Below are 57,671 nucleotides of genomic sequence, written 5' to 3'. Positions count from 1 at the left end.
TATGCTCAACGCTCTCAAGGTAGTAGGCAAGAAGCTTGACGAGATCAGAGTAGTTACAAGCGGTGCAGGCGCAGCAGGTATCGCTATCATCAAGCTCCTCATCTCTATGGGACTCAAGGACGTTGTTCTCTGCGACAGAAACGGTGCTATCTACAAGGGCAGACCTGAGGGCATGAATCCTATGAAGGACGAAATGGCTGAGATCACAAACCAGCAGATGAGAAAGGGCAGCCTTGAAGAAGTTATCAAGGGCGCAGACGTATTCATCGGCGTTTCAGCTCCCGGCTGCGTAACTCCCGAAATGGTAAAGTCTATGGCTGACAAGCCTATCCTCTTCCCGATGGCTAACCCGACTCCCGAGATCATGCCCGACCTCGCTAAGGAAGCAGGCGCAGCTGTTGTTGGTACGGGCAGAAGCGACTTCCCGAACCAGATAAACAATGTTCTCGCATTCCCGGGTATCTTCCGCGGTGCACTCGATGTTCGCGCAAGCGATATCAACGACGCTATGAAGATAGCTGCTGCTAAGGCTATCGCTTCATTCGTTACAGACGATAAGCTCAGCGCAGATTACATTATCCCAAGTGCACTGGACAAGACTGTTGCTCAGGCTGTTGCAAAGGCTGTTGCTCAGGCTGCAAGAGATACAGGCGTTGCTCGTATATAAGCGCAGAGCCTGTGTTCACGCGATGATATCCGCATTTCGTTAATTGTTCCTCGCGGATATTATCTGCCATTAGAGTTAACTATATCGCGGAGAAAGGGTGCAGCGTCACGCTGCCGCCCCCTCATTTTAGAAGATGCACAAAAATTTTCTCACAAATGTTGATTTTTTGTTAGGAATATGTTATAATGGAGCCGTACAGTTTTTACTTTACGGCTCTTTTTATTTCAGAGTACGGAAATGTGAGCTGAAAGCTATAAAAACTTTAACCGTTAGTTTACAATACAAAACTCAAATTTAACAAGTAAAGGAGAAAAGCACTATGAAAAACACTATGAAAAAAACATCAAAAGTACATTTTATCAGTCTGATCGGAGCTGTCATCAGCTTTTTAATACTTATTATCTCACTCATTACCCAAAGCTTCCTGATGGCACAGATAGTTCTGGGTATAGTTTGCGTATTCTGCCTCGCAGCAGGTCTGACAGCAAAAAGAAGTGAATAATAGATCCAAGACCTGCATTATGTCATTTATCGGCAATATCACAAAATTCGGACAGTTGAACGCCGTCCACGCTAAACTAACGGCTAAGGACTAAAGGCTCGGGCTTGCAGAAGCGAAAAAAATATGATATACTAAAGCCGTGGGGCACTTCGCTCCGCGGCTTTTATTATTTCACTAATGAATGGAGAACAAACTATGAAATGCCCTGAATGTGGAAAAGAATGTCGCAAAGGAACTATCGAAGCCAAAGACAGCGGAAGCATAACTCAGCTGTTTACATCTCTGCTCTGGTGTCCCGAAGATGAAAACGGCAAAAAGCTCAGAAAAGAAACTATAGATCTCAAGCTCCGCGGCGAAGGCTGGTACTGCGATGAATGTATGAAAGTCATAGGCGTTTTTGATGAAAAATAAAATGTAGGGGCGAACAGCGTTCGCCCGCAAAATAACACCAATTATCACGGACGCCCCTACAGCGCAGAGCCTGCGCACTCTTGCTCGTCCCCATATCATCAAAAGAGCAGTTGCTTCTCGACACGGGCAGCTTCATCGAAAACGACAATAATTACATATTAACGGGCTCTGTTCAAGCGCCCATACAGAGGAATGATAAATATGAGTTTAAACGATACACCCTCCTCGGAGAGAGTCCACATAGGCTTCTTCGGTCGGAGAAACGCAGGAAAATCCAGCGTGGTAAACGCTGTTACAGGTCAGGAGCTGTCCGTAGTCTCCGACGTAAAGGGCACTACTACAGACCCCGTCACAAAGGCTATGGAGCTTCTCCCTCTCGGTCCTGTGGTGATAATAGACACTCCCGGATTTGACGACGAGGGCACTCTCGGGGAGCTGAGAGTACGCAAAACAAAACAGATACTCAACCGCACAGACCTTGCTGTGCTCATAGTTGACGGCACTGTAGGTCTAACCGACACAGAGCGACAGCTCATCGACATTTTTGAGGAAAAGGATATCCCCTTTCTCACTGTGTACAACAAGTCCGATATCTCAGAGAAGCGGGTCTGTCATGACAACGAGATAGAAGTCAGTGCACTTAAATGCGAAAACATCTATGAACTGAAGGAGCGCATTGCTGCTCTTGCAAAGCTGCCCTCAGAGGAAAAGCATATAGTCGGAGACCTGCTCAGTCCCGAAGATATGGTTGTACTCGTTACACCTATCGACGCGGCTGCACCAAAGGGACGAATGATACTGCCGCAGGTGCAGACTCTACGCGATGTACTTGACGCAGACGCAATGGCGGTATTCACAAAGGAATTCCAGCTTGCGGAAACCCTCGAAAAGCTGAGCACTCCCCCGAAAATGGTCATCACCGACAGTCAGGCATTTGCTGTAGTCAGCAAAATAGTTCCAGAGGACATTCCGCTGACCTCGTTTTCGATACTCATGGCAAGATACAAGGGCTTCCTTGAGACCTCCGTAAAAGGGGCAGCTGCCATAAAAGAGCTGAAAGACGGCGATACTGTCCTCATATCCGAGGGCTGTACTCATCATCGCCAGTGCGGAGACATCGGCAGTGTGAAGCTGCCTGCCCTGCTGAAAAAGGCTACGGAAAAGACTCTGAATATAGAGCTGAGCTCGGGACGCGAGTTCCCCGAGGACTTGTCAAAATACAGTCTCGTTATACACTGCGGCGGCTGTATGCTCGGTGAGCGCGAAATGACCTATCGCCGCAAATCAGCAGAAGATCAGAACGTACCGTTCACCAACTATGGCATAGCCCTCGCACTTATGAACGGCATACTCAAACGCAGTCTCGGTGTATTCCCCGACCTTGCAGGTGAGATAGAATGAAAGCCCGTCTGCCCTATATAATAGGCTTTGTACTGCTTGTAGCTGTGGAAGTGTGCATAGGCGTATTCTACTTCAATTACTTCATACGCGCATACATAGGCGATGTCATCATAGTATGGGTGCTGTACTGCCTGTTCCGCTCGTTTGTACCGAAGAAGTTCAGCTCCTACGGCATCGCAGTTGGTATACTCATATTCTCGTTTGCGGTGGAATTCCTGCAAAAGGCGCATATCGCGGACATACTCGGTGTCGAGAACAAGCTCCTGCGAATAATCATAGGCACAAGCTATGCCACCGAGGACTTATGGTGCTATGTGGCAGGAACTGCCGTGACGCTTCTCCAGATATTCCTGTACCAACAACTGAAAAAGAGGAAAACAAATGACTAAAAAAAACAACGCTCCAAAGAAAATCCACCTTGGCGCCATTGACGGAATGAAGGGCATAGGCGCCTGTATAATCGCATTTTTCTGGCACTATCAGCACTTCAAGCCCCAGGACGGCTCCCCTTTCTTTTCAGCCTTTCCCATGTCATACAAATACGGCTCCTTCATGGTGGAGCTGTTCTTCATGCTGTCGGGTTTCGGAATGATGCTTGGATATTCCGAAAGAGTGCTGGAACACCGCATAAGCTTCCGCGACTTCATAGTAAAACGTCTGAGAAAGATATATCCGCCATTTATATTCTTTACTCTTGTCACTATAATAACGGAGCTGGCTTACTATCACAAATGCGGCACCACCTTTGTATACGGCAATTTCGACATTCAGCATCTGATATACAATCTTCTGCTCATGCAGGACGGCTTCTTCGGCAAGGACTGGTCATTCGACGCTCCCTCATGGTGCATAAGCATATGCATGCTTTGCTATCTGCTGTTCTACTTCATACTCTATCGCGTAAAGAACCGGCGTCACGCCTGCTACGCATTTTTCGCGGCAGTCCTTGCAGGAACTACCATTACTCTCTCAGGTGTGAACTACCCTGTATGGAACGAGCTTGTGGGACGGGGCATAGCCTGCTTTTTCATTGGAGCCATACTCTTCACGGTCTATGATAACAGGGAGCGTTTCAGGTCACAGCGGCTCGGATATGTATGCCTCGCAGCAGTTGTCCTCAGCTACCTTGTGCTCCGTTTCAAGCCTGAATTCATGGGCGACTTCCGCATGGCATTCATGCTTGGCATAGCTCCCGCGCTGATAATAGCAGTGCTGTTCATACCATGGCTGCGGACTGTGCTGGGTATACATCCCCTTACATATCTGGGAAGCCTTTCCATAGTAATATACCTTGTGCATTTCCCTGTGCAGTGCGTAATAAAGACCATTGACGAATATGCAGGGCTGGGACTGAGCTACTCCACCAAGGCGGTTTGGCTCTGCTACGCAGCGGCAGTTCTCATTGCAGCGGCAGTCTACAGACACCTGCTGGCAGACCTTACCGAAAAGGCATTGTTCGGATTTTTCAGAAAAAAGAACAGCTCTCACGCAAAAACTTCATAAGCATAAGTTTCTCCAACGGCATATAATGAATTGAAGCTGCATAAACTCAGCCGTTAAGGCAATAATACAGACAGCGATCAACATTCATTATATATCGGGAGTAATTTTTATGTCAGTCAAACGAGGAGAAATATACTACGCCGACCTGAGTCCTGTTGTAGGTTCTGAGCAGGGCGGCATAAGGCCTGTACTTATAGTCCAGAACGATGTGGGAAATAAACACAGTCCCACGGTCATAGCCGCTGCCATAACCAGTCAGCGCGACAAGAGTCACCTTCCCACACATATTGAAGTGCAGGCGGATAAATGCGGACTCGCAAAGGATAGTATCGTCCTGCTGGAACAGATACGGACTATCGACAAACGTCGTCTTAAAGACAAAATGGGCGAGCTTGACCTCAATTCAATGAATAAGGTGGATACTGCCCTTTCTATAAGCTTCGGCTTGGAAATATAAGCCTTTAGCCGTTAGCATTTAGCCATTATCCTGTAGGCGCTGCCAGCTCTGCATATAGCATTGCTGACCAAATCAAAGATTTGTAGCACTGCTTAAATGGTCGTCCCTACAGTGCGACATTTTAAATTGGCACGTAATTGACGGGCGCGTGTCACGCGCCCCTACAGCGCAGAGCCTGCGCACCCTTGCTCGTTCGTATATCTTCAAAAGGGCTGTCGCTTCTCGACACGGGGAGTATCATCAAAATCAACGGGCGAGGGTCACTCGCCCCTACAATATGTCATTCATAATCCGTCCGCACAGGCGGACACAATAATTATGAATTATGCATTAAATTCGCCAGCACGGGTACTGCAAGGCTGAAGCCCAATGCTGTAAGGAGCTGCACCATATCGGGAGTTACCGTGCTGAACACCACCTGTAGCTGCGGTATCATAACTGCTGCTGCAAGAACTGCCACCGACAGAAGAACTGCTCCCACAAGCTTAATATTGCCGAAAGGATTCATGCGGAATACCGAACGTCTCTCGCTTCGGCATTCAAATACGTGTATGAGCTGCGATGCTACCAGTGTGATAAGCGCGGCGGTTCGGCAGGCTTCAAGAGAGCCCCCCAGACGCATTACCGTTGTGAAGCTTGCAAGAGTGGAAAGTCCGATAAATATACCTCGTATTACTATCTTCCACATAAGCCCTCCTGCAAAGAAGCCCTCTCCCGAACGTCTCGGCGGACGGCTCATTATATCGCTCTCGGGCGGCTCCATACCCAGTGCCACAGCAGGGAGTCCGTCAGTGACAAGATTCACAAGGAGTATCTGCACAGGCAGAAGCACCACAGGCATTCCCATGACTATACCGAGGAACATAGTCAGAACTTCTCCTATATTGCAGGACAAAAGATACCGCACGAACTTCCGTATATTGGAATAAACGCACCGTCCCTGCTCCACTGCATTCACGAGAGTTGCAAGGTTGTCGTCCATGAGTATCACATCTGCCGCCTGCTTGGTCACGTCAGTTCCCGTAACGCCCATAGCTACACCAACATCGGCTTCCTTTACCGCAGGAGCGTCATTCACGCCGTCACCTGTCATAGTTACTATTTCGCCCCGCCGCTTGAAGCTCTTTACAATACGCAGCTTATGTACAGGCTCAACACGGGCAAATACCGTATATTTTCCGATATCACGGTCGAGCTCCTCATCTGTGAGCTTATCAAGCTCCGCACCTGTTATTGCCTTTCCGCCTTTGAGCAGTCCTGCTTTTTTTGCAACTGCCACGGCGGTATTTTTATGGTCTCCCGTTATCATGACAGTCTTTACGGAGGCAGAAGCACATTTGCGTATGGCTATTTTTGCTTCCTCACGTGGAGGGTCTGTCATGCCTGCAAAGCCCAAGAATACAAGGTTTCCGCGGTCAGGGTCGAAGCTGTCGGAAGTAAATACCGCCAGTGCAAGGACTCTCAGTGCTTTGTCTGACATTTCCGCAGCCTTTTCCTCAAGCTCTCTGCGGACTGCCGCCGTCATATAGGATGCTTTGCCATTTTCGTCCATATACTGCGTACATCTCGGCAGCATAACTTCCTCCGCACCCTTGAAGTAGATACGCTTTTCACTTCCCCATTGACAATGCACAGCCATGAAGCGCGTCTCGCTGTCAAAGGGGTATTCCTCAATAACACGGCAGCTGCCCGACAGCGACTCCCTTGTGATGCCTGCCTTTGCAGCAGCAATAAGCAGTGCGGCTTCTGTAGGGTCGCCTGTTACCTTCCATTCTCCCTTGCCTGCAAGCGTGCCTCTGTTGCGGCTTTTGGGAGTCTCCTGCGTACTTATCTCAGCCGTAGAGCATACAACTCCGCACCGCAGAGCTTCCGTGAGAGCCTTTTCGGTCATTGGATTTACGGCGATATTATCACCTTTGGTAACTGCTCCGCTGACTCTGTAGCCCATACCGCTGAAACTATAAGTCTCCGATACTGTGGAAAGCTCAGTAACCGTCATTTTGTTCTCGGTGATAGTACCTGTCTTGTCTGAGCATATCACCGATGTGCAGCCGAGAGTCTCTACGCTGTGGAGCTTATTCACAAGGGCTTTCTGTTTGAGCATACGGCTCACCGCCAGCGCAAGGGCAATAGTCACCGTTGCGGGCAGTCCCTCAGGAATTGCAGCTATAGCTATGGTTATGCCCGTCATGAGCATATCGAATACATTTTCGCCCCTGAGCACTCCTGCTCCGAAAACCGCTGCGCATACCACAAGGCATATTATTGCCACCACTTTTCCAAGCTCTGCAAGCCGCTTTTGCAGGGGAGTCGCTTCGCTGTCGATATCTGTCAGCATCTCCGATATCCTGCCCATCTGGGTATTCTTTCCCGTTGCTATTACCTCTGCACGGCAGGTACCCTTCACAGCTGAAGCTCCGCAGTAGACTATATTCGGCTTGTTCAGTGAGTTGTCCCTGTCGGCGGTATCGCCTGCGGTCTTGCCGACTGCCGTGGATTCTCCCGTGAGTATGGACTCATCGGTGAAAAAGCCTGCTGCTTTCAGTACAACTCCGTCCGCAGGTATGCGGTCGCCTGCTTCAAGCTCGATGATATCTCCCGTTACAAGCTTTGCCGCATCAATTTCCGTAAGCTTACCATCACGCCAGCATTTAGCCGTTGGAGAAGTCATGGAGCGCAGGGCTTCAAGTGTATGCTCCGTGCGGTACTCCTGAACGAAGCCCAGTATCGCGTTGAGCAGCACTATGAGTATTATGGTGACCGCGTCGGATATCTCCCCAAGCAGTACGGATACCACCGTTGCCGCAAGCAGTATCATCACCATTACGTCCTTGAACTGCCCCAGAAATATCTTCGCAGGAACTGCTTTCCTGCTGTCTCCGAATACGTTTTCACCTTCGGTCTTTAGCCTTTCGGCTGCTTCCTTTTCAGTAAGTCCCATACCTTCACCCTTTCGCGTAGCTTTGTCCTTACATCATATGCCGCCCCCCACTCTGTTATGACTGATTAGTGCAGGAGCGGCTGTATTAATTAATAATCCATAATGCATAATTCATAATTGTAAGGGAGAGTTCTGCTCGCCCGTGTGTCACGAACCATTATGTATATCATAACTATGTGTAGGGGCTGGCGTTCCCTACATTCTCTATTCTCAATTCACGGACGGATAATATCCGCCCCTACTAATCACTTGCGGAACGCCGAGGGCGGCGTTCCCTACACTATGCACTAATCACTAACCACTAACAACTAAACCGCTTGCACCGGTAAAAAAAATATGCTATAATCAAGTTGTAAATAACATAAGGTAGTGATATTTTTGTTCCTGAAAAATCTTTCATTCAGTCTCAATGCCACTGTGCCCGTATTCTTGATGATGGTATTCGGCTGGTTCGTACACAGGGTGAAGCTCCTTGACGACCATTCAACGGCGCAGATAAACAAATTCGTATTCCGCACACTTCTCCCTGCGCTCCTGTTCATGGATCTTTCTACTGCGGATTTCCGCTCGGTATGGGACGGCAGATTCGTACTCTTCTGTATGTGTGCAACTCTCCTCAGCGTAGGCATAGCAGTGCTTTACTCGCTGCTGACAAAAGACCGCTCGGAAAGGGGCGAAGTGATACAGGCATCTTACCGAAGCAGTGCCGCTATACTCGGCATAGCCTTCGTTAACAATATCTACGGTCATTCCACTATGGCGGCTCTTATGATAGTGGGAACTGTTCCGCTTTACAACATCATAGCTGTGACTACTCTTGCTGTGACATCTCCCGAAAAGGACAAGAGCAAGGGCAGGAAGGCTCTTGCTTTAAGCACATTCAAAAGCATTGCCACAAATCCAATTATCCTCGGCATAATCGTCGGTATCACATGGTCGCTGCTGAAAATACCGCAGCCCGTCATACTCAGCAAATCCGTTACATATCTGGGCAATATGGCTACTCCCCTTTCGCTCATAGCTCTGGGAGCTTCTGTGAAATTCGGCGAAGCAAAGGGAAAGCTGCCTGTTACCGCAGGCATAGCCTTCATCAAGCTGGTGCTATTCTGCTCACTGTTCCTGCCTGTGGCTATAAAACTGGGATTCCGCGGCGAAAAGCTCATTGCTATACTGGTAATGCTCGGCAGTGCGACTACGGGAAGCTGCTTCGTAATGGCCAAAAACCTCGGTCACAAGGGCACTGTCACCGCATTTGCCGTCATGCTTACGACTCTGTGCAGTGCCTTCACGCTGACGAGCTGGCTGTTCATACTGAAAACACTTGATTATATCTAAAGGAGTGATACCATGCCATATTGCACACAATGCGGCAGACATCTCAATGACGGAGAAAAATGCAGCTGCACATCATCTGCGCCTGCGCAGGACTACAGTAATGCTCAGCAGCCCTACTCTAACGGCTATCCGCAGCAATTCGGCTATTCCCCGTACAAAGCTCCGGTGTATCCGCAGCCGTACTCCCCTCAGCCTTATCAGTACATATCCTATCCGCCTGCCAAAAAGAGCAATGCGTGGATATGGGCGATCATCATACCCGTTGCTATATTCGTAGCCATAACTCTCGCTATCTTATTGCCTGCTATCAGACATACAAGAGAGAAAATGCGATACATGGACGCATATAACTGCGCACGTGATATCAACGATGCAGGCGGCAATGTGATCTCCGACCTGAAGCAAGAAGAAAAGAACGTCAAGGGGCTCTATATCATCAGCTCCGATCCCGAGTCAAATGTGGCAGTCCCTTTCGATGCGGAAGATTTTTACGAGGGTATGAAAAAATACTTCAGCGACGCAGATGAATGTGAATACTTCATCATCGTCAGAAACGGAAAGGTGGAATATACCGCCGCTTCCAAGAGCTGGACAAACAGCTCCGATGCCGTGGCAAGTATTCCAAACGGTCAGAATACCGCAAAACGTTACGTTCTTGACGGATTCAGCACTAAGGAAAGGAAATCCGATACCCTCGATATCCTGTACTGGGACGCATACGATCAGATATTCTCAGTGGCAAGTGATTAGTGATTAGAATTGTACGGGCGCACAGTGTGCGCCCGTAACTTTACAATGCAATTATGCTTAAACCATGTGTAGGGGCTGCCTGTGGCAGCCCGTTTTTTATAATTACGCCATTATCCATGTAGGGGCGAATTCCGTTCGCCCGTTTTGTTTTACTTCATAAGTAACATGAAACAATTTGTAGGGACGCGCATTGCGCGTCCGCCAATAAAAATGTTAATTGCAACCCATTCATGCTATTTATTATGTAAGGTATACGCGGACGACCAGCTCTGCATATAGCATTGCTAACCAAATCAAAGATTTGGAGCACTGCTTAAATGGTCGTCCCTACATTATGTCATTTTAGGTTTATGCGTAATTGGTGGGCGGATAATATCCGCCCCTACTATGCACTGATCACTAACCACTAATTGACTTTTTTGTATATTTGCATTTTTTTGTCACATAATAACTCCGAAACGGAGGTATTATCATGGCTAAACGAATCGGCAGGGGAGTTTTTCAGCTTGAGACTCCCGTAAAAATAAAAAGCTATGCTGCTGTTGTGGGGGAAAAAGAGGGGCAGGGTCCTCTCGGCAGCTGCTTCGATGAAGTGGTCAGTGACAGTCACTTCGGCAAAGCTACATGGGAACAGGCAGAAAGCCGCTTTCAGCTCGAAGCTATGGGACTCGCTCTGCGAAAGGCTCAGCTCATGGGCGATGACATTGACGTTATATGCGCAGGCGACCTCATCAACCAGTGCACAGGCTCGGCTTACAGCATGAGAGAGCTTGCAATACCGTTCCTCGGGCTCTACGGCGCCTGTTCCACTATGGCTGAGGGACTCCTCATAGCTTCAATACTCACCGAATGTGGTCTCGCAGAATATGCGGCTGCTGTTACTTCTTCCCACTTCTCAACGGCTGAGAGACAGTTCCGATTCCCCCTTTCCTACGGCGGTCAGCGTACTCCCACAGCTCAGTGGACATGTACCGCTTCGGGAGCTGTCATACTCTCACGTGAAGAAGGCTCTGCCGCTATAGTCGGCGGCTGCATCGGCAGAATAGCCGACCTTGATATATGCGACATAAACAATATGGGCAGCGCTATGGCTCCTGCTGCCGCTGATACTGTCTCCCGTTACCTCTCGGCAACGGGTACTTCACCTACGGACTACGATATCATAGTCACAGGCGACTTAGGACTTGTGGGCAGTCAGCTCCTTCTCGATATCCTTATGAAGCAGGGCATCGACATCTCGGCTCAGCACCGCGACTGCGGCGCAATGATATTCGATGCTGATACTCAGGACACTCACTGCGGAGGCTCGGGCTGCGGCTGCGGAGCAAGTGTGCTTTGCGGCAACTTCCTGCCTATGCTCGAACGTGGCGAGGCACACGATATACTCTTTGCAGCCACAGGTGCGCTAATGTCGCCCATGTCCATGCAGCAGGGCGAAAGTATCCCTGCTATCTCACATTTAGTCCATATAAGAAAGGAACGATAATATGCTCTGGGATATCATTAAGGCTTTCCTTGTGGGCGGTGCTGTGTGCGCCGTGGGACAGCTCCTCATAGACTTCACCAAACTCACACCTGCACGTATACTCACGGGCTTCGTTGTCACGGGTGTAATTCTCTCCGCCCTCGGACTCTATAAACCCTTTGCAGACTTCGCAGGCGCAGGAGCTACAGTGCCCCTTACAGGCTTCGGTCATCTCCTTGCCGAGGGCATAAGAAAAGCCATCGAAAACGATGGCTTTCTCGGTATATTCACAGGCGGTCTTACCGCAGCAGCAGGCGGTGTCACCGCTGCACTTCTCTTCGGTCTGACTGCTTCATTCCTGTTCAGGCAAAAGGACAAGTCCTGAACAGCTACTTTATCAGAGTGCCGTGATAGTGACATTCATATATCACTTCCCCCTTATACGCTATCACTTCATATCCCTGAAACCATGAGAAATCCCCCTTGACCGTGCTTTTGTAGGTGTAATCTCCGCTCCTGTACTCATCAGGTCCGCGGAACGGCTTATCCGCAGGGACGCGCAGGAGTGCTTCTTTCAGAAAATCGCCGCTGAAGGGCTCTCCTGTCACCTGTCCTGCGTAATTCATGCTCCAGTAGGGCTTTCCGCTTATCCATACAGCTTCCTCACCTGCGAACTGAGCTCCGCCCAGATATGTGTCGAGGTACATAAGTTCACCCTCTTTGTACTCCAAGTCGTGAGACTCGGGACGCGAGGAGACTGTCTCCGCACCCTTTCCTGCATATGTCGCCTTTTTCGCACGTATAAGAAACGCCGTAATTTCATCTGTTCCCATTATTCTTCCTCCCAAATCAAATAAATCTATTACATTGATTTTATCATATATCAATTGCGTTGTCAATCGGACTGTTGTAAATTGTGCTCCCTAAAAATATAAGCAGAGCCGCTATTTTGTGCAAGTCTACAAAACAATTATTTTTTTCGCGTTTATGCTTGACTTTTTTCTTATTCTGTAATATAATAATTTAGTCGCAGGTGACGGCAATATATTAATGGCGGCATAGCTCAGTTGGCTAGAGTACTCGGTTCATACCCGATTGGTCGTTGGTTCGAATCCTACTGCCGCTACCATTATGGCCCGTTGGTCAAGAGGTTAAGACATCGCCCTTTCACGGCGGAATCATGGGTTCAATTCCCGTACGGGTCACCATTATTGGTTTACTGCAAATGGCTTTAAATAGCCATTTGCAGTTTTTTATTATTTTAATCAACTACCCGCAACCACTTATCAACCACTTATTGCCACTTTTAACTATTTTCAGGTGTGCCGCAGAATTTTCGCTCTGCGGTCATTTTTATGTCCCGAACTGCTCACCGCCGCGGTTCTGAACGTCATATTTCACGCACTCCGCAGGCTGATGAGCGAACTTCAGAGCGTTGGTGATAGCCTCGCAGTTGCGAGCCCTCGCCTCCTGGAACATATGGGAATACAGGTTCAGAGTTGTTCCTACGACGCTGTGGCCCATATCAGCCGAGACCGCAACCACGTCCACTCCCTCGAATATAAGCAGACTCGCGTGCAGGTGTCGCAGGGAGTGTATGTTTTTGAAGGGCACTCCCACACGTCCGCAGTAGCCCTTCAGCCACTCGAAGGGTGTCTGCGGATTCATAGGCTCGCCGTTCCACTTCGTGAACAGCCTGTCGTTCTCCACCCACTTTGTCCCGAGCCGTCGTGCCTCGATAGTCTGCTCCGTTCTGAACCGCCTCAGCAGGTCCATTATTATCTCGGGCATCTTCGATACACGCTTGGAGCTCCGCGTCTTGGTGGTGTCAGTGTAGATCCCCTTCTCCGCGGTGTACTGCGAGGTTCGTCTGACGTGGATGAGGTCATTTTCAAAGTCGATGTCCTTCCACTCCAGTCCCAGCATCTCGCTGCGACGGAATCCGCTGTATATCGCAAGCATGAGGTAGAGCTGATACTTCATCGGCTCGTTGTCCAGATTAGCGAACAGCGTCCTCACCTCGTCCAGTTTGAATATCTCCTTTTCAAGCTGCTCCTGCTTCGGCACGAACACTCGTCTGCAAGGATTGTCGCTGAGCATACCCATTCGTATCGCGTATGTAAACACGTCGCTGATGAAGCTCAGGTGGTGGACCGCTGTCTTGCGCGAGAGCGGTTTGCCTGTGGTCTCGTTTCTGCCGTTTATCATCATGTCGGTGATGAAACGCTGAATGTCGCGCGCAGTCAACTTGTCCATACGCTTGTGTCCCAGTGCAGGATATACACGCTTAGTGAGCTGTTTCATTCGGGCGTAGGAAGTCGGTCTGAGGTTGATCTTCGCGTACTCATCGAACCACTGCTCCGCAAATCGCTGGAACTTTATCGCCGAGGTTACCTGTCCCCTCATACACTCTTCCTCGAACAGCACCGCCATTTTGTTGACTTCTCTCTCAATCTGCCGCGGAGTCATTCCGGGCTCGGGATAATAGCTCCTGTACTGATTGTGCTGCTTGCCGTCGACTCCGTAACCGCAGGAGACTCTTATTTCATACGAACCGTTTTTTCTTTTTCTGATAGCCGCCATATATAAAACCTCCGTTCAATAATACGGCGCGTTTCTACCAAGGACATCATACCACAACGCGGCAGAAAAGTCCAGCAGAAACGCGCCTTTTCGCACTATTTATTTACGCAGTCTCCCCACGCAGATACCTGAGGAACAAGTCCTTGTTGATGAGATATTTCTTGCCTGCCATGATGTGCGGCACCTGGTCGTTTATGCACATCTGACGCACACGGTACTCGGTCAGTCCCTCCACAAGAGCTGCCGCCTCCTTTATGGTCAGCATAACTATTCTTTCCTCGTTGTTTTCACCCATTCTATTCTCCTTTCGCCGAACGTTAGTTGTTCTCACGAATGAATGCTGCGGTCATTTTTATCACTCCCTTCAAAGGTCAAATGGGCACGGCGACAACCGTACCCACGCCATTGCTATAATGCTATTTCAGGTTCTCGCTGCTGCCGAACATCACGTCTATAATAAGTTCGGCACAGTCACGAAAACCCTGTATGTAGCTTTCCGCTACCATTGTCTCGGACAGCATTCCCTGCATATCCGTTATTTCGTTCAGCAGTTTCTTATCGTCAGCCGACAGTCGTTTCCCCAGTGTGTCGCACATTTCAAGCAGCTCCAGACTTTGCTTTGCATAGTCGGAGTCCTTTCTCACATCATGCTGACACGGTATGACGTTTCCGTAATACAGATCCTGCAACTTCATCGCCGCGATCACCTCCTGACCAACAATCATACCATATCGCTCTGTCGAAATCCATTCACCAGACTGGACGAATGTTGGCTGTTGATACCGAGCAGAAGCACTACACAATAATCAGCTTTTATTCTTCCTCACTTCGCTGATATCTGACAGCACTCTCAAAGTTTATGATACCGTTGATGCGGCACACCTCGTCTGTGACCATTTCGCGAAGCTTGAAAAGTGTGCTTTCTTCGATATCATTTATCGCCGCAAGTATATGCGTCTGCGCACCGACTTCAACTGCAAGCTTGAATATCGCACGAGACACCCTCTGCTCAGTCCCCATGATATATCCCTCAACGATATGCGCTATCTGCGGCGCAAGGTACTCGATGAGCTCAGGCTTGTTCTGCATAAGGTGTGCGCAGTAGAAGCGGATAGCTTTCTCCATGAACTCAGTTTTGGTGCTGCAATTATCCGACTTGTAGAGACTTTCAACGGTCTTCATAGTCTCAGGATAAACGTACAGCGGAAAGCGTTTTTTCAGAGCGTAGACTCCATCATAATTTGCCGAAACATCGGCACTTTTCTTACTTTTTGCATTTTTTGGCATCAGCATTTTCCTCCCTTTTTGATTTTGACTCCAATTCGGTAAACTCACAACCTGCGGAATATCGGCGGGCACTGCCCGTCCGATGTGGAACGGCGGGCGCTTTGACGCCAGCCTTTATCCTGCAACCCAAAAATCTCAGCGATTTCCGCTGTTTTTGGCTTCTTCCATATCAGGGAACATCTTCGACTTATCCAGCACTGCAACGCTCATCTGACGGTCATCGGTAACGCGGACAGTAGTGGTGTTGCGTTTACCTTTCACGACCATTATGCCGTCATCGACCAGCTGCTGTATCAAACTGTTTTTGCCAATGGAAAAACTTTCTCCCATTTCCTTCGACAGCTTCACCACTTCCGACAGCGCCGCATTCATGATGAGGTAGTAGAAGTTGTCGTCATCGAAGCCGATGAAGCCTTTTCGGTTCATATCGCAGTCGTTTCCGATGAAATTGACACTGCACCTGCCGCTGTCGAGCAGACTTTTCAGCTTGTCGCAGAATTGATACGAATAGTTTTCGTTCTCGACAATGGAATTGTTTCTGACTGAACTTGTGACGATTATGTTTCGGAATGACTGTTTGTAGTTCTCCATATCCTGCACACCTATTTCTTCTTTTGCATTCAAAAACGAAAACAGAAAGTCAAAACCTATCATCATGTGCGCGAGGGTATCGGGAACTCTTGTGTGGAAGTTATCACACCTTGCAGACAGCTCCTCTGTTACTTCGGTGCGATACTTTTTGAATGTATCTGACAAGCCTTGCACAAAAGTATTTTCATCGCAGAGATATGTTGTGCGCAGCCAGTCAACGTAGCTGTGCATTATCGACGCAAGCACTCCGTCCGCCGCGAGCTGCTGATACTCAGTCATCAGCGCGAGATCTATGTCGTCCGCTTTCATCTCGATGATAAAGTAGCGCGCGAGACCGCTCTGCGATATCTCGGGAACGTACTCCGCAGTGACAAGACACATACCTGTCGGCGGACGCGACGGCTGCAATTCTATCTTGCTATTCAATCTTGCGCGACCAATGCGGTCGCCGTAGAAACGCGCAAGGTTCTGCGCAGTGCTTTTCATTTCAGAGTCGCCGTACACTCCATTCGGGTGCAGGTCATCGACGCAAGTCAGCACGTCCTTCAGCGAATAAATATTGCTGAGGATACTGTTCGCCGTATCGTGAAACGACATAGGCAGAGTGCTTGCAGTGAAGCTGCCGAAGAATGAACACATCAGCGCCGCAGTCGTTGATTTGCGCGTACCTGTTTTACCAACAAGAGCAGTTATGAACTTCTGTTCGCAACTCGCCGCTTTCAGAAAATGTTCCAGCGGAGACAGGAATGTTACTGCAAGCAACGGCAGCATTACTCTCTGCGGAAGTAAACCGTTTTCAAGCAGCGCTGTGAGATAGAACAGCTTGTCCGCACTTGCACTTCCACTCCAATGGTAAGCGTTCAGCTTGCCTTGCAGCTCCACTGTGAACTGACTATCCGCAGACGGCATCAGGAACTCGTACCGATTATCTATTTGCCGCCAGCCTGTCTGACTGTACACCGTCCTGAATTCCACATCAGCTTTGGTGCTCATAATTGCATGACGTATCTTGCCGAGAGTATTGTTCGCCGGCGAATACGAACCCAGCGAGCCCCACTTTTCGATGAGCCATTTCATACTGCTCATCTCGTCTGCGGTGACAGTTACCGTCGGCATTGTCGTTCCGTTGGAATGTACTGCTCCGACCTCGAACGCTTTGCGGCACTCACTTCCGTCATCGAATGTTATCTCAGATTTCAGCACGGGGACGTAATCGCACAGCCTGACCATTGTGACCTTTCCTTTCCGCTCGACCTTTTCGTAAAGGCAGCCGTCTTTGACGCAATACGGCTCGTTGTAAATGTTGTTGTCGTAGTTTTCGGTCATCCTATCATCCTTTCTTTTCAAACTCGCTTTATTTGCCCTCAGAACCGCTCCGAGAGCTCGTGTGGTGTAGTTATCCCTCCTTCCATCGCAGGACGGCACAAACCGCGCACAAACGCGCGACACGCCGACCTGCCACTCTGATTTTACTAACAAACTACCAAACACTGTCAAAGCACCTGATACAGAGCTTTTCCGGCGTTAGCAATTTACTATCGCAGAACTAACAACTACCGATTTTGCTATCGGCAGAAGTAAAGATATATCGGCGCTAGGACCTGCCCGTTAGCAAGTTAGCAATTGTTTTGTGTGGGACCTTGCGCAGTACCGTTCCTTTCATTCCGTCTTGCGTGACGAGAGAGAAGTAGTTCACAGCTCGATGCGCTAAGCCCCTCCAAGCCATTGCGGCGCACTTAACTGCTGTGTTATCACTCCTGCGCAGGATATTTAATTTTCAAGATACTATGCCCTCTAATTATAGAGAACTGGGAGAGGCGTTTTGATAACCCTTTCCGGCAAATTTTTCAGAAAAATCTCCATTTCTGAAAATTGCCCTCTACTTATAGGGGAATGGGAAGGGCGTTTTGCACAGTCTTTTTGTAAAACTTTGTAGGACTGCACAAGCACCGAATTATTTGTCCCTCTACTTATAGGGGAATGGGAAAGCACATTTTACCACCCATTTCATATTATTTTGTAGAGGTGCATAATCGCCGGCTTATGAATGTTCCCATTTTTATCGCCTCATATAGTAGCCGTTGGGAAGGGCTGTTTTGAACGACTTTTTTCAAACTTTGTATGATTGCACAAGTTCGATCACTTATTTTGCTGCCGCTTTTGTGTCCTTCATATAGTAGCCGCTGGGAGAGGCTCTTTTGGGCCATGATTTTGAAACTTTGTAGGCTTGCACAGAATCATGTTTGCCACTTCGTATATTCTGCCAATTAAAAAACTAACAACTATCAACTTTGCTATCAGCGAAAATGAAGATATATCGCCGCCTAAGCCAATTTGGTAGCAAGTTAGCAATTATTTTACAGGAGCCCTTGCGCAGTACCATTCCTTTCATTCCGCCTTGCGTGACGAGAGAGAAGTATTTCACAGCTCGATGCGCTAAGCCCCTCCATGCTATTGCGGCGCACTTAACTGCTGTGTATCACTCCTGCGCAGGATATTTAATTTTCAAGATTCTATGCCCTCTACTTATAGAGAACTGGGAAAGCCATTTTGCACAGTCATTTCTCAAATCTTTGGATAAACGCACAAAAACCAGCACCTGCAATTGTGTATGTTGCAGGTGCTGTAAAAGTATCATTTGTCAATTTGGACTAACTGCCATTTTTATTACGAATAATGGGAGGAAAGCGCTTGTTATTGAGAAAAAAATCAGAAATATTGATTTTGTTCCTTCCGTATGCTACAATAGCAAATATTTTGTAGGAGGTGCCACATGAGTGTTAATGCAAACGAGGAAGTATTCGACCTATTGGAGCTGTTCGGAAAAACAGTTCTTTTCATCTGTATGAGAGTTAAGAGGAATACAGTCCCTGACAACTTGTACGTTTATGACGTCCGCCACGACGATGACTGCAGCGGCAGGATTGTCGAGGTCAGACCGCACATTTTGGTCAATCACTGGGGAACTGTTATCTGTAAAGAACCTATTGAAATGACCGACATCGGCTGTAAATTTGTCGAGGAAGATGATTACAGGTACACAGGCGAGACGTGTAAATTAACTGAATATATGTAAATGCAAAGGCGTTCTGTGAAAATCCACAGGATGCCTTTCTTTATTTCGTAAGGTGCACCAAAATAATCAAAATATATTGCAAGTTGCAGCAAAATATGTTATAATATTACAAATAGCTGCTGCTCGTTTAACTAATATTAGCAATCACTACGGAGGTGCCCCTATGCTCAGACCAGGACTGTACGAACAAGTTATCAACAAAGACCTGTCAGGCGAGCTTGACGAGAGCCGTCAGCTTATCGACAAACGCAATATCGACAAAGCGGAAGCTCCGCAGGTGCTGGCAGGGTATCTCTCTGAGGTCATTGAGAAGGGACTCTCACGGCTTGCAGGTGATGATATCGAAGGTCAGCTAGGACTTGCCAACAGGATAGTTTCGGCAGTCACAGAGCTCACAGGTGACGAGGAATTCGATGGTCTGAGCGTAGATGAACGTGCGGAACAGCTCCTTGCAGTTGCAAATATGCAGAACAATGCTGACGCTATGAAGCGCCGTATAACTATGACACGCCCCGAAACTTCCCTTGCATCAAGCTCATTGTTCACAGGTGCAGGTCACGAACCGCAGATGATGACTGAGCTGAAAAAGGAAATAGTTTCCGCTGACATGATTGATATGCTTGTATCTTTCATCAAGTGGAGCGGATTGGTGCTTATCATCGACGAATTGCAGGAGTTCACGGCTCACGGCGGTCAGCTTCGTGTTATCACAACTTCTTATATGGGCGCTACCGACGTGAAAGCAGTGGAGGAACTGAGCAAGCTGCCCCACACCGAGATAAAGGTCTCCTACGACACCGAGCGCACAAGGCTTCATGCGAAGTCCTATGTTTTCTACCGTGACACTGGCTTTACTACGGCTTACGTTGGCTCGTCGAATATGTCCAACGCTGCCATGACAAGCGGCCTTGAATGGAACCTGAAAATCACCGCACACGACCAGCCTCACACTATCCGCAAGATAAATGCGACATTTGAGAACTACTGGAACAGCACCGATTTTTCCATGTATTCTCCCGATGACAAAGTGCATCTGATGCAGGCTCTGAAGGCCGAGAAATACCACGGCGACCAGAGCGATTACAGCTTTGATATACGTCCCTTCTCCTATCAGCAGGAGATTCTGGACAAGCTGACTGCCGAGCGTGAGATACGTCATCACTGGAAGAACCTTGTTGTCGCCGCAACGGGTACAGGCAAGACTGTCATTTCCGCATTTGACTATAAGCGCTTTCGTCAGGCAAACGGACGTGCAAGGCTTCTCTTTGTGGCGCACAGAAAAGAGATATTGAAGCAGAGTATAAAATGCTTCCGCGGTGTGCTCCACGATGCGAATTTCGGCGACCTGTGCGTTGGCGGAATCGTTCCTGAAAGCCTTGAAAACCTGTTCATTTCCATTGAGTCTTTCAACTCTCAGTCACTTGATAAGATAACCTCTCCCGACTACTACGATTTCATCATCGTGGACGAATTTCACCACGCTCCCGCAAAATCATATCAGCCTTTGCTTGAATACTACAAACCGAAGATACTTCTCGGTCTGACCGCAACTCCTGAGCGTATGGACGGCAAGAGCATACTGCCGTATTTCGATGACAGGATAGCTGCGGAGATACGTCTGCCCGAGGCCATAGACAGGAAGCTGCTGTGTCCTTTCCATTATTTCGGAGTGTCCGATGATGTTGACCTGCACGATATAAAATGGTCTCGTGGAGGTTATGACAGGACTGCGCTCTCAAACATCTACACGGGCAACGATATGCGTGTTATGCTTATCCTGAAAGAGCTTAACAAGTACGTTGCGGACATGGACAAGGTCAAGGGACTGGGCTTCTGTGTGTCGAAAGAACACGCAGACTATATGGCTCAGCGTTTCAATCAGAACAATATACCGTCCATCGCTCTGACCGCCGACAGCAAAAAGGACGAGCGTGATTCGGCACAGCGTAATCTGGCGAACGGTGTGGTAAAGTTCATCTTCACCGTTGACCTGTACAACGAGGGCGTGGATATTCCCGAGGTCAACACGGTAATGTTCCTGCGTCCTACCGAAAGCCTGACTGTGTTCCTGCAACAGCTTGGACGTGGACTGCGTCTCAGCGATGGCAAGGACTGCCTGACAGTACTGGATTTCATCGGTCAGGCTCACATGAAGTATAATTTCGAGAGCAAATTTTCGGCACTTCTCGGCAACACTCAGCGCAGTGTCAAGGACGAGATTGAGAACGGCTTTCCACTGCTGCCGAAGGGCTGTTATATCAAACTTGAAAAGCAGGCGCAGAAGTACATTCTCGACAATATCAGTCAGGCTGTTGGCAACAAGAGCGCCATTGTAAAGCGTCTTGCGAATTTCACCGAGGACAGCGGAAAAGCGCTTACTCTTGCGAATTTTCTTGACTACTACAATCTTGATATCAGTGCTATATACGGCACTAAAAACAGCTTTGCAAGACTGTGTGTGCAGGCTGAGGTAAAAGAAAATTTCACCGAAGATATTGAAGAAGTCATTACAAAAGCACTGCCCCGACTTTCATACATCGACTCACATCGCCTTATAGAACTTGTGATAGATTATCTCCCAAAGATTGGCAATTACAGCATTGACGATTTCGACGGTGTTCAGCAGAGAATGTGGCAGATGTTACAGTTCACAATATGGCAGAAGTCCTACGAGGACTGCGGTTTCAGCGACCTGCTTGAGGGCTTCCGCAAGATATCAAAGTCGCCTGTGATGCTCGCTGAGATACTTGAGCTGATGTACTACAAGTACGACAAGATAGACTTCATCGACGAGCCTGTGCAGGTGGACTATGACTGTCCACTGGACGTGCATTGCAGTTACACGAGGGACCAGATACTCGTTGCGCTGGACTTCATGAAGCCTGATACCGTCCGTGAGGGCGTGAAGTATCTGGAGGATAAAAAGACTGACCTGCTGTTCGTAACGCTCAACAAGTCGGACAAGGACTATTCACCCACTACGATGTACAACGATTATTCCATCAACAGCGAGCTGTTCCACTGGCAGAGCCAGAGCACAACAACTCCTGAAAGCAAGACAGGTCAGCGCTACATACATCATCGTGACATGGGCACAAACGTGATGATATTTGTCCGTGAGTTCAAGAGCAATAAGCTGGGTGCTGCGCCTTATACCTTCCTCGGACTGGCGGACTATGTGAAGTCGGAGGGCTCGAAGCCTATGAATGTTGTGTGGAAGCTCCGCAAGCCTATCCCTGCGAAGTATCTCAGGAAAACTAATCAGTTGACGGTGGGATAATATGAAAACGATAAAAGTTGTCGCAGCTGTGATATGCGATTCACTTCAAGCAAAGACACGCATATTTGCAACTGCAAGAGGATATGGCGAATTCAAAGGTATGTGGGAATTTCCCGGCGGTAAAATCGAACCCGGTGAAACTCCTCAGCAAGCGCTTGTGAGAGAAATCCGTGAGGAGCTTGCAACTGAAATAAAAGTGGGCAACCTTATTGACACGGTAGAATATGATTATCCTGCCTTTCATCTGTCGATGGACTGCTTCTGGTGTGAGGTGGTCAGTGGTGATTTGGTTCTGCTTGAAGCTCAGGAGGCACGGTGGCTTACCAAAGATGAGCTTGACAGTGTGAAGTGGCTGCCGGCGGATATGGGACTGGTGGAGAGGATACGTAGAGAAATGATGTGAAAATTATAGCAATAAAGAGGAGTGCATTTATGCAAGAACTTATTAAAGCAGTAAAGAAACGAATGAGCGAGCTTTCTAATTTAGGTGAAGAAAATATTAAGAATCATGTTGTAGTACATGTTTTTCTCAAGGAACTTGGATATGACCCTGATAATTGGGACTATGAAGAGGCTATTTATGAAGGTAGAGCAGACATCGTTTACAAGATAAAGAATGAACCATTGTTTATTGTTGAGACAAAGGGACAGAAAAAAGGTAGTCAAACCACTAATATTGATTTGGCAGAAAAAGATGTGAAACAACTTTCTGATTATCTTAATTCTCATAAACCTGTAATTGATTGGGGCTTGCTCACAAATGGAACAAGATATATTCTTTTGAATAATAGTATCGAAGGCGAAATCCCTGATAGAATAGTGTTTGATATCTCTATTGATAATACACACGATAAAGCCTATATGAAATATTATTCTTATGAAAATCTGTTTGTTAATAGAACAACGCAGTATTTTGCTGATATAGCTCAATATAAAAGCTATGCAAAAATGGATGGAACATTAAATATGAAAAATTGGGCTGTTTATAAAAGTACACTTTTCCGTTTTTTTAATTATTATGCTAAACAAAATGATTATAAGATAATAAGTAAATCTCCACATGAAGTTTTGTCAAGGATACACCCTGAAGATCTTATGGGATTTGTAAATGATAATTCCCAAAATCGAAATTCAGGAAGACGTGTTACATCAAAAGAAACAATGAAAAACTATTATTCTTATTTATCATCCTTTTTCAAAACTCTATCAGAACATTCTTATGTTAATAATCAAAATTTTTCACAGGGTAGAGATTTTTCGCTGTCTGGAATAAAAGAGACTGCTAAAATAAAATCCGAAAACTATCTTAATGAAGAAAGATTTACAGAAGCATTAGCTTATTTATATTCTTCAAAAACTAATTACAGAGATATTGCGGTTTTTTTGCTTTGTGCATATTATGGATTAGAACGAAACACCGTTCATAATCTAAAGTGGGATGATATTGATATTAATAAGAAGAGCATGATTGTTAATGGTAGACAATGTGAAATGAATGATTTATTGGTATTATGCTTTGATAATATAACGAAACAGAATAAAGCTAATAAGAATAAATCTGAATATGTTTTTACATCATGTATTGGTGGTAAGTATAAAAAAGTCAACGAGGCTACATTAAATGATATTTTTAATAAGTTAAAGAACGTCAATATTAGCGAAGAATTATGGACGTTCTTTTCGCCACAATATGTGCGCAATTGTTTAATATATAGATTGTTTGAGACTGGTTTTTCATTAGAACAGATTATTTACTATACCGGAGTAGATATTAAGAAAATCTCAAACTATATTTCAAGTGATATAATAATTGAAGAAGGTAAGAAAAGATATAATAACGGTATGAAACATAACGCAATTCATCCATTCAAAAGTGTTGTTGATGAATTCTATAAATCTATAACATCAAAATGATTATAGTATACCCACGGTTTACTTGCTTTTTCCAAAAAGCTATGCTATAATACAAGTGAAATCAGAACAGAAACGCTCGAAAGCGACCTCTGTAAAAAGAATTATTACGAAAGGAGTTACCCGAAATGAGACAGTTTACTATGATCTATCTGTATAGCGAACACTATGAAGAAAGTTTCTATCACGAGAGTGAAGAGGCTCTATTTGTGCTGCATACAGATAAACGTAGTGGATAGTCATTTCGGAGAGCACTTTCTTTGTGTTGTGATCCATACAAATGATAAACACCGTCTGTATGTAAGCAGGCGGTGTTTTTGTTTTTATCATAATACAGAGAAAGGAGTTGCTCACGATGCCGGTGATCGACGTAAAGGCAACAGGAAATAATATCAAGAATATCATCAGATCCAAAGGCTTCAAAATATCCGATGTACAGGCAAGATGCGGTTTCAATACTCCACAGGCGATATTCAAGTGGATGCGTGGGGACGCCGTTCCTACTATTGATAACCTGATAATACTTGCGGATATGTTTGATGTGCCGATAGATAAGATAATAATCGTCACCAGAATATGAGTGACGATATATGGGTAAGTGCGCCGAATTGGTGAAGGCAGCGGACTGTAAATCCGTGACATAGAAACGCTGTAGGTTCGAGTCCTACCTTGCCCACCAGCAGGGAGCCCCTGCGGGCTTTTCACGTTGACGCTCGCTGGCTCGCTTACTCCGTACAAATGCGATAGTCTGCTTTCGCTTACGGAGAATATTATAAATTTATGGTGGTCGTCGTCTAATGGAAGGACGTCAGATTGTGGCTCTGAAAATGAGAGTTCGATTCTCTTCGATTACCCCACATGGGCAAGTATGCATAGTGGCGATTGCAGCGGACTGTAAATCCGTGACGTAGAAACACCGTAGGTTCAACTCCTACCTTGCCCACCAATAATAATCTCCGCCAGTTTCTGAGCGGAGACACATGGCGGATTCGTCTAATCGGTCAGGACGAGAGGCTCTCAACCTCTAAATGCCGGGTTCGAGCCCCGCATCCGTCACCAGCGGGGAGCCCCCGCTGGCAGTTTCGCGGTTCAGCTTTTATGAGCCACTAAAATCTTCCGCGCATTTAGCCTTGCGGAAAGTCAAGATCTATACAAGGTCGCATAAGCCTAACTGGTAAGGCAGCAGTTTGCTAAACTGTGAGTAATCGGGATATTCCGATGTCTGAGTTCAAGTCTCAGTACGACCGCCAAAAGCAAAGCGCAGAAAATGCACATTACTATGTGTTGTTGTATTATTTGCAACAACTGAAAAATGAACCGTTGCAAAAAACGCAACAGTTCCTGCTAAAATGAGTTGTCGCATATTTTGCGATAACTGACAACAGCTCCCGTCCAGATAGAGACAGGAGCTGTTTTTTATTGAAAAACTCCCCCGAATATGATATAATTATGGAAACTATCAGAAAGGAGCCGCGGCTACTATGATAATACTGATAACAGGCGCTTCGCATACAGGGAAAACGCTTCTCGCGCAGAAACTGCTTGAAAAATACAAGTACCCTTACCTGTCTATCGACCACCTGAAAATGGGGCTTATAAGAAGCGGTCAGACCGAGCTCACTCCCTATGACGACGACAAGCTGACGGCATACCTCTGGAATATCCTGAAAGAGATGATAAAGACTGCCATTGAAAACGAACAGGATCTCATAATCGAGGGCTGTTATATTCCCTTTGACTGGAAGAACAGCTTTGACGCCGACTATCTGTCGCAGATAAAATACATCTGCCTTGTTATGAGTGAAAGCTACATAACCAGCCATTTCAGTGACATTGTCAGCTTCGGGAACGCTATCGAGAAAAGGCTCTCCAATGACATCAGTATTGAGGATATAATACAGGAAAATCAGGAATATCTCCGCGGCTGTCTCAGTTACGGACTTAACTATTTTCTGATAAATGACGAATACGATTTGGAAAGGTGCTGTATATGAGCAACCCATGGGAAGAAATAAGTCTTGACGACTACGAAAAGCACATGAGCCTTGATTCTGTGCGGCAGCTTCAGGCACTCGATTCCATAATGAAGGAGCAGTTCGCCGCCTATCCTGTGGAGACTGCGGCAGTTCTGGGAGTTGCAGGCGGAAACGGACTTGAACATATCGGCACCGACAAGTTCCGCACAGTCTACGGTGTGGACATCAATGCGGACTACCTCAGCGCGGTATCTCAGCGATTTACTCAGCTCTCGGGAGTTCTGGAGTGCCTGCATATCGACCTTATAAACGAGGCAGAGAAGCTCCCACAGGCACAGCTTCTGATAGCGAATCTGCTTATTGAGTACATCGGCTACGGAGCGTTCCAGCGAGCCGTTTTGCAGACCGCTCCCTGGTACGTTTCCTGCGTGATACAGATAAACACCGACGTGGAGCAGTGGGTGTCGGAGTCGCCGTACCTGCGAGCTTTCGACAGGCTTGACGAGGTTCATCACCAAATGGAGGAAAAGGCACTCACGGCTGCCATGAAGGAAATAGGCTACTCGCTGATATTGCAGAAGTCCGAACCGCTCCCCAACGGCAAGGCACTTGTGAGGCTGGATTTTAAGAAAAACGAGGTGTAATATGTCATTTTTATCGAAATTATTCGGCAGTAAAAAGCCTGAAAGAGAGCTCAAAGTCATTCACGACAAATACTGTGATTTTACCGATGCAGACGACGTTTCAGAGTACAAAGGCACAGTGAAATGGGACAATTATGATTGTGACATTTTGCTTGATATTGATGAATACCCAAGCGAGAACCCAACCATTGAAAAATCACTCGCCGTGTTCCATATGCTTTACGAAAATATGGAGGAATGGGACAGAAAGGTCAAGGAGTGTGCCGCGGCTGAATTTATGGACGAAAACGGTATGGTCGAGATATGGGGCGACGGCAAAGAGGACAATGTTCCGCCAATGCCAAAAGAAAAATTCATAAAAGAGATTGCTGTTTTTGAAATACTCATTACAAACAATGGCGAGATAACATTCAGGATACCTGCTGACGGCTTGTTCACTGACCATGAGATCGTGATTGAAGCCAAAAGCACCGGTGAGATACTGTCCTGTTCACTTGCGGGATAAACCACTATAAATCCGCCTGACACCAAAAGCCACAAAATATCAGGACAGCAAACTCCCACGATGTTATAATGAAATCACACTAAAGGAGGGAAAACCAATGAACTTAGCCACAGGTATTCAGAAAGCTATCGACTACATCGAAGTGCACATCACCGACGAGCTTGACATGGCGGAGGTCGCAAGGCAGGCGGCTTGCTCGCCCTACTATTTCCAGAAGATATTCGGTATACTGTGCGGTATCACCGTAGGCGAATACATCCGTAACAGGCGGCTCACACTTGCCGGCAGTGAGCTTATGAAAACGGACGTAAAGGTCATCGACACGGCGCTGAAATACGGCTATGAGTCTCCCGAGAGCTTCACAAGAGCGTTCACACGCTTCCACGGCGTAACGCCTACTGAGGCAAAGCGTGAGGGAGGTAGGCTTCGTTCATTTTCCCGTTTCAAGGTGCAGATCATTTTGAAAGGCGGTAATTCCATGAATTATAACATCGTTAAAAAGGACGCATTCACAGTGCTTGAAAAGGTTGAGCAGCACACAGTTGTTGGTGAACAGAACAAGAACACTATCCCCGAATTCTGGGGCAGAGCCAAGTCCGACGGCACTATCACAACTCTGCTTGAACACGCATCGGACAGCACTTTTATCTACGGTACCTGCTACGGCAACGGTCACTCCAATGCCGAGACCTTCGACTACGGTATCGCCGTGGAATGTGCTCCCGATACTGTTGCTCCCGAGGGCTTCCGTGTGAACACTATCCCTGCAAGAACGTGGGTAGTGGCAGAGTGTACAGGTCCCATGCCCGAGGCTATACAACAGCTCTGGCACGAGCTTTGTGCGGAGTTCTTCCCCACATCGGACTACACTCCCACCTACGAAATGGACATCGAGGCTTATCCCGACGGAGATATGCTGTCCCCCGACTACAAAAGCCAGATATGGATTCCTGTTGTAAGTGAATAAAACGCACGTACAGTTTTGCCCCTGAACGTTTCAATTAACGCTCAGGGGCATTGTGTTTTATTCTGCTGTTAATATCTGCTTTTCCAGAACGAACCGAGCAAGCTCAACATTACCGTCTGTTTCGGTGGATACTATACGGAATCCGCATTTTTCGGTATAGAACTTAACATTTTCTTTCTTGTCCACAGGTGTTACTAAAGTTATCTTCTCCCAATCCTCATAAAGAGTCTTTACGAACCTAACCGCTTGTGTACCTATTCCTTTTCCCTGATACTCAGGAACAATGCACAGGCAAGTGATCTCATACACTCTCATTTCCTGCATTTTACAGGAAACGCACCCAACAGGTTTATTATCGCATAGTATGATATATTTCGGATTATCTCTTATTGAAGCTTCCATCATTTCTATCGTTTTACCATAACCGGGACAAGCACCAAATCTCCTGTAATCGCTGTAAAATGATGCGTTATAGATATTTACCAGCATTTCCGCATCTTCTGTTTCAGCTTTTCTGTATTCTATCTTCACAGTTTATCAGCTCCTTGATCTCCGATTTGTATTAGTAAATTATAGCATCACTGCCGTGTCAATAAAACACCGCTGTGCGGAGTTCTTCCCCTGAACGTTTCAATTAACGCTCAGGGGCATTGTATTTGTTTATGCTGCGGAGATAAATCAGTATTTATGTGAGAACCTAAATTAAATGAAGTTCACTTTCTCGTCTTCCTGTAAAAAACAAAACCGTCCTCTTCTTTTATGATCTGATACCCTAATTTTTCGTAAAAAGCGTTTGTCCGTACATTCCAGCTTGGAGTGTCAAGATCAAACTCCGCGGCAAATGGATAGTTCTTTTCTATGCACTCCATTAAACGAATTCCATAACCTTTTCTATGATAGACGCTGTCGATGAAAATTCTGCCAATGTACACACTGTTTTTTGTTTCATCCGGGAATATGACGGCTGCTCCCACAATATCTTTTCCTATCATTGCTTGATACAAATGCCCCTCTTGAGCCATCTGTTTATGCCATTCTACCGAATCATATCCGGGCGGACAGTCACCTTTTGCACCGCCGACATTTACGTCTGTTTCAAATGCTCTGACAGATATATCTACAATTGTTTTTATCTGGTTTTCTTCTGCTGTAACAATATACATTCTACTTCCTCAATCGTCTTACAAATCTCGATTTATATTAGTAAACATTATACCATAGCATCACTGCCGTGTCAATAAAAGCTCTATAATACACAGGTTTTATATGAACATCGAGAAATTGCTTGCTATTCCCGATAATATGTGTTATAATTGGAAAAATAATTTCCACAGGGAGGTCTCACCATGCTTGATTTCATAACCATAAACGAACACAGCAGTATCCGCGTTGACGAAGGAAAGATCATTTACTCCGATCCGTATAACATCAACTGCGCACCGCACGATGCTGACATTATCCTCATCACACACAGCCACTTCGACCACTACTCCCCTGATGATATCCGCAAGGTGATGAAGTCCGACACTATCATCGTCTGTCCGGACACTGTAAACGAGTCGAAGGAACTTGGTCTGACTGTGAAACAGGTCTCCGCAGGCGAGAAGTTTGAGGTCCTCGGTATCAGATTTGAGGCTGTTCCTGCGTACAACATAGGCAAGCCCTTCCACCCCAAGTCCAACGGCTGGCTGGGATACATCATCGACAGTCCCGACCACGGACGCATTTACATTGCAGGCGATACGGACATCACTCCCGACAACAAACAAGTGAAGTGTGACATTGCTCTTATTCCTGCGGGAGGAACTTACACTACCGATGCTTTACAGGCTGCGGAGCTCGCTAACACTATCCGTCCGAAGTACGCGATACCTATCCACTACGGAACAGTCGTAGGAAGTCCTGCTGACGGTGAGAAATTCCGCAAGGCTGTTGACAGCGGCATAGAGGTAGTTATAAAAATCTGATGATAAATATCGTGAACAGTAAGAAGGCAGCCATTGCGGCTGCCTTTTTCATTATATTTCGTACTTCTCAAGTTTCAGAAGGGCTGTCTTTTTATCCAAACCGCCTGCATAGCCTGTCAGATTGCCGTCCGCTCCGACAACTCTGTGACAGGGAATTATTATCGAGATAGGGTTATGTCCCACAGCGCTGCCGACTGCCTGAGCCGACATATGCTCAGCACCTTGCTGATTTGCGATGATATTTGCTATCTCGCCATAGGTCATTGTCTGTCCGTAAGGTATCGTAAGAAGTATGTCGTACACTACCTTTCGGAACGGCGTTGTGTGCAGACTTATAGGCGGAGTGAAGCCCGGCTCTTTTCCGCCAAAATAAATATCGAGCCAGTTGCAGGTCTGCGTAAATATCGGCAGCTCTGCTTCGGTGCTTTCCGATATGAGCTTATGGGGAAAGTATTTCTGCCCGTCGAACCATAAGCCTGTCAGTGTTTCACTGTCACTGGAGAGGGTGATACCACCGAAGGGAGAGGTATAGTGAAATGTGTTACTCATGCTTTCATCACTCCTGATATCTGATCTGAAAATAATCAAGATAAGCCTTGAAACGGTCCTGTGCAGTCAGCACTGTATCCGTCAGCCAGCCACGTTCCTGTTCCCAGTTCTTTAGTCCGCGATAATAGAACATCTTCAGATCGTCGGATATGATAAATGGAACTATATCGTGACTCAGGCACTCCTTCAGCATTATAAGCCTGCCGACTCTGCCGTTGCCGTCCTGAAATGGATGTATGGATTCAAACTGATAGTGGAAGTCAATTATATCTTCAAGTGTGATCTCTTTCAGGTCGTTGTACTGTGATACGAGCTTTTTCATTTGTGCAGGCACTTCATCGGGAGCAGCAGTCATTTCGCCGCCGACTTCATTAGCGAACTTCTTATACTTGCCAACTGCAAACCATTCCTTTCTGCTGTCGGAGGTACCTGTTTTCAGCATCTTGTGAAGCTCCTTGATAAACGCCTCTGTTAAAGGCTTTTCTGCGTTCTCAATAACATAGTCGATACAGCGGAAGTGGTTGACCGTCTCGACGATATCGTCAACGTTGACAGCTTCATTTTCAAAGCCTAAGGTGTTGGTCTCGAATATATATCGCGTCTGGTCATGGGTGAGCTTGCTTCCCTCAATATGGTTGGAATTATAGGTCAGCTCGATCTGTAACTTGTGATAGATACCGCCGTGCTGATTGCTGCTTTTCTGCTCTCTGAGAACCTCAAGCAGTGTCTCTGGACGTTTCAGTTTTCGGCGTCCCGGTCTGACAGCATCGGCAGGGATTTTCCATGTTTTGCCGATAAGGACAGCGCCTTCGATGCGTCTTTCCGCACAGTAGTTGCGGACTGTACGCTCGGATATCCCCCATAATTCAGCCATTTCAGCTACGCTTCTGTATTCCACGGTATCACCTCCATAGTTCTATTATATCATATTATCGGCAAGAAATCAATGATAATGCATAGAAATTCTTGCCGATAAAAACTATACCACAGGTTTACTTGACATTTCCGTAATGCCGTGATATAATGATGTCAACACAAGGGAAAAGCTCCCGGAATTCTTACTAACGAAAGGGTGAAAACAATGAAAGCTATCATGAACAACGCTATGTCTGCATACATTTGTGCTTTTGATTTCCAGCAGTCAAGCTATTTCTTCCAGCAGGAGGATAATGGCTCAGTTTTGCTGCGCACAGGACAGAAAAGTGCTTGTTCGGTCATCCCAAAAAGGTGAGCAGAGATAGTGTTGCATTGTAAACCATCTTCTGATAGAACATAGCCGTCTGTGTGCAGTATCAACTCACACAGGCGGTTTTTATTATTCTATTCAGAAAGGTGGTTATTTTTATGCCTATAGCAGCTCCGACTATCGATATGATAGCAACAGGCGCAAACATCAGAGCTTTGATAAAAGGCAAAGGACTCAAGGTGTCCGATGTACAAACAGTATTCGGCTTCAACACACCGCAAGCGATATTCAAGTGGATGAGAGGAGACGCTATGCCCTCTATCGACAACATAGTCATACTGGCACATATACTTGATGTGCCTATTGACGAGATAATTATAACTAATTAGACACTCCCGCCCATGTCGGGCGGGGTGAGATAATTCCGCTTCGTCTAATGGTAGGACATCTGCTTCTGACGCAGAAGATGTAAGTTCGATTCTTTCAGCGGGAACCAACGCAGAGCGGGCGCGCGTAGTTTCGCGGTTCATTTTTTCTGATTCGCAAATTATTTCCGCACATTAAGCCATATCTGATTTGCAACATATACACAACGATGACTGTGTAGCCAAGTGGAAAGGCAATGGACTGCAACTCCATGAGCGCAGGTTCAAATCCTGTCACAGTCTCCATTATTGCCTCCGTAGCTCAGCCGGTAGAGCGCAGGTCTGAAGAACCTGGCGTCGCAAGTTCGACTCTTGCCGGAGGCACCATTCCGTTTCGTCTAACAGGCAGGACATCGGTCTTTGACTCCGATAATGGAAGTTCGAGCCTTCCAACGGGAACCACAAAAAACTATGAAAGGAATGATTATTATGAGCAGAAAATTAGCAAGCATACAGCGTATCTGGAAAATAGAATCGATTGAAGGCGCTGACAGGATAGAGCTGGCTTATGTTCTTGGCTGGCAGTGCGTAGTAAACAAGGGACAGTTCAAGCCTATGGACTTAGCCGTATATTTTGAGATAGACAGCTTTCTTCCAATACGCCCCGAATATGAATTCATGAGAGCGTCCAGCTACAAGAACACCGACATTATGGGCGAAGGATTTCGTCTTAAAACGCAGAAATTCCGTGGACAGGTATCTCAGGGACTTTTGCTGCCTATAAGTATATTCCCCGAAATACCGACTGATATTGAGCTTGGAGCAGATGTTACCGAGATACTCGGAGTCCGCAAGTGGGAGATAGAGGAGCGTGCTGCCTCCGGCGGAACCATCATCGGAAACCTGCCGAGAAGTATTCCTCATACCGATGAGACAAGAGTGCAGGCTGCACCTGAGCTCATAAAGGAGTTCACAGAACTTGAGTACTACATCAGCACCAAAATGGACGGCAGTTCCCACTCTATCAGCATAGATGAAGACGGTTTCCATGTTACAGGTCATAACTACGAGTACAAGGATGATGGCAACAGCGATTTCTACAAGCTTGTCAACGATCGCGGCTACAAGGAAAAACTCGAAGTATTTATGGGAAAAGAAGGACTTACTTCTATCACCGTACAAGGGGAGCTTTGCGCTCCGGGTATACAGCAGAACCGTCTGAAGCTCAAAAGACCTGAGTGGTATGTTTTCACTGTAATGGAGAACGGCAAGCGTGTAGGACTTGAAAGAATGCTTGAAATATGCAAGGAACTGGAGTTAACAACTGTTCCGATAGAAGAGGTCGGTACAGACCTGCCTGCTAAATACCCAACCGTTGAAGCTCTGCTTGAACGAGCAGACGGCAATTATCCCAACGGCGGTAAAAAAGAGGGCATCGTCATACGTCCGACTGAGCCTGTATTCAGCAGCAATATCGGCGCTGAACTGAGTATGAAGGTGGTAAGCAACAGGTATCTGCTGAAAAATGATGACTGAAATCCAATTCAACCATTTATTGGTATTCTGAAAATTTCAATAATATTTCATGATTCTCTTGATTTTTGCTTCGAAATTGTGAAGAATACAATTTCGAGGCGATAATCGTGATTTTTACATCAACTCAATTTGATAAAAAACACAGCAGCTCCGTTCGGGATTTGCCCGTATAATCAGAGCTGCTTTGGTCATTTTTTTCGGTAGAGACGCGCCGATTCAACCACTTATTTACCACTTATTGGCACTGAAAATCGCTTAAAATCACTTGAAGATGCTAAAAGTGAAGCCTCAAAAATCGCCGAAATACAGCCATTTTCGCATTTTACTAAAAGCTGCCGAAAGGCTCGGGATTTTTTCAATTCCCGTACGGGTCACTTCACATAAGGCTCCTAAATGACGATATATCGTTGTTTGGGAGTTCTTTTTTTACCCTGATAGGCTTGAAGTCCTTTATTTGTCCTTTATACAGCTTTTGATTGTCCTTTGCCGTCATCGTGCTTTTTGAAGGCAAGAACCGAAGCTATAGCTTCACTTGCCCTTGCCTGAGCCTGATTAAATACATGACAATATAGCAGTATCACGAACGGAATATTCAGGATCGGTTTTGGAATAGAAAAAAATGATATAGACAAATTTAAAATTTTGGACACAGTATTTGGCTATGAAGAATCAGATAATAATACAGATGGATTCAATTTTTCAGACGATTAAAATTTTGATGATTAATTTGTATAGGCTGGGAATATTCATGGAAATTACCTGCATATTTTATAAATAGAATTTTTAGGATATTTTAGCTGCCTGTGTTAAAAATGAATAATATTTTCAAAGCCTTGACTTCTTCGCGGCTGTATGATAGAATAAAGTTAACATAAAATGAAGGGAGTGACTGTCTGAGCTTGAATGAATATTGGTACGTTTTTTAGGGGCGTACTATGTCCATTCGACTCAGGCAGCCGCTTTTTGTTATATCTGAGACTTTTCCACTCAGGTCTGCGGGTCACAGAGAGATGCTGCTTATCATAAGTATCGGAAATAAGGAATATTATTCCGCACGGCTGTACCCTCACATCACAGAGGGAGATAGGAGAAGTTTTATGGATAACAAAAACGAGATCACAGGCAGAAACATTATTGTCAGCGACTTCGAGGTTGCTCCGTATGACCCTGACGAGTATGAGTATATGGGTGATCAGAAGTGCCATGGTCAGCTCATAGTTAACAAACAGGAGAAAACTATTACCTTCAGGCATATATCAGGCACTTTTCCGATTTTTTATGTTATTCTGACTGCTATGTCAATCAATAAGAACTGGTTCAGAATCGGTGATGCAGAAGAATGTGAAAAGAAATATGAGGACTATATGATTCTGATTAGGGACATACCTGCTGCATATTACATTGCTCGCACCGGTGAAAACGGACTGCCTGTTATTGAAAAAGAAATTGAGAATGTGCCCTATTTGAATGACGCGAAAGAACTGACCCTGACTGAAAAGGAATATTATCTTCTTGCAAGTGTGCATTTTATGCTTCATTTTACTTCAAGCGAGCTTAATAGGGCAAAGAAGCGTTTTATAAAAGAATGGGAGTTCAGATTTATCAAATAATGCCAACTTGCGCATCTAATAAAAGACTGTAAAGATCAAAGCTCGTCCGATTGGACGAGCTTCTGTTATATCAGATACGTTTTAAAAATAATTCTTCTCTAAAAACTATTTTACACTATTTTTTTCTTTTTCATTTTGTGCATCTTTAAATTTCTTTTTTGCGGCTTTAAGATAAAGGATCATCAATATCAAATATAACCATCCATATTTTGATTATAAATAATAAAATTGCCAATCCAACAAATCCTAATGTTACATACCATAAGATTTTATATAGCATTTCAAATTCTTCAAACAAGCCTCTTGCAAAAAATATAATGAAGGCTGTTATTAAACTTCCGAATGCACATTTTAACATAAAATCACGCACCTCTATCCTGATTCATTTATACTCTTTTTCCGTTATTTCTCCAACAATCAAAGCAACTATTTTTACATTATTTGGCTTTCTAATTACCATCAGTCATCGTCCTTGAAGCAACCTAATCGTCCCTTTGGGTCACACATTGGGTAACCCATGCCGAGTGATCTCTCAAACTTCCTTTCTTCTTCCCTTGCTTCCCAACCGGCTGCGTATTCTATACTATCCTCAAGCTTGATTTTTTTGATCAGATCATCATAATCTGACTTAATTTCATTAGCATCGTATCCGAGTAATGATATCAGCGCTTCAGCTTTTTTATTGTCATTTAAACTCTTTTTGAGCGCTTTAATAAGTCTTTTGTAATCACCGTTTTCTATATTCTTTTTTCTTCCAAACATAATAATACCTCCATAAAACTTGCAACAGAGTATTAATCATCAAATCTGCCATTTGCAGCCAACAAGCAAAATCTCATTTTTGTAAAATGAATACGGGCACGGTCAAATGATATTATGAAGTTCTGCTGCGTGAGCTCTTTAACATTCTTGTGTTTTCTCTTAATTTTCGATTTGTACTTTACTCATGTTATTCACCGCCTAATACTTAATTTCAGTTTGTACCTGAGGCGGAGGCACAGCTTTTCCTTGTTCAATGCAGTTCTGACACGGACTTATTATTGTACCGCTTTTCTGCTTTTGGTTTTTTACAGGACATTTTTTGCATTCCTTGAATAAATACTGTGAACCAAAAATACTCTTCATACATCTCACCCCTATATTTGATATCGCAATATTTTTTTGAGATTTAGTACACGTATCAGTTGGATAGTTTGCTTTGCCTGATTTATATTGACATCTCATGCACTTCTTATATACTATTTTAACATGATTTAACAACAAAATATACGTTATTTTGTTAACATTGCGGTGAAACACTGCTTTTGTAACCTTGTACAATCAGGAGAAGTTTTCTTTGTATATTATTTGAGGGCAACAGGCTATAAATCGTCATATTCTATTTGTTTTATACTTGCCGGATATATCCACACCGACTACTCACCCTGACTGATACCTGCCTATCAAAAATTTTTGGTATTCTCTGACAATGCATATACATTCCATTGTTTATATTATACAAAAAGTTTAAATCACTATTGACAAATAATGTGATTGATGCTATAATCAACTTATACAAACAGTTTGTTTTGGTGAATTGTAGGAGGCGATAGTATGGCTAATGATTTAATAATTAGTGGCAAAGGCACTGTAATTTCAGGATCATATAATTCTGTCAAAATTTCCGGAAAAAGTGACGGATGCGGCGATATTTCAGCTATAGATTACCAGGCAAGCGGTAAGACCTGTATAGACGGATCTTTGAATATAGAAAAGAAAGCTTCATTATCCGGAAAAAACGAGTATAATAATATTACATGCTGCGATCTTGACGGAAGCGGTAAATTAAAAGTATTAAGCAACATTCTTTGTAAAGATACCATGTTTTTTTCAGGTGCTTTATCGGTTACAGAAATAACCGCTAAAAGCTTTGAGTTTTGTATCGGCTCTCATTCTAAAGTTGCAAACATAAAGGCTGATACAATAAAAATCACAAAAGGCGAGAATAATTTAAAAAAATTCGCAAAAGACAGACCGGGAATAATTGATCTGAATATTTTTGGCTTCAAATTCAAACATGAATTTGATTTGGATAAAATGAGCGATAACGCAGATGAAAATGCTGTATTAGAATCAAAAAGCATTATGGGTAAAGATATTAATATTTCATGTACAAATGCAGATGAAGTAAATGGTGATAATGTAATAATAGGCTCGGGTTGCCACATTAAAAAAGTTTTTTATCGGGGAAAATATTCATGCGACAGTTCATCTTCAGTTGAGGTTGTAGAGAAGATATGAAATATTCATTTTATAACAGCATAATAATAGTTAATGAAAAAAAATATCTTTATAATTCTTTTTCAGGTGCATTAATCGGTTTAGATGATAAAACAAGTGAAAAATTAAGAAATGCTGATACTAATGAAAAATTCGATGAATCGTGTTTTTTAGATGATGAATTATATACATTAAAAAAATGTTCTGTAATTGTTCCCGACGAATTGAATGAAATAGAAAAATATCTGGAAATAAAAAAAGCAAAAATCGAAAATGACAAAATTTTCAGATTAACAATAGCCCCAACTTTGAATTGTAATTTCAGATGTCATTATTGTTTTGAAGAGCATCAGAATAAAAAAATGTCAGCTGAAGTTCAGGATACCCTTTGTAAATGGATCAAACAGGAATTAACAGATAATAATTATTCAGCTTTATCTGTTACATGGTTTGGCGGCGAACCATTAATGTGTACTGATACGATCATTGACCTCTCTGCCAGATTTCTCAGGATATGTGATCAATTAAGAATTAATTATTTTTCTTCAATTATCACAAATGGCTATTTATTGAATAGTATTGATGCTAAAGATTTTATTGCAAAATGTAAAATCAATACAATGCAAATAACTATAGATGGAACTGAAGAGATCCATAATAAACGAAGAATCCTTTATAAAAGCAATATTGGAACATATAATGAGATTATTAAAGGAATTAATTCTATATCCTCCTGCGATTGCAAGATCAAAATAAGAATCAATCTTGATAAAGCTAATAATCACATTATAAAGGAAACCTGTAATCAATTAAAAGAAAATATCGTTGATAAGCATAATGTTTATCCGTATCTCGCTAAGCTTTTTTGCATGGACGATCTGAATGCAGGACTTGAGGACAAACTCCTGCATAATGAAGAATACATTCAAGCAGCTATTGGTTTTTCAAATTTTGCCAAAGAAGCCGGATTTAATGTTAGTGAAAAAGTTTTTATCCCCAAATTAAAAATCTGGTTTTGTCCTGCACCATACGGACATTCAAAAGTAATTGATCCTGACGGATATATTTATTATTGCTGGAACGACATTGGCATAAAAGAATATAGCGCAGGCTCGATTTTTATGGAAGAAAATGAAGAATTTAAAAAGCAAGCTGCGCTATGGAAAAAATATGCTTATGAATTCCATGAAGATTGTATAAAATGCAAGTCATTTGTAACTTGTGCAGGTGGATGTGCAAGAGAAAAGGTAAGGGCAGACAAAAATTATTCCTGCGATGACTATTCTATTTGTTCTGATATGCTTGTAAAGAACTATATTGCTTCGATTGAGCCTTAAAAATAGGGAGTGATCATTTATGGAAGTATTAATTGAAGGCAAAATGTTGTATACCGGATCAGAAGGTATATGTGTAATTGATGGCTGCGGAATAGACGGATGTGGAATAGATATATGCTCAGCTGACGGGTGTAATCCAGACTTTGGTGTAGAAATTCCGGACGGTTGTTGCTTTGACAGCTGTTGTATAGATCATTAAAACATATTTAACAGCTGTACAATTAAATATTGGATAAGTTTATAATTTCATAAAAGGAGGTAAATGATGTATATTATTATTCAACCGATAATAGACAATAACACTTTAAATGACGCATACAGTATTGACAGCTGTGTTATTGACGGTTGCGGCTTCGACGGCTGCGGAATAGATATCGGAAGAAACTAATGGATAAGTTTATAATTTCAAAGGAGGTAAATTATGAATATTATTATTCAACCTATAACAGACAATAACATTTTAAATGACACATACAGTATTGATAGCTGCGGCATCGACGGTTGTGGTTTTGATGGCTGCGGAATTGATATTGGATGAAACTAACGAATAAGTTTATAAACCCATAAAAGGAGGTAAATTATGAATATTATTATTCAACCTATAACAGACAATAACATTTTAAATGACACATACAGTATTGATAGCTGCGGCATCGACGGCTGTGGCTTTGACGGCTGCGGAATCAACATATAAGTCTGCTTCCGGTATTACTTATGTAAAGGTATGTTATTTTAAAATAATGTATTTACAGTAATGTGCTGTTTTCCTGAAGTTCAGGGAGTCATCGGACATTGACTAAAACAGCCAAACTTCAAGGTCTCATTTCAATTCTGTACCGGCTGCTTCGCGCCAAGCTCCTAAATAACGATATATCGTTGTTTAGGAGTTCTTCTTTTGCCATGATTAAATACATGACAACAGACAGAGCATTGCAGAATTTTCTATTTCATATAATGTTGCACTCAGTATTCCTTTTCTGAAAAATCAAGTAAAACACAGGTATATCATATCATTTAATTGAAAAACCTCTCCGAATATGGTATAATTGACAACAAGAACAGCGAACAGAGGTGACCCCTATGCCAAATCCATGGAAAGAAATAAGTCTTGACGACTACGAAAAGCACATGAGCCTTGATTCTGTGCGGTAGCTTCAAGCGCTTGATTCCATAATGAAGGAGCAGTTCGCGGCGCATCCTGTCGATACGGCAACGGTGCTCGGTATCGCAGGTGGGAACGGGCTTGAACACGTCAGTCCCGACAAGTACCGCAGGGTCTGCGGTGTGGACATAAACGCGGACTATCTCCGCGCAGTCTCTCAGCGATATACAGAGCTTTCAGGCGTACTGGAGTGCCTGCAAATAGACCTTATAAACGGGGCGGAAAAGCTCCCGCAGGCACAGCTACTGATAGCGAATCTGCTTATCGAGTACATAGGCTACGGAGCGTTCCAGCGAGCCGTTTTGCAGACCGCTCCCCAGTATGTCTCCTGCGTGATACAGATAAACACAAACGCAGAGCAGTGGGTGTCGGAGTCACCCTACCTCCACGCATTCGACAGGTTGGATGAGGTACATCACCAAATGGACGAAGCGGCGCTAACGGCTGCCATGAACGAGATAGGCTGGTCGCTGATATTGCAGGAGTCCTGTCCCCTGCCTAACGGCAAGGCACTGGTGAGGTTGGATTTTAAGAAGAATGAGGGGTAAAAATGCTTGAACCGAACGAATTATATCTCACAGGGCTGAAAGTCAAATGGGACAAAATAGAACGATTCAGCTATCTGCGTAAAATAGCGGCTATCAGGGAGCTTGACGAGCTGTCCTTCAATACGCCTGTCACGTTTTTTGTGGGTGAAAACGGCAGCGGCAAGTCCACGCTTTTAGAGGCAATCGCTGTTGCATACGGATTCAATCCCGAGGGCGGAACTCTCAATTACAGCTTTTCCACCTATGATTCACACTCCGAGCTGCACGATGCTATGCGACTGGTGCGCAGCTTCAATAAAGCCAAGTGGGGATATTTCCTCAGAGCAGAAAGCTTCTACAATGTGGCTACTGCCGAGGACTATTATTCAAAGATTCCGGGCTGTAAAAAGCCACCGCAGGAATTCCACAAAAAGTCCCACGGTGAAAGCTTCCTCAAAGTTGTTCAGGATAGTTTCTATCCGAATGGTCTGTACATCCTCGACGAGCCCGAAGCAGCACTGTCTCCGCAGAGACAGCTGACGCTGCTGCTTGAAATGTCCAAATGCGTGAAGAACGATTCGCAGTTCATCATAGTTACACATTCGCCTATACTGCTTGGCTATCCGAACGCAGATATTCTCAGCTTTGACGAGGGGACGATTCAGCCCATAAACTATGAGGACACTCAGAGCTACCAGATAACAAAAATGTTCATCAACGACCGCAAGCAGATACTGAGACATCTTTTTGAGGAATGAAACCTGACACCAAAAGCCACAAAATATCAGGACACCGTGCCTTTCAAATGCTATAATAGAATTACACCAAGAGACTGGTTAGTATCTGTTTGTATGCAGATTTTCGAGCATGATTTTGGTGAGGACAAGGCAAAATCGCGCAGGAATGCTGTCGCATTTCAAGTGATTTTAACGCAGTCATCGACAAAATCTGCCGAAAAGCTGTGTGCCGACAGATGCTAAACAGTCTCTAAGGAGGGAAAACCAATGAACTTAGCCACAGGTATTCAGAAAGCTATCGACTACATCGAAGCGCACATCACCGACGAGCTTGATATGGCGGAGGTCGCAAAACAGGCGGCTTGCTCGCCCTACTATTTCCAGAAGATATTCGGCATACTGTATGGTATCACCGTAGGCGAATATATCCGCAGCAGGCGGCTCACACTTGCCGGCAGTGAGCTGATGAAAACGGACGCAAAGGTCATCGACACGGCTCTGAAATACGGCTATGAGTCGCCTGAGAGCTTCACAAGAGCGTTCACACGCTTCCACGGCGTAACGCCTACGGAGGCTAAGCGTGAGGGCGGCAGGCTCCGTTCATTTTCCCGTTTCAAGGTGCAGATCATTTTGAAAGGCGGTAATTCTATGAATTATAACATCGTTACTAAAGAGGCATTCACAGTTCTCGAAAAGGTTGAGCAGCACACCGTTGTGGGCGAACAGAATCTGAATTCTATCCCCGAATTCTGGGGCAGAGCTCACTCCGACGGCACTATCACTACCCTGCTTGAACACGCATCGGACAGCACTTTTATTTACGGTACCTGCTACGGCAACGGTCTCACAGACGCCGAGACCTTCGACTACGGTATCGCCGTGGAGTGCACTCCCGATACGGTTGCTCCCGAGGGCTTCCGCGTGAACACTATCCCTGCGAGAAAGTGGGTAGTCGCAGAGTGTACAGGTGCAATGCCCGACGCTATTCAGCAGCTCTGGCACGAGCTCTGTTCGGAGTTCTTCCCCACATCGGACTACACTCCCACCTACGAAATGGACATCGAGGCTTACCCCGACGGAGATATGCTGTCTCCCGACTACAAGAGCCAGATATGGATACCTGTTGTGAGTGAATGAACATCGGGCTCGCCTGAGCTTGATATCGTTGTTACGAAAGCATAAAAACAGGAGCGGCTTATACAGTCGCTCCTGTTGTGTTTTATTCAGCTTTACTTTGTTATCCTTTCGCAATAGACAAGATATCTCTGACTATTTATGCCGTAAGGATGACAAGTATAAAGCGTGAGCATATCCTTGCCGTTCTGAATAAAGATCGGCTTTACTTCATCGGGTTCGATTATCCTGTAACTTACTACCTTATACTCCAGCGTATACCAGAAATTCTCTATTCTGACTATATCCCCCGTTTGGAGCTTTTCCACGTAGCGAAGGAAGTCCGAGCCTCCGAGTCCGCGGTGAACAGCTATAACGCAGTTAGTATTCTTTCCGCCGATAGGATAGGAGGTATTGGTCAGATGTCCGCATCCTGCCACCATATTATCGTCGTTTGCGCCGAGGAATATCGAAAGCTTCAATCCGAGCTTGTCTATCTCGAGAGTGCCTATACTTCCCGAATTAATACCGTAATCCTTCAGGTTTATCTCGGGCTGCATATACGATGCCGAGCTGTTGAGAGACCTCTGATTGGTATCAAAAAGCTCTTTATTGCGCCTTAGCATATACTGATACAGCTTATCGAGATAGGGCTGTTCTTCTTTAGGCTCGGGGTCGCTCATTATCATCTTGTACGGAGCGGGCTTGCCATCGTCATCAACCGGCATATTGTCCGCAGATGGGAGCTTACCGTCGTTGATAGCTTCTTCGATGAACTTGTCTCTCTCGTCCTCGAAAACTTTGATATTATCCTCGACCTTTTTATTTATCACCACTTTACTGATGATGGGGTAAAGGAAAATTCCCAGACCTGCCAGAAACAGCAGAAGCAGAAGCAATATAAGTATACGTCTTCGTTTCTTTTTCTTGTTTTTGTTCTTTTTCAATGTTGAGATCACCCCTAATGGGAAATGCCGCTGTAAAAGCGGCACTCCCCTTTGAATAAACCCCGGAGGTATCTAAAAAGCATCAGAGAGGGTGGTTAATGCTTTAATGATCTCTCACATCAGTTGTTTTCCTGCTCTTCGTCGTCATCGTCTCTCTTCTTGAGGATTATGATGAAGAATAATGTACCTGCCATAAGTATGAGACCTGTAACTGTAAATATGATAGTAGCTGTTGTACCTGTGAATGGGAGGCTGAATTTATTGCTTATAGGCTCGTTATAGAACTTGACCTGATTAGCTACATCGTCAGCTGTATCAACTGTACCCTTATCATTTATAATCTGATTTGCTGCGGTACATGCTGCATCTGAATAGATATTTCCGTCCTTGCCAACATATATATCTATCGGAACCTGATTTAAAAGATGACCTGAATCAACGGCTGTCTGATAAATTTTATAATGACCGGGAGCAAGATTTGAAACTACTGCAATCTTAGGATTTGTAGCAGCAGCATCATCATTATCTGGTTTAGTTACCACTACTGTAGATCCATCAGCTTTTCTTACTTCATATGTTGCTCCGCCAAGTTCATCCTCACCATTTACGTTAGAGATAGTGAATGTACCCGGTGTTACCTGATCGGTATAAGGATCTTCTGGGTCAGGACTGCCGCCTGGTGTCGGGAAATCTTTAGGTGTTGGATTTTCTGAATTTCCCGGATCATTTGGATCAGGATCAGGAATATTAGCGTCATCTATTATATCGTCCTTATCAGGATCAGGATCAGTATCAGTAGTAGGATCATAAGCATATGCATAGTTTATAGAAGCACTGTTGGTAGCAGCTGTTGCACTTGCTGCTAATTTTGTACTAACATTAATATCAAATGATGTTCCTGTAAGCTGTCCTATTCCTGTTGATGTAAGAGCAATAACAATAGTACCTGCGGTTGACTTATCTACTGTATAATCAGTACCTGCTGTCATGCCTGCGATAGATACGGTAATATCAGCCGCTGTGGAGGAAAGACCACTATATGTATCGGTTATAGTATAGCTCAAAAGATTTTCAGGCTTTGAAGGAACGTCGGCTGTGATCACCCAGTTGTAAACTGTTCCTGCACCGTCATTTGCAATGGTTTTCTGAACTGTAAGATCCTTGTCGTTGACTGGACTTACCGTTGCAGCTGTTGCACCGTCAATTGTAAATGCAATTGGCTCCTGATCAAGCAGATATCCTGTTGGAGCTGACTGCTCAACAAAGTAATATTTGCCCAAAGGTAAACCTGTAACAGTTATAACACCGTTTTCGTTGGTAGTATAGGTTGCTGAACCTGCTACCCATTTACCGGCAGCATCTTTATAGTATAATTTATATATTGCTCCCGGAACAGCAACAGGTGTACTTGAATTATCTGTCTTGGTAAGGGTTACATTATGTTTATCACCGCTTGTAGGTGTTTCCTGACCTGGGGTTTCAGTATTATCATTATCATTGTTGTCCGTAAATTTAGGATAGATATGAACGTCTCTGTTTACGCTGCCGCTGTCAGGAACAGGTATCTGAATGATAAATGATTCTGCGTCTTTAAATCTTGCATCGGTGTCTGTTTTATTAGCAGGTGTAATCTTATAATATCCGTCAGGAAGATCTGTTGCTGATCTTACACCTATTAAATTGTGTGAAGTATCGCTATGAGCTGCTCCTGTATCTGTAACACGAGTAATGTTAAACGTCATCGTTGTATCTTCAGCAGTAGCGATGCCAAGAGTTGTTGAAATATTTGTTTCATCAGCTGTTTTACCTGTTGGAACATATGAAGATGCTTTTGCATTATCATAATCAGTCTGATTCAATACATATGGGTGGATAGTCAGATCACAGGTAGTTGTCGTGTAAGCCACCGCTGAGAATGGAATGTACTGTGCAGCCATAAAAGCTGAGATAGCTAAAGCTGACGTCCTTTTAATCATTTTTTTCATAAATTCAACCTCCTAAAGTTTATTCGTTTTCTTTTTCTTCTGCTTCTTTGTTGACATATAAGTACAACAGGAAAGCAGCAAGTAACATTGTTGATACACCGCATATTGTATATCCCCTAAGCGGTGCGCCGCCTGCCATAGGCAGCTGGAATTGTGATTTATCAAGGAAGATGTAATATACATCTTCGTTTGAACTATTATCTGGCGTAAATGCAATAATCGGTATTGATTTACTGCCATAGCCGCTTGGCGGATCAATACACTTTACTGTGTATGAATCTCCTTCAACCAGCTTGACTTTGATACTGCTCCATGATACAGAGCCGTCTTCATTGTACTGAGCTTCACCTATCGGATTGCCGCTTCCGTCATACAGCCTGAACGTTCCGCCTATGAGCTTTTTCGCACCTGTTACAGGTTTACCGTCGCTTCCTTCGTAGGAACTGCTGTATACTTCAACCCTTATTTTCTTCTCAGGTTCAGCGGCAGTAGGATCGCCGTCCTTGTAGTAAACCGTTTCCGTCTTACTCTCCCGTGCTTCGCCTTCTACAAACTCAGGATCAGGTGAGTAGCCTGTTAATGGCGGTGATTCAACTTTATAGACCATACCGTATGCTTTAATGAGAGTTTTAGGATTATCGTCAATTCCAAGGCTTGCCTTTGGTACTTGTTCGCCTTGTAAATCTCCGTCATTAACATTATAAGCATATCGGTAATCAATAGTTATAGTCACCTGCAATGGCTGCCAGTGTGCATACAATTCGATCGGGTCAATACCGCTCGGAACTATCGTTGTTTCATCTACGGGATTGCCATTTTCATCGTACCAGCCGGCAAATTTCCAGCCGCTGCTGATCCAGTCGGCTCCACTTGACCTGCATTCAGGTGTCGGAAGTCCGACATATTGGTTCTTGTCGGGATCGTAGCCGTATTCTCTTTCGGGAACTACATTTCTGCTGGACGTTCCGATCGTAACATCGGCTTTATCAGGTCTGTTTTCAGCAGCAACATTGTCTTCATCGACTTCATTGAATCGAACTGTTACCGTAGGTGGTTTTGGTCTGTATCTGACATAGAATACAGCCTTTTCACCTGATGCAAGCTTGCCGCTTATGGATTCAACATCGACTTCTTCATCGTCTGCGAGTCTTGTCATATTGATGATCTCATATTCATCATCATCACCAAGTGCATCGACCCAACTACTTATTTCAGATGTCTTATCGAAAACTACCCCTTCGGTTACTAAGTAGCTTTGAACTGTAGTGTTACTGCCATCAAGAGGAATACCATACTCGTCACATTTTATAAGGTTAACTATAACATTATCATCAACTTTACTTGAATCAATAGCAATATAGTGAACATTTTTTGTTATACCGTCCTGATAAGTCGTTTCACTAACGTCATCGGGAATGTCAAATACTACCTCTGCCTGATCGGGATAATACCCGTCTATCTCAGGTGACGGCACCATGTAGGTTTCACCGGCAACAGCATACCAATAGTACTTGCCATTCATGTATACTGTTGTATTGTAACCGGCCATTGGTGCGCTATACTGAGCCGGAGGGGGTGTTGCGTCGCCGTCGGGCATTACATAATTAATGTACAACGGTATATTTCTCTTAACGAACTTACCTGTTACGTACAGGTCGCCGTCAACTATCGTGTGAGTGCCGCTTGTAACTTCGTCTGACCACTCCCAGTAGTAGTTTGCATATCCGCCCCACGGAGGATATTCGCCCTCATCAGGAGTAAAATCACCTGTCTTGTTGACAATAGTTCCCGAAACGTAATAAGGTCCTGTATCTTCAAAATGTGCTGTCTGAATCGCATTCGGAACTTCGGAGTCGTAGTACTCATAGTAGTAATGAACGTGATATTCCTTTTTAGCAGCGCCCGTAGCTGTTATCGTGATGTTGTTTGTGAAGGAGCTCCGCGGTATCGTTACTGTGATGACACCATTGCTCTTTGTCACATTAGCATCAACATCTTTACCGTCCGAATACCTTACAGTCACTGCCGATGCTTCAGGGAGCTCATGTGAGCTGTCTGCCACAAGGTAAAGCACATAAGCATCATCTATCTTAGTAAGAGTGAGCTTATCAACATTATTGTTTGTGCCCGTGTCAAGAATAGCCTCATTTACATCAGAAACGATATCATATGTCTCGCCGTCAGTGCTGCTGATATACTGTACCGAACCTTGCTGCTCGATATCTGTCAAGTTCTTCGTAACCGAATACCTTACCTTTATATCTGCCTCAGCGTGCTTGCTTACAGCTTCTACAGAAGGTATCTTCACAGCCTTTGTCGCCGCCTTCGGTTTTATAGTGCCGATAACTGTGAGTTTGCAATCCTCGGTGACTGCTCCGCTCGGAGCTATATCACTTTCAGTATCGACAAAGTAATACCCATTAGGATAGCCTGCAAATGTAACCGCGCTGCTGAGGTCAGGCGTTTCACCTCCGCAATCAATGATTATCGGGGTTGCGGGAGATGATACCGACAGGACACTTCCGTCAATAGCCACATTAGCGTAATCGGTAGCGTCATTTTCTCGCAGATACAATACATCGTCAGGATCTGGAGGAGATTCCGTAGTTATACCGCTGTGCTCTACCTTTACCGCTGTCGTACCATTATCGGGTGAAGGTTCATTGATCGTCTTATCAAGCAGCGGTATATCACAGCCGCCGACGAGGTTGGATTTGCGCCTGAGCTTGAATGTTACCGAATCAGAACCTTTCAAGCCGTAAGTATAGGTATCTATATCTACACTATAACCTGCAAAAGTGGTGGTATCAGTTGAGCTGCTGTTAGAAACCTCGTAAACATCATCACTGTCAAAGTCAAAGTTATACGTATAAGTTCCTGTATACTTTCCGTTTGCGTCGGATGTTATATTATACGCTGTGCCGTTAGCTATAAGTTCAAAGTATTCTGAGAAATTACTTGTAACTGTAAATGGATCAACTTCAGCCACATAATCAGTTCTGATCTGACCAACAACGGTATTTTTATTAGCAGTTTTAGTAACACCAATGTTGTTAACACGTGTATCACCATAATCATAACCGCTGCAAACGCCGAGTCTTGTTATTCTTACTGCGCCTGCTTTCTGAGTCTTAATTTGCTGACCTGTTTTGGTTGTTCCTTTGTAATATGATTTTCGCTTGAAATTATCATCTTTACTATAGTAATCTGTCTCATATGGAGTATAACCAGCAGCACTTGCACTGCTACTCTTATTTGCCCATTGGCTAATATAATATTTGTTAGTGCCAAGGCCAAATATTAAAGCTTCGTCATAAAACCAATATACATATTCATAATATCCAAGATCAACATTAACAACGCGTTCAGGTTTAAATAACTCTGAAAGTGAAATGTTTTCGCTTCCAGTATTAATAAATAGTTTACCAGCATTCGCACCAGTCAATTGTGCTGAAACACCATCGCCTATTTTACTATATCCTCCTTTAGCAAAATACTTTGCAGCATTATTATTGTCAAATGTTTCGTCAAAATAGCTGCTTGCTTGTCTACCGAGCAATGTATATGTCGCTTTTACAGTCTTGCCATCGGCTCCATCATATTTATCTTCGTCGTAATCTACTCCTGAAGTTAGCGGACGGTCTTCAGTATAATCAGAATCACTCGGTATTCCGCGATAAACTGAAACTCCGTCTACTCTGTAGCCGTCATTTCCAGAATATCCCATATGATCTGATCCATCTTGACTACCGTAATTCAGATAATTAGAACCGCCGCCTCCGCCGCCAGCAATAAACGTCATTTTATCCTGCGTTGTACCTATATCAACATAGGTTGCTTTTCCGCCTTTGCCGCTACCAGTATCTGAACTACTATCAGCGCCTTTAGTACCTAAGGTTATATTAATACTTTTTTCAGAATCCAAAGAAACAAATCCGCTGATATAGCCTCCTTTGCCGCCATATCCACCATATTTACCGCTGCCCGGATTTGTGTTAGGATCTGATGGTGGCGTATTACTATTATTAGATCCACCACCACTTCCGCCGTCGCCGCCCCATGCCTCAATATAATAGATACCTGGTTGAAGCGTTCCTGAATAAGCAATATTAGAACCGCTGTTTTGGGTTAAAGATATATAAGGATTTGACGTACCATTACCGCCTATATTAAGATCAAGAACCTTTACACTCGGGATAGCCTGATTGATACTGAATGATTTATTGAGGCTGCTCTGACTTTCAACGTCAAAATCAACAGTAAAATCGTAGGTATCGTCTGATAAACTGTCCGTTGGACCGTTGTTGTATACAAGCGACTTGCTCGCCTTAACGGTAAAGCCGTCAAGAGTCTCGCCCTCAATTATCTCGATAACAGACCGCGCTCTGATGTATGTAGGATTTGGATTAGCCGTTCCCACATAGTCAGCGCCGTCATATTTCGGGACTACCTCCACAACAACATCAAATTTATGCAGACCCTTGGTATTGTAATCAGCAACTGTAAAATCTGTTATCTTAGATATTTGGTTGACCTCAGCAACATACGGGTATGATACCGATTCGGCAAAGTTTGCATCTAATGTGTTGGTCACTGTGCTGTCTATGATATCACTTTCGCCATATGGCGTATCCTTGCTAATGGTCTTCGACTTTGCCCCTGCTTTATACTTGAACGGGATATTTACATACCTTACGTTGTCGTCATATGTAAAATCACACGTTTGAGTAAATGTAGGCACTTGTGTTACACAATCGAAAGTACCTGTTTTAAATATCGGGACTTTATTGCCGCCCATGAAGTTTGTTATCGGTCTCAATACAAGCTTCAGCGTCAGAGAATCGTCTGCCTGTCCCTTTGCAATGCCTGATGCAACAGGCTTTACAGAACCTGTGAAGTCTATTTTTCTGTTATCCGTACCTGACTGATTTACAGTAATGGCACCTCCGCCTTTATCCGTACAGGTTGCGGATACTATATCAAAATAATCGGATACCGTACCGCTTATCTTAACGTTGTTAAGATAGTTGTAATCAGCATCATCGGGGAGATACCTGATAACTACCGCTCCGCCCACATCTGCATTGGTATTGCCGTCGGGCTGAACGAAGTATGGTTCCTGATTAGCAGTGAGTGTAGCATACGGTTTGAACGTATCACTTTCAGGCGCTGTGTATGAGGAGCCGCCGCCTCCGCCGCCGACGTTGTTAGCGTCCAGCATAGCGTTCTGCAAGCCGCCGCTTCCGCCTGCAAATCCTGCTCCGCCGCCTGCACCTCTGAGGTTTCCTGCGCTTCCTGCGCCGCGGTCGCCGTCTTCAATGTAAAGACGCTGCCAGTCGTTAGGATTTTCTCCCTTTATAATATTAAGAGCATCTCGGGTAGCAGCGCCCGGCTTGTCTGTTCCGCCATGTCCGACGTACTTTGTATTACCGCCTGCGCTGGTGCCTTCTCCGCCTGAATAATATTTACCTGTGTCGAAATCTCCTATATTCGGAGTTGCAATTATATTACTTCCTTCTTTTGAACCGCCGTCGCCGCCGTCACCTTTGGCTTTAAGGAAAAGCTCGTAGAAGTGAACACCGTTTCCTCCTGCGGCACCGCCTCCGCCGCCGCCTGCTATCATCAGAACATTGGAAGGATAATCTCTGAGGTTAGGTTTCCGATCGGCAGGATCAAGCTCTTCGTCGCTGTTAAGCAGATATACTGCCGAGTAGCCGCCGCCTGCGCCTATGGATATGAAGGTTATCTGTCCTGCGCCGCCGCCGACACCGCCTGTACCGCCGCCGTCCAGCTGGAAGGTACTGCTTTCGCCCTTACTTCCTATCTCGTAAACGAGCTTCTTGCCGAGGAGTTCATTTTCTTCGCTTACGTCAAGGATTCCGTATACGAATCCGCCCTTACCGCCGACGCCGTTTCTTCCTGTTAAGAATGATCTTGAACCGTCGCCGCCGTCACCGCCCCAGACTTCTATAAGATATTTTCCTGCCTTATCGAGTATATATTCGCCGTCTTTACTTTTAAGTCGGCTTTCACTGTAGTCTGAGTAGGAATAATCGGAAGTTATTTTTGATGTAAAGGTGAATGTTCCATCTCCGTTGTCTACAAGAGTATCATCGTGATTCAGCTTTGCTGACTGCGCTGAACTGGCGACAGCAGGAAAGTCGACCTTGCCGCTGTTTGTCGCACTTGCTACTGATTCAGCATAGGCTGTTGTAAAGCTCATCAACGGTATAGAATTAAGGCTTATGATCGCTGCTGAAAGAAAAGAAAACAACCTGTTTCTTATAGCAATCGTTTTTTTCAAGGAACATCACCTCACTTTCTGTCTATAATATATGTAATATTATTACCTTATATATTTTTGGAACACAAATATTGTGTTTTTATTGCATAATTTATTATAACTGCAAACGTCGTTTTTGTCAATATATACCCCTATATAAAAATACATAAGAGGAAACTTTTTATAAGATACGCCAAAATGCAACAGATTTTATTGTTATTTTTTACAACTTAATGTGAACATTTTGTTTCTTGTTTTTTAAGATTTTATTATTCCGTGCTGTATAACTTGTACTGCCAGAGAAACATCTGAGGCGCTCTTTTAATACATATAGTATATTCTGGCAGCTGCAATACATTTTTGAATATTGAAATTGAAAAAGCCCCTGAAGCAGCTTTTTTCCTGTACTGCTTCAGAGGCTTTATTATTTCACTATTAATTTACTCAGCTTTCAGATTACCGTCTGAAATATATATGATACGCTGGCATTTTTTTGCTACGTTTTCATCGTGAGTGACAATTATTATCGTTTTTCCTAATTTATTCAACTCAATAATAGTATCCATTATCAACTCAGCATTTTTACTGTCAAGAGCGCCCGTCGGTTCGTCGGCAATAATATACTTAGGATCATTAATAAGTGCACGTGCAATAGCTGTACGCTGCTTTTCGCCTCCTGACAAAAGACTTGCTTTTGTATCAAGAAGCTTTTTTATTCCTAAGGTCTTAGCTATTTTTTCACAGTCATATTTCTTCTTATTCTTGGAAAAATATGTCGGGAGCATGATATTATGCTTTACCGTCTCATCTTCAATAAGAGCAAAATCCTGCATAATAAACCCGAATTTCTCATTTCGTATCGTTGATAACTCGGAATTGCTCATTTCATTAATGTTTTTACCGTCAAGCAAGTATTCTCCTTCGTCCGAATTATCCAGACAGCCGATAATGTTCAAAAGAGTTGATTTTCCTGCACCTGAACGTCCCATGATCGCTACAAGCTCATTATCATTGATATCAAGAGATATTTTATTTAGTACAGTATTCTTTGCTTTATTATTTACAAAGGATTTTTTTATATTTTTCAGTTGGATAGACATATGGTATACTCCTTTCAATCCTGATTCTTATAACGTTCAATAAGGCTGCCCTTGCCTAAATCTATAACGTATTTCATAGAGACAAAACAGCATATCAAAAGCAGAAATACCAATGCTAAAATGAAATTCAAAGGACTTATTATCATTTCAGATGAATACAGGAAATTCCTTACAGATTCAAATGTATACAAGATCACAGCTGTAATGAATCCCAGTGCAACTACGAAAAGTGATCTTAAAAGCTCAGTCAATGCACATTGTTTCTGATTCATTCCAAGAATATAATATACTATATAGTTACGTCTGTCCAGTCTGCTCTGAAGTCCGTTTATGCCTCCTATGCCTGTTGCGGTAAGTATTGCAAAAACAGCTAAAATAATACCGTTTATAAGGATATTAAACTTGATATCCTTTTTATAATTGGTAATCATCAGCTTTATGTCAGCCACAGATCCGTATTTATCAAATTCTTTTTCAATAGCTTCCGCATCTTCTTTACTGTCATAAGTGATTATTTTTCCCAATGTCATTTTGGGCATACCCATTTCCACAAACATATCATACTGCTCTGACAATGAAGAATATATCTCACTGTTATACGGCGCTATAAAATATGAGTAAGGCTTGGAAACAAAAAATTCAGCGGATATTATTGACTTACTTGCTGATCTGTTGAACCCGAGCACATACCCGTCTTTGTCAATGGTTCCTATTACGACTGCATCGTGGCTTTCTCCAGCTCTGTCCTTTATTGTAATATGATCATTTAATTTATATTGATCGGTAGTTGAAATAAGCGGAATAACGTTTTTATCCACACTGTCATTAAACCATTTTCCACTTGCAATTTCCAGATTGGCATATTCAAGAAGTGTGTCATTATATCCAACGATCGGAAGAAGCTGATCATCACAGTTTATCATCATATAATCTGCCTCTCCAACACTTTTGACGTTTAAGTTATTTTGCTTTATTACATCTTCCGTTTTAAATTCGCTGTCCAAAAAGGTGAAGGGGTAATAATATATTACGTTATCTTTATTAAAAGTATTCGCAACATCTTTAGTAGACCGAATATATTGGACTTTTCCTATAAATCCGACAAAAATCATAACGGTTACTGCAATCTGGATTATAAGTACTATACTATGCTTAAAATGCTTTTTTATCAGATCAGCAGTACATATAAGTATGCCTTTCATATATTACTCCTTTGTTCTGAATGATATTTCCTGTGTTTTTGCAATCTTTAATCCGAAATAAACTGACATTAATAATAGCAGCAGTATTGTAAGTATCAGTATCAAAACGTAATTTGTAACACTTTCGGCATAGACAATTGTTAGCTTTCCAAGCTTTTTATATACGGAAAGGAATGTAATAAATCCCAATACAGTTCCGAATAAGGAAATAAAGAATACCTGTCCCGATACTATGAAAAACTTTTTTATGGCATTGCAGCCATAAATATAATACACCTTAAATGTCTGCTTCATCTTTATAGCCCAGAATGAAAACATTATAAGTATATTAATAAAGGAGAGTGCAAAAACAGCAACTACTATAAATAAGCAAAACAGGAATTCAGGAGATTTGAAAGGAGAATTATTTTTCGTAATCTCATACTGATAGCCTTCTTTTTCCAAATTCTTTTTCAAACCTGATGACACTATCGCTTCAAATTCAGCGTGTAGGTATTTTGCATTATAGTTTTCTGCATAAAAATAAGGCGAAACACAAAAATCAAACATACCGTTGTTTATTCCCGATACGCTATAATCTACCGAATTATAATTGATTTTTTCGCCTGTAATATTTCTATTGAACCCCAGTTGCTCCACAGCACGTTCAGAAAGAATAACATATGGCTGCTCTTCGTTATATTGATATCCTTCTCCGTAAAAAAGGCGTTTATTGAAATCGGTTTCATATAATCCTATGATATACGGTGAATTCGGATCTCTTTCCGAATCATCGGTTATTACTATTCTGGAAAGCTTTTTTTCTTTTGTGATCTTGTCGATCAATGATTTCAGATCATCTGCATCTTTATCAGCACCAATATTTATATCAAGTTCACATGAGTAATTTGAATCATAATAGTTGTAAATAAAGTAGCCCGAATAAAAGAAAATACCAAAGCTTGCAAAAATAATACCTGCTAATAGGAATAAAAGCACTGATCGGCTTTCTTTAAAAAGTTTGTAAATATTCAAAAAAATTAGTTTTAAAATCTTCATAGTTATTAAATATCAATTGGAAATGTAGGTTTGTAATTAATATATTAAAAGCGGAGAATATATTTTAGTTATTTTTAAAGTTTATTATTTTTTATATTATATCTTAGTTATCTTAGTTTGACCAAGATGAATATTTTGTCTGAGAGCCGTAACCTGATGAACCACCACTGTGAGTTCCGTTAGCACTCTGTATATTACGTATCTTTGCTACAGCATCATCCCAGCCCTCTAAAGCAGCAGCACCTGTGCTGTAGCAGCTTGCTGATGTAGAATCGTTCTTGCTGTATGCATTTATATAAGTGCTGGTCCAGAGTATATCTGTGTTCCAGCCTGAGCGATCACAACCGTAGTTAGTATAAGTATAACCACTTGCTGTATCCTTTAAAGCAGGTATATAGTGCTTGCTAACAGAAAGTCTACCCTCTGTGCTGCAAGTATATGCATTAGCAAGTAAAGCTCCTGTTGATATCATTGTTACGATTGCGCTTACAGCAACTATTGCTTTTTTTATTTTTAACATAGTAATTCCTCCCAATATTCTCCGCTTCTAACATAAGATGTTAGAATATATCATTCATAACAACCTTTTTAATTATACTCTTTTTATTAAAAGATGTCAATGAAATTGTACGAACTATATACAAAAAATTGCCAACTACCAAGCAGCTGACAACCAATATCCCTTATTATTTTTTTATTATATCCAAATCCAACAAAATTTACAGTAATAAAATCAAATAAAAACAGGGCTATTGTTCTGATAAATAGTATATTAAAAGCGGAGAATATATTTTAGTTATTTTTAAAGTTTATTATTTTTTATATTATATCTTAGTTATCTTAGTTTGACCAAGATGAATATTTTGTCTGAGATCCAACGCCTGTTGAACCACCCTTGTGAGTACCGTTAGCGCTCTTTATATTACGGATTTTTGCATCAGCATCATCCCAGCCCTCTAAAGCAGCAGGACCTGAGCTTGAGCAAGATGCAGATGTAGAATCGTTCTTGCTGTATGCAGTTACATAAGTACTGGTCCAGAGCTTATCTGTGTTCCAGCCTGTTTCCTTATATCCATAGTTAGTATAAGTATAACCACTTGCTGTATCCTTTAAAGCAGGTATATAGTGCTTGCTAACAGAAAGTCTACCCTCTGTGCTGCAAGTATATGCATTAGCAAGTAAAGCTCCTGTTGATATCATTGTTACGATTGCGCTTACAGCAACTATTGCTTTTTTTATTTTTAACATAGTAATTCCTCCCAATATTCTCCGCTTCTAACATAAGATGTTAGAATATATCATTCATAACAACCTTTTTAATTATACTCTTTTTATTAAAAAATGTCAATGCAATTGTACGAACTATATACAAAAAAATTGCCAGCTGATCAGCAGCTGACAATCAATATCCCTTATTATTTTTTATATCCAAATCTGCCCAAATTAATCGTAATAAAACTGAAGCAGTACTACAATTCTGATAAGTAGTGTATTAAAAGCGGAGAATGTATTGTAGTTTATTATATGATTATATTATGATTATTCAGATGTTATTATTCATACCATTCATCGTATGCATAACAAGTTGGCAGCCATGAATTTGTTATATTAGCTGAAAAATATGCATTAGCATATGTAATATTACGCAGCTTTACTGTTGGAGAATACCAACCTTCAAATGCATAATTATCAGTATAATAATTGGAATTTGTTTTATAGTCGTCCTTGTTCCATGCATTTATTGTTCTTCTAAGCCAAAGTCTGCTTATATCACCGTTAGCTACATCTAAGCCGTAATTGGTGCAGCCATCTGCCATTGCTGTATCATTAGTAAACGGTATCCAGCTCTCATTTACTCTGCATGTAGCCTGTATTCCGCCTCTGTCCCAAGCAGCGTTAGCTAATAATGCGCCTGTTGTAGCAAGAGTTGCTAAAGCACTTACAGTAATTATTGCTTTTTTGATTTTTAACATAGTAATTCCTCCTGATATTCCCCGCTTCTAACACCCCATGTTAGAATATATCATTCATAACGTTTTTATTATAGCATATATGTTAAAAAATGTCAATACAAATCAAAAATATTATATCATTATGTACATGCTGTTCGCAAAAATATTTTTAATTATACTGTCATCAACGCAGTATTTATTCTAAAAAAATCAGCCATGCCGAACACACTTATAACATGCCCGGCATGGCTGTCCTGAAATATTAATTTACGGTTTGCAATTGGAAAAAAGAATGTAAACCTATCACTTGTACATGATCAGAAATCGATCTCTTCAATATCCTGTGTTTCTTGTACGGAGTTATCTTCTTTGATCTTGTTACACAGCATCTCGATATTAATATACTGGAACAGATCCTGAACCCCATAGCTTGTACCGAACTGTTCATTTATCATATTGATAAGTATGATGCTCTTTATCGAATCTCCTCCGACTTCAAAGAACGAATCCGTTATTCCGACCTCATCTATATCCAGAACCTTTTTCCAAAGCTCTGCCATAGCT

The 57,671-nt window shown here is 43.6% G+C and carries 54 protein-coding genes and 11 tRNA genes (1 of these 65 cut by a window edge); 42 read left to right on the top strand and 23 right to left on the bottom strand.

Annotated elements, in window-relative coordinates:
* The 7 genes from L870_RS0110110 to L870_RS0110080 all read left to right on the top strand — a co-directional run.
* Positions 1-667: the 3' portion of an NAD(P)-dependent malic enzyme gene (locus L870_RS0110110; protein WP_028518043.1), read on the top strand. Its footprint begins 509 nt before the window's first position; 667 of the gene's 1,176 nt are visible here — the last part of the coding sequence; its start codon lies off the left edge, out of view; its stop codon occupies positions 665-667.
* 319 nt (positions 668-986) lie between these two features.
* Entirely contained in the window at positions 987-1,169 is a 183-nt protein-coding gene (locus L870_RS0110105; RefSeq protein ID WP_028518042.1) for a hypothetical protein, read from the top strand.
* Between the two features lie 195 nt (positions 1,170-1,364).
* Positions 1,365-1,580, top strand: coding sequence for a PF20097 family protein (locus L870_RS0110100; protein ID WP_028518041.1), 216 nt, complete (start codon positions 1,365-1,367; stop codon positions 1,578-1,580).
* Positions 1,581-1,781: 201 nt separating this feature from the next.
* Positions 1,782-2,981 carry a [FeFe] hydrogenase H-cluster maturation GTPase HydF gene (gene hydF / locus L870_RS0110095; protein WP_028518040.1) on the top strand — a complete coding sequence of 400 codons (1,200 nt, stop codon included), beginning with the start codon at positions 1,782-1,784 and terminating at the stop codon, positions 2,979-2,981.
* Complete coding sequence (locus L870_RS0110090; protein ID WP_028518039.1) at positions 2,978-3,370, top strand: ribosomal maturation YjgA family protein; 393 nt, start codon at positions 2,978-2,980, stop codon at positions 3,368-3,370. Before hydF ends, L870_RS0110090 begins: the two co-directional genes overlap by 4 nt.
* Complete coding sequence (locus L870_RS0110085) at positions 3,363-4,484, top strand: acyltransferase family protein (RefSeq protein WP_028518038.1); 1,122 nt, start codon at positions 3,363-3,365, stop codon at positions 4,482-4,484. Before L870_RS0110090 ends, L870_RS0110085 begins: the two co-directional genes overlap by 8 nt.
* 109 nt (positions 4,485-4,593) lie before the next feature.
* A complete protein-coding gene (locus L870_RS0110080) occupies positions 4,594-4,941 on the top strand; it encodes a type II toxin-antitoxin system PemK/MazF family toxin (protein ID WP_028518037.1) in 348 nt (115 codons plus the stop codon).
* A gap of 316 nt (positions 4,942-5,257) precedes the next feature.
* On the opposite strand, the gene L870_RS0110075 is transcribed toward L870_RS0110080, so the two are convergent.
* On the bottom strand, positions 5,258-7,882 hold the full coding sequence (locus tag L870_RS0110075) for a cation-translocating P-type ATPase (protein WP_028518036.1): 2,625 nt from the start codon (positions 7,880-7,882) through the stop codon (positions 5,258-5,260).
* A gap of 378 nt (positions 7,883-8,260) precedes the next feature.
* Between L870_RS0110075 and L870_RS0110070 the strand changes: the two genes are divergently transcribed.
* The 4 genes from L870_RS0110070 to spoVAE all read left to right on the top strand — a co-directional run bounded on the left by L870_RS0110070 (position 8,261) and on the right by spoVAE (position 11,817).
* Positions 8,261-9,217, top strand: coding sequence for an AEC family transporter (locus L870_RS0110070; protein ID WP_341349469.1), 957 nt, complete (start codon positions 8,261-8,263; stop codon positions 9,215-9,217).
* Between the two features lie 12 nt (positions 9,218-9,229).
* Complete coding sequence (locus L870_RS0110065) at positions 9,230-9,967, top strand: zinc ribbon domain-containing protein (RefSeq protein WP_028518034.1); 738 nt, start codon at positions 9,230-9,232, stop codon at positions 9,965-9,967.
* 472 nt (positions 9,968-10,439) lie between these two features.
* Entirely contained in the window at positions 10,440-11,453 is a 1,014-nt protein-coding gene (locus L870_RS0110060; protein WP_028518033.1) for a stage V sporulation protein AD, read from the top strand.
* A gap of 1 nt (position 11,454) precedes the next feature.
* The gene (spoVAE, locus tag L870_RS0110055) at positions 11,455-11,817 is read left to right on the top strand and encodes a stage V sporulation protein AE (protein ID WP_028518032.1); all 363 of its coding nucleotides are present in this window, start codon (positions 11,455-11,457) and stop codon (positions 11,815-11,817) included.
* A gap of 4 nt (positions 11,818-11,821) precedes the next feature.
* On the opposite strand, the gene L870_RS0110050 is transcribed toward spoVAE, so the two are convergent.
* Positions 11,822-12,265: a DUF5680 domain-containing protein gene (locus L870_RS0110050; protein WP_037271734.1), complete on the bottom strand. Its 444-nt coding sequence runs from the start codon at positions 12,263-12,265 to the stop codon at positions 11,822-11,824.
* Positions 12,266-12,484: 219 nt separating this feature from the next.
* Between L870_RS0110050 and L870_RS0110045 the strand changes: the two genes are divergently transcribed.
* A tRNA-Met gene (locus L870_RS0110045) sits at positions 12,485-12,561 on the top strand.
* Positions 12,562-12,565: 4 nt separating this feature from the next.
* A tRNA-Glu gene (locus L870_RS0110040) sits at positions 12,566-12,640 on the top strand.
* Between the two features lie 145 nt (positions 12,641-12,785).
* On the opposite strand, the gene L870_RS17250 is transcribed toward L870_RS0110040, so the two are convergent.
* From L870_RS17250 to L870_RS0110015, 5 genes are all read right to left on the bottom strand, one after another.
* Entirely contained in the window at positions 12,786-14,015 is a 1,230-nt protein-coding gene (locus L870_RS17250) for a site-specific integrase (RefSeq protein WP_051411492.1), read from the bottom strand.
* A gap of 103 nt (positions 14,016-14,118) precedes the next feature.
* On the bottom strand, positions 14,119-14,310 hold the full coding sequence (locus tag L870_RS0110030; protein ID WP_028518030.1) for a MerR family transcriptional regulator: 192 nt from the start codon (positions 14,308-14,310) through the stop codon (positions 14,119-14,121).
* Between the two features lie 121 nt (positions 14,311-14,431).
* The gene (locus L870_RS0110025; RefSeq protein ID WP_028518029.1) at positions 14,432-14,710 is read right to left on the bottom strand and encodes a DUF6809 family protein; all 279 of its coding nucleotides are present in this window, start codon (positions 14,708-14,710) and stop codon (positions 14,432-14,434) included.
* Positions 14,711-14,828: 118 nt separating this feature from the next.
* Positions 14,829-15,302, bottom strand: a complete 474-nt coding sequence (locus L870_RS0110020; RefSeq protein WP_051411491.1) for a hypothetical protein — start codon at positions 15,300-15,302, stop codon at positions 14,829-14,831.
* Between the two features lie 135 nt (positions 15,303-15,437).
* Complete coding sequence (locus L870_RS0110015; protein WP_028518027.1) at positions 15,438-17,219, bottom strand: hypothetical protein; 1,782 nt, start codon at positions 17,217-17,219, stop codon at positions 15,438-15,440.
* A 1,447-nt stretch (positions 17,220-18,666) separates the two neighbouring features.
* Between L870_RS0110015 and L870_RS17245 the strand changes: the two genes are divergently transcribed.
* From L870_RS17245 to L870_RS0109940, 14 genes are all read left to right on the top strand, one after another.
* On the top strand, positions 18,667-18,969 hold the full coding sequence (locus L870_RS17245; protein WP_051411490.1) for an LPD28 domain-containing protein: 303 nt from the start codon (positions 18,667-18,669) through the stop codon (positions 18,967-18,969).
* Positions 18,970-19,132: 163 nt separating this feature from the next.
* Positions 19,133-22,249, top strand: coding sequence for a DEAD/DEAH box helicase (locus L870_RS0110005; RefSeq protein WP_028518026.1), 3,117 nt, complete (start codon positions 19,133-19,135; stop codon positions 22,247-22,249).
* 1 nt (position 22,250) lies between these two features.
* Positions 22,251-22,652, top strand: a complete 402-nt coding sequence (locus L870_RS0110000; protein WP_028518025.1) for a (deoxy)nucleoside triphosphate pyrophosphohydrolase — start codon at positions 22,251-22,253, stop codon at positions 22,650-22,652.
* Positions 22,653-22,681: 29 nt separating this feature from the next.
* Entirely contained in the window at positions 22,682-24,163 is a 1,482-nt protein-coding gene (locus tag L870_RS0109995) for a tyrosine-type recombinase/integrase (RefSeq protein ID WP_028518024.1), read from the top strand.
* Between the two features lie 352 nt (positions 24,164-24,515).
* Positions 24,516-24,740, top strand: a complete 225-nt coding sequence (locus L870_RS0109985) for a helix-turn-helix domain-containing protein (RefSeq protein ID WP_028518023.1) — start codon at positions 24,516-24,518, stop codon at positions 24,738-24,740.
* A gap of 12 nt (positions 24,741-24,752) precedes the next feature.
* A tRNA-Tyr gene (locus L870_RS0109980) sits at positions 24,753-24,839 on the top strand.
* Between the two features lie 104 nt (positions 24,840-24,943).
* A tRNA-His gene (locus tag L870_RS0109975) sits at positions 24,944-25,017 on the top strand.
* 3 nt (positions 25,018-25,020) lie between these two features.
* Positions 25,021-25,106: transfer RNA gene (locus tag L870_RS0109970), tRNA-Tyr, on the top strand.
* A 36-nt stretch (positions 25,107-25,142) separates the two neighbouring features.
* Positions 25,143-25,219 (top strand) — tRNA-Glu (locus tag L870_RS0109965).
* Positions 25,220-25,315: 96 nt separating this feature from the next.
* Positions 25,316-25,410, top strand: a tRNA-Ser gene (locus L870_RS0109960).
* Between the two features lie 231 nt (positions 25,411-25,641).
* Positions 25,642-26,154, top strand: a complete 513-nt coding sequence (locus tag L870_RS0109955; protein WP_028518022.1) for a P-loop nucleotide/nucleoside kinase family protein — start codon at positions 25,642-25,644, stop codon at positions 26,152-26,154.
* The gene (locus L870_RS0109950; RefSeq protein ID WP_028518021.1) at positions 26,151-26,780 is read left to right on the top strand and encodes a hypothetical protein; all 630 of its coding nucleotides are present in this window, start codon (positions 26,151-26,153) and stop codon (positions 26,778-26,780) included. The genes L870_RS0109955 and L870_RS0109950 overlap by 4 nt, the downstream gene beginning before the upstream one ends.
* Before the next feature lies 1 nt (position 26,781).
* Positions 26,782-27,285: a DUF2262 domain-containing protein gene (locus L870_RS0109945; RefSeq protein ID WP_028518020.1), complete on the top strand. Its 504-nt coding sequence runs from the start codon at positions 26,782-26,784 to the stop codon at positions 27,283-27,285.
* 97 nt (positions 27,286-27,382) lie between these two features.
* On the top strand, positions 27,383-28,252 hold the full coding sequence (locus L870_RS0109940; RefSeq protein ID WP_028518019.1) for an AraC family transcriptional regulator: 870 nt from the start codon (positions 27,383-27,385) through the stop codon (positions 28,250-28,252).
* A gap of 57 nt (positions 28,253-28,309) precedes the next feature.
* On the opposite strand, the gene L870_RS0109935 is transcribed toward L870_RS0109940, so the two are convergent.
* Positions 28,310-28,783 carry a GNAT family N-acetyltransferase gene (locus L870_RS0109935; RefSeq protein WP_028518018.1) on the bottom strand — a complete coding sequence of 158 codons (474 nt, stop codon included), beginning with the start codon at positions 28,781-28,783 and terminating at the stop codon, positions 28,310-28,312.
* 182 nt (positions 28,784-28,965) lie between these two features.
* Positions 28,966-29,415 carry a GNAT family N-acetyltransferase gene (locus L870_RS0109930; protein WP_009983429.1) on the bottom strand — a complete coding sequence of 150 codons (450 nt, stop codon included), beginning with the start codon at positions 29,413-29,415 and terminating at the stop codon, positions 28,966-28,968.
* A 183-nt stretch (positions 29,416-29,598) separates the two neighbouring features.
* Between L870_RS0109930 and L870_RS0109925 the strand changes: the two genes are divergently transcribed.
* Positions 29,599-30,219: an MBL fold metallo-hydrolase gene (locus tag L870_RS0109925; RefSeq protein WP_028518017.1), complete on the top strand. Its 621-nt coding sequence runs from the start codon at positions 29,599-29,601 to the stop codon at positions 30,217-30,219.
* Positions 30,220-30,270: 51 nt separating this feature from the next.
* Here the strand turns inward: L870_RS0109925 and L870_RS0109920 are convergent, their stop codons facing one another.
* Both L870_RS0109920 and L870_RS0109915 read right to left on the bottom strand, forming a co-directional pair.
* The gene (locus tag L870_RS0109920) at positions 30,271-30,768 is read right to left on the bottom strand and encodes a methylated-DNA--[protein]-cysteine S-methyltransferase (RefSeq protein WP_028518016.1); all 498 of its coding nucleotides are present in this window, start codon (positions 30,766-30,768) and stop codon (positions 30,271-30,273) included.
* 7 nt (positions 30,769-30,775) lie between these two features.
* The gene (locus L870_RS0109915) at positions 30,776-31,666 is read right to left on the bottom strand and encodes a Fic family protein (RefSeq protein WP_028518015.1); all 891 of its coding nucleotides are present in this window, start codon (positions 31,664-31,666) and stop codon (positions 30,776-30,778) included.
* A gap of 446 nt (positions 31,667-32,112) precedes the next feature.
* Between L870_RS0109915 and L870_RS0109905 the strand changes: the two genes are divergently transcribed.
* The 7 genes from L870_RS0109905 to L870_RS0109875 all read left to right on the top strand — a co-directional run bounded on the left by L870_RS0109905 (position 32,113) and on the right by L870_RS0109875 (position 35,465).
* Complete coding sequence (locus L870_RS0109905) at positions 32,113-32,343, top strand: helix-turn-helix domain-containing protein (RefSeq protein ID WP_028518014.1); 231 nt, start codon at positions 32,113-32,115, stop codon at positions 32,341-32,343.
* A 33-nt stretch (positions 32,344-32,376) separates the two neighbouring features.
* A tRNA-Gln gene (locus L870_RS0109900) sits at positions 32,377-32,450 on the top strand.
* Between the two features lie 101 nt (positions 32,451-32,551).
* Positions 32,552-32,625: transfer RNA gene (locus L870_RS0109895), tRNA-Cys, on the top strand.
* A 5-nt stretch (positions 32,626-32,630) separates the two neighbouring features.
* Positions 32,631-32,706: transfer RNA gene (locus L870_RS0109890), tRNA-Phe, on the top strand.
* Positions 32,707-32,781: transfer RNA gene (locus L870_RS0109885), tRNA-Gln, on the top strand. It abuts the tRNA gene before it with no gap.
* A gap of 27 nt (positions 32,782-32,808) precedes the next feature.
* Positions 32,809-33,855, top strand: coding sequence for an RNA ligase family protein (locus L870_RS0109880; protein ID WP_037271728.1), 1,047 nt, complete (start codon positions 32,809-32,811; stop codon positions 33,853-33,855).
* 1,097 nt (positions 33,856-34,952) lie between these two features.
* The gene (locus tag L870_RS0109875) at positions 34,953-35,465 is read left to right on the top strand and encodes a hypothetical protein (protein WP_028518012.1); all 513 of its coding nucleotides are present in this window, start codon (positions 34,953-34,955) and stop codon (positions 35,463-35,465) included.
* 166 nt (positions 35,466-35,631) lie between these two features.
* Here the strand turns inward: L870_RS0109875 and L870_RS0109870 are convergent, their stop codons facing one another.
* Positions 35,632-35,823, bottom strand: coding sequence for a hypothetical protein (locus tag L870_RS0109870; RefSeq protein WP_028518011.1), 192 nt, complete (start codon positions 35,821-35,823; stop codon positions 35,632-35,634).
* A gap of 101 nt (positions 35,824-35,924) precedes the next feature.
* On the bottom strand, positions 35,925-36,227 hold the full coding sequence (locus tag L870_RS0109865; protein WP_028518010.1) for a hypothetical protein: 303 nt from the start codon (positions 36,225-36,227) through the stop codon (positions 35,925-35,927).
* Between the two features lie 831 nt (positions 36,228-37,058).
* On the opposite strand from L870_RS0109865, the gene L870_RS0109855 reads away from it, so the two are divergent.
* The 7 genes from L870_RS0109855 to L870_RS0109820 all read left to right on the top strand — a co-directional run bounded on the left by L870_RS0109855 (position 37,059) and on the right by L870_RS0109820 (position 42,624).
* Positions 37,059-37,745: a hypothetical protein gene (locus L870_RS0109855; RefSeq protein ID WP_028518009.1), complete on the top strand. Its 687-nt coding sequence runs from the start codon at positions 37,059-37,061 to the stop codon at positions 37,743-37,745.
* The gene (locus L870_RS0109850) at positions 37,742-39,061 is read left to right on the top strand and encodes a radical SAM/SPASM domain-containing protein (RefSeq protein WP_028518008.1); all 1,320 of its coding nucleotides are present in this window, start codon (positions 37,742-37,744) and stop codon (positions 39,059-39,061) included. The genes L870_RS0109855 and L870_RS0109850 overlap by 4 nt, the downstream gene beginning before the upstream one ends.
* Before the next feature lie 19 nt (positions 39,062-39,080).
* Positions 39,081-39,260 (top strand): hypothetical protein, encoded by a 180-nt coding sequence (locus L870_RS19310; protein ID WP_155250180.1) that lies wholly within the window; start codon positions 39,081-39,083, stop codon positions 39,258-39,260.
* Positions 39,261-39,326: 66 nt separating this feature from the next.
* A complete protein-coding gene (locus L870_RS20060) occupies positions 39,327-39,449 on the top strand; it encodes a hypothetical protein (RefSeq protein WP_278244608.1) in 123 nt (40 codons plus the stop codon).
* 896 nt (positions 39,450-40,345) lie between these two features.
* Positions 40,346-40,771: a hypothetical protein gene (locus tag L870_RS17240; protein WP_341349468.1), complete on the top strand. Its 426-nt coding sequence runs from the start codon at positions 40,346-40,348 to the stop codon at positions 40,769-40,771.
* 2 nt (positions 40,772-40,773) lie between these two features.
* Positions 40,774-41,508 carry an AAA family ATPase gene (locus L870_RS0109825; protein WP_028518007.1) on the top strand — a complete coding sequence of 245 codons (735 nt, stop codon included), beginning with the start codon at positions 40,774-40,776 and terminating at the stop codon, positions 41,506-41,508.
* Positions 41,509-41,754: 246 nt separating this feature from the next.
* Complete coding sequence (locus tag L870_RS0109820) at positions 41,755-42,624, top strand: AraC family transcriptional regulator (protein WP_028518006.1); 870 nt, start codon at positions 41,755-41,757, stop codon at positions 42,622-42,624.
* A gap of 92 nt (positions 42,625-42,716) precedes the next feature.
* Here L870_RS0109820 and L870_RS17235 read toward each other — a convergent pair whose 3' ends face one another.
* From L870_RS17235 to L870_RS0109770, 10 genes are all read right to left on the bottom strand, one after another.
* A complete protein-coding gene (locus tag L870_RS17235; protein WP_051411489.1) occupies positions 42,717-43,547 on the bottom strand; it encodes a class C sortase in 831 nt (276 codons plus the stop codon).
* Positions 43,548-43,666: 119 nt separating this feature from the next.
* Positions 43,667-45,532, bottom strand: coding sequence for a SpaA isopeptide-forming pilin-related protein (locus tag L870_RS0109810; RefSeq protein WP_028518005.1), 1,866 nt, complete (start codon positions 45,530-45,532; stop codon positions 43,667-43,669).
* Between the two features lie 19 nt (positions 45,533-45,551).
* Positions 45,552-51,836 (bottom strand): glycine-rich protein, encoded by a 6,285-nt coding sequence (locus L870_RS0109805; protein WP_028518004.1) that lies wholly within the window; start codon positions 51,834-51,836, stop codon positions 45,552-45,554.
* A 419-nt stretch (positions 51,837-52,255) separates the two neighbouring features.
* Positions 52,256-52,915 (bottom strand): ABC transporter ATP-binding protein, encoded by a 660-nt coding sequence (locus tag L870_RS0109800; RefSeq protein WP_028518003.1) that lies wholly within the window; start codon positions 52,913-52,915, stop codon positions 52,256-52,258.
* Positions 52,916-52,929: 14 nt separating this feature from the next.
* Positions 52,930-54,117 carry an ABC transporter permease gene (locus L870_RS0109795; protein WP_028518002.1) on the bottom strand — a complete coding sequence of 396 codons (1,188 nt, stop codon included), beginning with the start codon at positions 54,115-54,117 and terminating at the stop codon, positions 52,930-52,932.
* 3 nt (positions 54,118-54,120) lie between these two features.
* The gene (locus tag L870_RS0109790) at positions 54,121-55,155 is read right to left on the bottom strand and encodes a hypothetical protein (protein ID WP_155250179.1); all 1,035 of its coding nucleotides are present in this window, start codon (positions 55,153-55,155) and stop codon (positions 54,121-54,123) included.
* A gap of 112 nt (positions 55,156-55,267) precedes the next feature.
* Positions 55,268-55,675, bottom strand: a complete 408-nt coding sequence (locus L870_RS0109785; RefSeq protein ID WP_028518000.1) for a hypothetical protein — start codon at positions 55,673-55,675, stop codon at positions 55,268-55,270.
* Positions 55,676-55,995: 320 nt separating this feature from the next.
* On the bottom strand, positions 55,996-56,403 hold the full coding sequence (locus tag L870_RS0109780; RefSeq protein WP_028517999.1) for a hypothetical protein: 408 nt from the start codon (positions 56,401-56,403) through the stop codon (positions 55,996-55,998).
* 305 nt (positions 56,404-56,708) lie between these two features.
* Positions 56,709-57,128, bottom strand: coding sequence for a hypothetical protein (locus L870_RS0109775; RefSeq protein WP_028517998.1), 420 nt, complete (start codon positions 57,126-57,128; stop codon positions 56,709-56,711).
* A gap of 296 nt (positions 57,129-57,424) precedes the next feature.
* Positions 57,425-57,671: phosphopantetheine-binding protein (locus L870_RS0109770; protein ID WP_207637718.1), on the bottom strand; the 247-nt coding region annotated here is incomplete at its 5' end.

This window comes from Ruminococcus flavefaciens ATCC 19208 (genome assembly GCF_000518765.1).
Classification (GTDB): domain Bacteria; phylum Bacillota; class Clostridia; order Oscillospirales; family Ruminococcaceae; genus Ruminococcus; species Ruminococcus flavefaciens.
The sequence above is the reverse complement of the archived record's forward strand: the minus strand, read 5'-3'. Positions and strand labels throughout refer to the sequence as shown.

Coding starts and splice junctions, on each gene's coding strand:
- L870_RS0110105 (WP_028518042.1), top strand. CDS start 987: ATGAAAAACACTATGAAAAAAACATCAAAAGTACATTTTATCAGTCTG.
- L870_RS0110100 (WP_028518041.1), top strand. CDS start 1,365: ATGAAATGCCCTGAATGTGGAAAAGAATGTCGCAAAGGAACTATCGAA.
- hydF (WP_028518040.1), top strand. CDS start 1,782: ATGAGTTTAAACGATACACCCTCCTCGGAGAGAGTCCACATAGGCTTC.
- L870_RS0110090 (WP_028518039.1), top strand. CDS start 2,978: ATGAAAGCCCGTCTGCCCTATATAATAGGCTTTGTACTGCTTGTAGCT.
- L870_RS0110085 (WP_028518038.1), top strand. CDS start 3,363: ATGACTAAAAAAAACAACGCTCCAAAGAAAATCCACCTTGGCGCCATT.
- L870_RS0110080 (WP_028518037.1), top strand. CDS start 4,594: ATGTCAGTCAAACGAGGAGAAATATACTACGCCGACCTGAGTCCTGTT.
- L870_RS0110075 (WP_028518036.1), bottom strand. CDS start 7,882: ATGGGACTTACTGAAAAGGAAGCAGCCGAAAGGCTAAAGACCGAAGGT.
- L870_RS0110065 (WP_028518034.1), top strand. CDS start 9,230: ATGCCATATTGCACACAATGCGGCAGACATCTCAATGACGGAGAAAAA.
- L870_RS0110060 (WP_028518033.1), top strand. CDS start 10,440: ATGGCTAAACGAATCGGCAGGGGAGTTTTTCAGCTTGAGACTCCCGTA.
- spoVAE (WP_028518032.1), top strand. CDS start 11,455: ATGCTCTGGGATATCATTAAGGCTTTCCTTGTGGGCGGTGCTGTGTGC.
- L870_RS0110050 (WP_037271734.1), bottom strand. CDS start 12,265: ATGGGAACAGATGAAATTACGGCGTTTCTTATACGTGCGAAAAAGGCG.
- L870_RS17250 (WP_051411492.1), bottom strand. CDS start 14,015: ATGGCGGCTATCAGAAAAAGAAAAAACGGTTCGTATGAAATAAGAGTC.
- L870_RS0110030 (WP_028518030.1), bottom strand. CDS start 14,310: ATGGGTGAAAACAACGAGGAAAGAATAGTTATGCTGACCATAAAGGAG.
- L870_RS0110025 (WP_028518029.1), bottom strand. CDS start 14,710: ATGAAGTTGCAGGATCTGTATTACGGAAACGTCATACCGTGTCAGCAT.
- L870_RS0110020 (WP_051411491.1), bottom strand. CDS start 15,302: ATGCCAAAAAATGCAAAAAGTAAGAAAAGTGCCGATGTTTCGGCAAAT.
- L870_RS0110015 (WP_028518027.1), bottom strand. CDS start 17,219: ATGACCGAAAACTACGACAACAACATTTACAACGAGCCGTATTGCGTC.
- L870_RS17245 (WP_051411490.1), top strand. CDS start 18,667: ATGAGTGTTAATGCAAACGAGGAAGTATTCGACCTATTGGAGCTGTTC.
- L870_RS0110005 (WP_028518026.1), top strand. CDS start 19,133: ATGCTCAGACCAGGACTGTACGAACAAGTTATCAACAAAGACCTGTCA.
- L870_RS0110000 (WP_028518025.1), top strand. CDS start 22,251: ATGAAAACGATAAAAGTTGTCGCAGCTGTGATATGCGATTCACTTCAA.
- L870_RS0109995 (WP_028518024.1), top strand. CDS start 22,682: ATGCAAGAACTTATTAAAGCAGTAAAGAAACGAATGAGCGAGCTTTCT.
- L870_RS0109985 (WP_028518023.1), top strand. CDS start 24,516: ATGCCGGTGATCGACGTAAAGGCAACAGGAAATAATATCAAGAATATC.
- L870_RS0109955 (WP_028518022.1), top strand. CDS start 25,642: ATGATAATACTGATAACAGGCGCTTCGCATACAGGGAAAACGCTTCTC.
- L870_RS0109950 (WP_028518021.1), top strand. CDS start 26,151: ATGAGCAACCCATGGGAAGAAATAAGTCTTGACGACTACGAAAAGCAC.
- L870_RS0109945 (WP_028518020.1), top strand. CDS start 26,782: ATGTCATTTTTATCGAAATTATTCGGCAGTAAAAAGCCTGAAAGAGAG.
- L870_RS0109940 (WP_028518019.1), top strand. CDS start 27,383: ATGAACTTAGCCACAGGTATTCAGAAAGCTATCGACTACATCGAAGTG.
- L870_RS0109930 (WP_009983429.1), bottom strand. CDS start 29,415: ATGTATATTGTTACAGCAGAAGAAAACCAGATAAAAACAATTGTAGAT.
- L870_RS0109925 (WP_028518017.1), top strand. CDS start 29,599: ATGCTTGATTTCATAACCATAAACGAACACAGCAGTATCCGCGTTGAC.
- L870_RS0109920 (WP_028518016.1), bottom strand. CDS start 30,768: ATGAGTAACACATTTCACTATACCTCTCCCTTCGGTGGTATCACCCTC.
- L870_RS0109905 (WP_028518014.1), top strand. CDS start 32,113: ATGCCTATAGCAGCTCCGACTATCGATATGATAGCAACAGGCGCAAAC.
- L870_RS0109880 (WP_037271728.1), top strand. CDS start 32,809: ATGAGCAGAAAATTAGCAAGCATACAGCGTATCTGGAAAATAGAATCG.
- L870_RS0109875 (WP_028518012.1), top strand. CDS start 34,953: ATGGATAACAAAAACGAGATCACAGGCAGAAACATTATTGTCAGCGAC.
- L870_RS0109870 (WP_028518011.1), bottom strand. CDS start 35,823: ATGTTAAAATGTGCATTCGGAAGTTTAATAACAGCCTTCATTATATTT.
- L870_RS0109865 (WP_028518010.1), bottom strand. CDS start 36,227: ATGTTTGGAAGAAAAAAGAATATAGAAAACGGTGATTACAAAAGACTT.
- L870_RS0109855 (WP_028518009.1), top strand. CDS start 37,059: ATGGCTAATGATTTAATAATTAGTGGCAAAGGCACTGTAATTTCAGGA.
- L870_RS0109850 (WP_028518008.1), top strand. CDS start 37,742: ATGAAATATTCATTTTATAACAGCATAATAATAGTTAATGAAAAAAAA.
- L870_RS19310 (WP_155250180.1), top strand. CDS start 39,081: ATGGAAGTATTAATTGAAGGCAAAATGTTGTATACCGGATCAGAAGGT.
- L870_RS20060 (WP_278244608.1), top strand. CDS start 39,327: ATGTATATTATTATTCAACCGATAATAGACAATAACACTTTAAATGAC.
- L870_RS0109825 (WP_028518007.1), top strand. CDS start 40,774: ATGCTTGAACCGAACGAATTATATCTCACAGGGCTGAAAGTCAAATGG.
- L870_RS0109820 (WP_028518006.1), top strand. CDS start 41,755: ATGAACTTAGCCACAGGTATTCAGAAAGCTATCGACTACATCGAAGCG.
- L870_RS0109810 (WP_028518005.1), bottom strand. CDS start 45,532: ATGAAAAAAATGATTAAAAGGACGTCAGCTTTAGCTATCTCAGCTTTT.
- L870_RS0109800 (WP_028518003.1), bottom strand. CDS start 52,915: ATGTCTATCCAACTGAAAAATATAAAAAAATCCTTTGTAAATAATAAA.
- L870_RS0109795 (WP_028518002.1), bottom strand. CDS start 54,117: ATGAAAGGCATACTTATATGTACTGCTGATCTGATAAAAAAGCATTTT.
- L870_RS0109790 (WP_155250179.1), bottom strand. CDS start 55,155: ATGAAGATTTTAAAACTAATTTTTTTGAATATTTACAAACTTTTTAAA.
- L870_RS0109785 (WP_028518000.1), bottom strand. CDS start 55,675: ATGTTAAAAATAAAAAAAGCAATAGTTGCTGTAAGCGCAATCGTAACA.
- L870_RS0109780 (WP_028517999.1), bottom strand. CDS start 56,403: ATGTTAAAAATAAAAAAAGCAATAGTTGCTGTAAGCGCAATCGTAACA.
- L870_RS0109775 (WP_028517998.1), bottom strand. CDS start 57,128: ATGTTAAAAATCAAAAAAGCAATAATTACTGTAAGTGCTTTAGCAACT.